This window comes from Chryseobacterium sp. OSA05B, assembly GCF_019970065.1.
Classification (GTDB): Bacteria; Bacteroidota; Bacteroidia; order Flavobacteriales; family Weeksellaceae; genus Chryseobacterium.
On the sequence record NZ_JAHXYH010000001.1, the window covers coordinates 1,440,565 to 1,498,235 of the forward strand.

The 57,671-nt window shown below is 38.0% G+C and carries 47 protein-coding genes and 1 tRNA gene (2 of these 48 only partly in view); 15 read left to right on the top strand and 33 right to left on the bottom strand.

Features of this window, described 5'->3' with window-relative positions:
- From LC419_RS06530 to lpxB, 11 genes are all read right to left on the bottom strand, one after another.
- Positions 1–119, bottom strand: partial view of a DUF6048 family protein gene (locus LC419_RS06530; protein ID WP_223606584.1) — the start only. It extends 550 nt beyond the left edge of the window; only the first 119 of its 669 coding nucleotides appear in the window; it begins with the start codon at positions 117–119; the stop codon falls past the left edge of the window.
- Positions 85–561, bottom strand: a complete 477-nt coding sequence (locus LC419_RS06535; protein WP_223606585.1) for a DUF6452 family protein — start codon at positions 559–561, stop codon at positions 85–87. The genes LC419_RS06530 and LC419_RS06535 overlap by 35 nt, the downstream gene beginning before the upstream one ends.
- 5 nt (positions 562–566) lie before the next feature.
- Positions 567–3,041 carry a zinc-dependent metalloprotease gene (locus LC419_RS06540; RefSeq protein WP_223606587.1) on the bottom strand — a complete coding sequence of 825 codons (2,475 nt, stop codon included), beginning with the start codon at positions 3,039–3,041 and terminating at the stop codon, positions 567–569.
- Positions 3,042–3,077: 36 nt separating this feature from the next.
- A complete protein-coding gene (rlmD, locus tag LC419_RS06545) occupies positions 3,078–4,484 on the bottom strand; it encodes a 23S rRNA (uracil(1939)-C(5))-methyltransferase RlmD (RefSeq protein WP_223606589.1) in 1,407 nt (468 codons plus the stop codon).
- 167 nt (positions 4,485–4,651) lie between these two features.
- Positions 4,652–6,181 (bottom strand): TlpA disulfide reductase family protein, encoded by a 1,530-nt coding sequence (locus tag LC419_RS06550; protein WP_223606591.1) that lies wholly within the window; start codon positions 6,179–6,181, stop codon positions 4,652–4,654.
- A 318-nt stretch (positions 6,182–6,499) separates the two neighbouring features.
- Positions 6,500–7,267 carry a succinate dehydrogenase/fumarate reductase iron-sulfur subunit gene (locus tag LC419_RS06555; protein ID WP_034746785.1) on the bottom strand — a complete coding sequence of 256 codons (768 nt, stop codon included), beginning with the start codon at positions 7,265–7,267 and terminating at the stop codon, positions 6,500–6,502.
- 24 nt (positions 7,268–7,291) lie between these two features.
- Positions 7,292–9,304: a fumarate reductase/succinate dehydrogenase flavoprotein subunit gene (locus tag LC419_RS06560; RefSeq protein WP_223606593.1), complete on the bottom strand. Its 2,013-nt coding sequence runs from the start codon at positions 9,302–9,304 to the stop codon at positions 7,292–7,294.
- Between the two features lie 15 nt (positions 9,305–9,319).
- Positions 9,320–9,982 carry a succinate dehydrogenase cytochrome b subunit gene (locus LC419_RS06565; RefSeq protein ID WP_223606594.1) on the bottom strand — a complete coding sequence of 221 codons (663 nt, stop codon included), beginning with the start codon at positions 9,980–9,982 and terminating at the stop codon, positions 9,320–9,322.
- A 143-nt stretch (positions 9,983–10,125) separates the two neighbouring features.
- Positions 10,126–11,895: a ComEC/Rec2 family competence protein gene (locus LC419_RS06570; protein ID WP_223606595.1), complete on the bottom strand. Its 1,770-nt coding sequence runs from the start codon at positions 11,893–11,895 to the stop codon at positions 10,126–10,128.
- A gap of 272 nt (positions 11,896–12,167) precedes the next feature.
- Entirely contained in the window at positions 12,168–13,256 is a 1,089-nt protein-coding gene (locus LC419_RS06575) for a glycoside hydrolase family 99 protein (protein ID WP_223606596.1), read from the bottom strand.
- Between the two features lie 58 nt (positions 13,257–13,314).
- On the bottom strand, positions 13,315–14,418 hold the full coding sequence (gene lpxB / locus LC419_RS06580) for a lipid-A-disaccharide synthase (RefSeq protein ID WP_223606597.1): 1,104 nt from the start codon (positions 14,416–14,418) through the stop codon (positions 13,315–13,317).
- A gap of 166 nt (positions 14,419–14,584) precedes the next feature.
- Here lpxB and LC419_RS06585 point away from each other — a divergent pair, with 166 nt between their 5' ends.
- The 3 genes from LC419_RS06585 (at position 14,585) to LC419_RS06595 (ending at position 17,099) form a co-directional block, all read left to right on the top strand.
- A complete protein-coding gene (locus LC419_RS06585; protein ID WP_223606598.1) occupies positions 14,585–15,094 on the top strand; it encodes a DUF2480 family protein in 510 nt (169 codons plus the stop codon).
- A 1-nt stretch (position 15,095) separates the two neighbouring features.
- Positions 15,096–16,355, top strand: coding sequence for a DUF2723 domain-containing protein (locus LC419_RS06590; protein ID WP_223606599.1), 1,260 nt, complete (start codon positions 15,096–15,098; stop codon positions 16,353–16,355).
- A gap of 84 nt (positions 16,356–16,439) precedes the next feature.
- Positions 16,440–17,099: a DUF937 domain-containing protein gene (locus tag LC419_RS06595; RefSeq protein ID WP_223606600.1), complete on the top strand. Its 660-nt coding sequence runs from the start codon at positions 16,440–16,442 to the stop codon at positions 17,097–17,099.
- A 54-nt stretch (positions 17,100–17,153) separates the two neighbouring features.
- Here LC419_RS06595 and LC419_RS06600 read toward each other — a convergent pair whose 3' ends face one another.
- Both LC419_RS06600 and LC419_RS06605 read right to left on the bottom strand, forming a co-directional pair.
- Positions 17,154–17,273 (bottom strand): 30S ribosomal protein THX, encoded by a 120-nt coding sequence (locus tag LC419_RS06600; RefSeq protein WP_223606601.1) that lies wholly within the window; start codon positions 17,271–17,273, stop codon positions 17,154–17,156.
- 219 nt (positions 17,274–17,492) lie between these two features.
- The gene (locus LC419_RS06605; RefSeq protein ID WP_223606602.1) at positions 17,493–18,887 is read right to left on the bottom strand and encodes an MATE family efflux transporter; all 1,395 of its coding nucleotides are present in this window, start codon (positions 18,885–18,887) and stop codon (positions 17,493–17,495) included.
- 112 nt (positions 18,888–18,999) lie between these two features.
- Between LC419_RS06605 and LC419_RS06610 the strand changes: the two genes are divergently transcribed.
- From LC419_RS06610 to LC419_RS06625, 4 genes are all read left to right on the top strand, one after another.
- Positions 19,000–19,359, top strand: a complete 360-nt coding sequence (locus LC419_RS06610; protein ID WP_223606603.1) for an ankyrin repeat domain-containing protein — start codon at positions 19,000–19,002, stop codon at positions 19,357–19,359.
- Positions 19,360–19,517: 158 nt separating this feature from the next.
- The gene (aspS, locus tag LC419_RS06615) at positions 19,518–21,272 is read left to right on the top strand and encodes an aspartate--tRNA ligase (protein ID WP_223606604.1); all 1,755 of its coding nucleotides are present in this window, start codon (positions 19,518–19,520) and stop codon (positions 21,270–21,272) included.
- A gap of 42 nt (positions 21,273–21,314) precedes the next feature.
- Positions 21,315–22,046 (top strand): carbon-nitrogen hydrolase family protein, encoded by a 732-nt coding sequence (locus LC419_RS06620; protein ID WP_223606605.1) that lies wholly within the window; start codon positions 21,315–21,317, stop codon positions 22,044–22,046.
- Between the two features lie 341 nt (positions 22,047–22,387).
- Positions 22,388–23,719: a M12 family metallopeptidase gene (locus LC419_RS06625; RefSeq protein ID WP_223606606.1), complete on the top strand. Its 1,332-nt coding sequence runs from the start codon at positions 22,388–22,390 to the stop codon at positions 23,717–23,719.
- A 90-nt stretch (positions 23,720–23,809) separates the two neighbouring features.
- Here LC419_RS06625 and LC419_RS06630 read toward each other — a convergent pair whose 3' ends face one another.
- Positions 23,810–25,084, bottom strand: a complete 1,275-nt coding sequence (locus tag LC419_RS06630; RefSeq protein WP_223606607.1) for an adenylosuccinate synthase — start codon at positions 25,082–25,084, stop codon at positions 23,810–23,812.
- A 207-nt stretch (positions 25,085–25,291) separates the two neighbouring features.
- Complete coding sequence (locus LC419_RS06635) at positions 25,292–25,861, bottom strand: Crp/Fnr family transcriptional regulator (protein ID WP_223606608.1); 570 nt, start codon at positions 25,859–25,861, stop codon at positions 25,292–25,294.
- Positions 25,862–26,005: 144 nt separating this feature from the next.
- Here LC419_RS06635 and LC419_RS06640 point away from each other — a divergent pair, with 144 nt between their 5' ends.
- From LC419_RS06640 to LC419_RS06655, 4 genes are all read left to right on the top strand, one after another.
- Positions 26,006–26,788 carry a Ku protein gene (locus tag LC419_RS06640; RefSeq protein ID WP_223606609.1) on the top strand — a complete coding sequence of 261 codons (783 nt, stop codon included), beginning with the start codon at positions 26,006–26,008 and terminating at the stop codon, positions 26,786–26,788.
- Positions 26,788–27,393 carry a DNA polymerase ligase N-terminal domain-containing protein gene (locus LC419_RS06645; RefSeq protein WP_223606610.1) on the top strand — a complete coding sequence of 202 codons (606 nt, stop codon included), beginning with the start codon at positions 26,788–26,790 and terminating at the stop codon, positions 27,391–27,393. Before LC419_RS06640 ends, LC419_RS06645 begins: the two co-directional genes overlap by 1 nt.
- A 71-nt stretch (positions 27,394–27,464) precedes the next feature.
- Positions 27,465–29,333 (top strand): DNA ligase D, encoded by a 1,869-nt coding sequence (gene ligD, locus LC419_RS06650; RefSeq protein ID WP_223606611.1) that lies wholly within the window; start codon positions 27,465–27,467, stop codon positions 29,331–29,333.
- Positions 29,334–29,366: 33 nt separating this feature from the next.
- Positions 29,367–29,912, top strand: coding sequence for a hypothetical protein (locus tag LC419_RS06655; RefSeq protein ID WP_223606612.1), 546 nt, complete (start codon positions 29,367–29,369; stop codon positions 29,910–29,912).
- On the opposite strand, the gene LC419_RS06660 is transcribed toward LC419_RS06655, so the two are convergent.
- The 4 genes from LC419_RS06660 to LC419_RS06675 form a co-directional block, all read right to left on the bottom strand.
- Positions 29,909–30,643 carry an SDR family NAD(P)-dependent oxidoreductase gene (locus tag LC419_RS06660; protein ID WP_223606613.1) on the bottom strand — a complete coding sequence of 245 codons (735 nt, stop codon included), beginning with the start codon at positions 30,641–30,643 and terminating at the stop codon, positions 29,909–29,911. The two genes, LC419_RS06655 and LC419_RS06660, sit on opposite strands and share 4 nt — an antisense overlap.
- Before the next feature lie 428 nt (positions 30,644–31,071).
- The gene (gene yajC / locus LC419_RS06665; RefSeq protein WP_223606614.1) at positions 31,072–31,434 is read right to left on the bottom strand and encodes a preprotein translocase subunit YajC; all 363 of its coding nucleotides are present in this window, start codon (positions 31,432–31,434) and stop codon (positions 31,072–31,074) included.
- Between the two features lie 9 nt (positions 31,435–31,443).
- On the bottom strand, positions 31,444–31,965 hold the full coding sequence (locus LC419_RS06670; RefSeq protein ID WP_223606615.1) for a DUF1573 domain-containing protein: 522 nt from the start codon (positions 31,963–31,965) through the stop codon (positions 31,444–31,446).
- A gap of 1 nt (position 31,966) precedes the next feature.
- A complete protein-coding gene (locus LC419_RS06675) occupies positions 31,967–32,872 on the bottom strand; it encodes a transcription antitermination protein NusB (protein WP_223606616.1) in 906 nt (301 codons plus the stop codon).
- Positions 32,873–32,962: 90 nt separating this feature from the next.
- Between LC419_RS06675 and LC419_RS06680 the strand changes: the two genes are divergently transcribed.
- The 3 genes from LC419_RS06680 (at position 32,963) to LC419_RS06690 (ending at position 37,194) form a co-directional block, all read left to right on the top strand.
- Entirely contained in the window at positions 32,963–34,624 is a 1,662-nt protein-coding gene (locus LC419_RS06680) for an ABC transporter ATP-binding protein (RefSeq protein WP_223606617.1), read from the top strand.
- 99 nt (positions 34,625–34,723) lie between these two features.
- Entirely contained in the window at positions 34,724–35,059 is a 336-nt protein-coding gene (locus tag LC419_RS06685) for a DUF3276 family protein (protein WP_034701927.1), read from the top strand.
- Positions 35,060–35,274: 215 nt separating this feature from the next.
- Entirely contained in the window at positions 35,275–37,194 is a 1,920-nt protein-coding gene (locus LC419_RS06690; RefSeq protein WP_223606618.1) for a M1 family aminopeptidase, read from the top strand.
- Positions 37,195–37,322: 128 nt separating this feature from the next.
- Here the strand turns inward: LC419_RS06690 and LC419_RS06695 are convergent, their stop codons facing one another.
- The 14 genes from LC419_RS06695 to LC419_RS06760 form a co-directional block, all read right to left on the bottom strand.
- The gene (locus LC419_RS06695; protein ID WP_223606619.1) at positions 37,323–42,368 is read right to left on the bottom strand and encodes a DUF4132 domain-containing protein; all 5,046 of its coding nucleotides are present in this window, start codon (positions 42,366–42,368) and stop codon (positions 37,323–37,325) included.
- 25 nt (positions 42,369–42,393) lie between these two features.
- Positions 42,394–42,828, bottom strand: coding sequence for a hypothetical protein (locus tag LC419_RS06700; protein WP_223606620.1), 435 nt, complete (start codon positions 42,826–42,828; stop codon positions 42,394–42,396).
- Positions 42,829–43,103: 275 nt separating this feature from the next.
- Positions 43,104–45,341: a T9SS type A sorting domain-containing protein gene (locus LC419_RS06705; RefSeq protein WP_223606621.1), complete on the bottom strand. Its 2,238-nt coding sequence runs from the start codon at positions 45,339–45,341 to the stop codon at positions 43,104–43,106.
- 600 nt (positions 45,342–45,941) lie between these two features.
- Positions 45,942–46,017 (bottom strand) — tRNA-His (locus LC419_RS06710).
- Positions 46,018–46,052: 35 nt separating this feature from the next.
- Positions 46,053–46,772, bottom strand: coding sequence for a bacillithiol biosynthesis deacetylase BshB1 (gene bshB1, locus LC419_RS06715; RefSeq protein WP_223606622.1), 720 nt, complete (start codon positions 46,770–46,772; stop codon positions 46,053–46,055).
- Positions 46,773–46,939: 167 nt separating this feature from the next.
- Positions 46,940–48,589, bottom strand: coding sequence for a tetratricopeptide repeat protein (locus tag LC419_RS06720; RefSeq protein ID WP_223606623.1), 1,650 nt, complete (start codon positions 48,587–48,589; stop codon positions 46,940–46,942).
- A 91-nt stretch (positions 48,590–48,680) separates the two neighbouring features.
- On the bottom strand, positions 48,681–49,553 hold the full coding sequence (locus tag LC419_RS06725) for a PstS family phosphate ABC transporter substrate-binding protein (protein ID WP_223606624.1): 873 nt from the start codon (positions 49,551–49,553) through the stop codon (positions 48,681–48,683).
- Entirely contained in the window at positions 49,543–49,740 is a 198-nt protein-coding gene (locus tag LC419_RS06730) for a DUF308 domain-containing protein (RefSeq protein WP_081987447.1), read from the bottom strand. Before LC419_RS06730 ends, LC419_RS06725 begins: the two co-directional genes overlap by 11 nt.
- 76 nt (positions 49,741–49,816) lie before the next feature.
- Positions 49,817–50,656, bottom strand: a complete 840-nt coding sequence (locus LC419_RS06735; protein ID WP_223606625.1) for an energy transducer TonB — start codon at positions 50,654–50,656, stop codon at positions 49,817–49,819.
- Between the two features lie 23 nt (positions 50,657–50,679).
- Positions 50,680–51,252 carry a biopolymer transporter ExbD gene (locus LC419_RS06740; RefSeq protein ID WP_223606626.1) on the bottom strand — a complete coding sequence of 191 codons (573 nt, stop codon included), beginning with the start codon at positions 51,250–51,252 and terminating at the stop codon, positions 50,680–50,682.
- A gap of 15 nt (positions 51,253–51,267) precedes the next feature.
- The gene (locus LC419_RS06745) at positions 51,268–51,870 is read right to left on the bottom strand and encodes a biopolymer transporter ExbD (RefSeq protein ID WP_034701908.1); all 603 of its coding nucleotides are present in this window, start codon (positions 51,868–51,870) and stop codon (positions 51,268–51,270) included.
- A 68-nt stretch (positions 51,871–51,938) separates the two neighbouring features.
- A complete protein-coding gene (locus tag LC419_RS06750; RefSeq protein ID WP_034723277.1) occupies positions 51,939–52,802 on the bottom strand; it encodes a MotA/TolQ/ExbB proton channel family protein in 864 nt (287 codons plus the stop codon).
- 240 nt (positions 52,803–53,042) lie between these two features.
- A complete protein-coding gene (leuS, locus tag LC419_RS06755; protein WP_223606627.1) occupies positions 53,043–55,856 on the bottom strand; it encodes a leucine--tRNA ligase in 2,814 nt (937 codons plus the stop codon).
- A 181-nt stretch (positions 55,857–56,037) separates the two neighbouring features.
- Positions 56,038–56,511: a lipocalin family protein gene (locus tag LC419_RS06760; protein WP_223606628.1), complete on the bottom strand. Its 474-nt coding sequence runs from the start codon at positions 56,509–56,511 to the stop codon at positions 56,038–56,040.
- A gap of 199 nt (positions 56,512–56,710) precedes the next feature.
- On the opposite strand from LC419_RS06760, the gene LC419_RS06765 reads away from it, so the two are divergent.
- Positions 56,711–57,671 carry the 5' portion of an acyltransferase gene (locus tag LC419_RS06765; RefSeq protein WP_223606629.1) on the top strand. 17 nt of this gene lie beyond the right edge of the window, so only the first 961 of its 978 coding nucleotides appear in the window; it begins with the start codon at positions 56,711–56,713; its stop codon lies beyond the right edge, outside the window.

Consider the following 57,671-nt stretch of genomic DNA (forward strand, 5'->3'; position numbering starts at 1 on the left):
AAGTTAGGCTTGTATTTCTCCTGAACTTTTTTGGCTTCTTTGGCTTCTTTTTTTTCCTGGGCCATTCCCAGCATTCCTACGATGCTAAAAAAGAAGGTAAAGATTAGTCTTGTCTTCATTCTCTATTTGATTTTGCCCTGCTTCTACTTTCTGTACAGGATTAGGTTGTTTTAATTCTGAATTTAAACTTTCGTACGTTTTTTTGATGCCACATCCAGGAGAAACATAAGTGGTCTTTGTGGTATAATTGATTCGTACATGAGATTCAGTAGCTGTATTGGCTAGCCTGAAATAAACGTCTGTATATGGTGAGTCGTCTACTCTTAACGGGATCAGTCTTGAATTTATTTTCTCAAGCTTACCCAGCTGTACTTTTCCGGAACCGTAATCTACGGCTACATATAATGAGTCCAAAGTAACCTCTTTACCTGACGCCAAAGACTTAAATGCTACTTTCATTCGGGGTGTTCCTTCCCCACTCTCACAGATATCATCGTCTCCGCCACAGGATGAGATCATGAAGATACCGCATATCAATATAAGGTATGTAATATATTTCATATTTTTTATTTTGGATCTAAGGCTTTTTCAATTCGGAACGCAAGATCTTCATAGTGGTATTGGTTAACCGTATTGGTATCTGCTTTTGCCGAAAGTTCTTTTTTAATCATGATCAGGTTTCCTCTTACAATGGATGAAACATCAGATTTATCAGGATTTTTTGCATCAACAAGTTTAATCAGGTTATCCACATAATTTCTCTGAAGGTTTCTTCCGTATACATCAGGGTTCGCTTTTTTTACAATGGAATTATTCAGGTCTGAGAACAGATCAACCAGAGTATACGTATTCTGATCGACAGCTTCCATCTGATACATATTCTGTAAAACAATCGGGCTTAAAATTCTGGCAAGAACGCCATTCTGAATTTCTTCAATAGTTTTCACCGGTGTTTTTCCAGTCTTCTCAAAAACTTCTTTTTTGATCAGCCACTGTGGCGTAGTGAAAACATTTTCCTGAAGAAACTTCATCGCTTCCTGCTGATCTTTTTTAGCTACAGCTTCATACACCGGACCAGACTGCTCAGCGGTTTTAGGAGTTTCCATCTGTCCACCGATATATTTTGAAACATGACCTGCATATCTTCTGAACTGCCCGGTTACCTGATCATACATCATTCCAAGATTTTCGTAATCTTCATTCGGAGTTGCCGTCCACTTTTCAAGATTGTCTACTATTCTCTTAAGGTTTTTGATTCCGTAAGTTCCTGCAACCATAGCATTGTCTCCCACTTGCTCACTCTGAGATCTCGGATCAAGAGGATTGGATTCTGTTCCGAACCAAAGTCTTTCATTTTTTAAATTTTTGATCACCCATTTATTCAGATATTCTTTTTCTGAATCCGGCGTGTTGTACTGATAAAATCTTTTGTAGCCCCACTCAATGGCCCAGTCATCATAATCTCCGATTCTCGGCATAATTCCTGAATCCCCGATGTTATCTTCCGGTTGAGCCACATAATTAAATCTTGCATAATCCATGATTGATGGCGTGTGACCATTCTTCTCAAGCCATTTTTTATCTCTCAGTTTTTCAACAGGTACGGTAGAACTTGAACCGAAGTTATGTCTTAACCCTAAAGTATGTCCTACTTCATGAGAAGAAACAAAACGGATCAGCTCGCCCATCAGTTTATCATCAAACTTAATTTTTCGTGCTCTTTCATCATTGGGTGCAGCCTGCACAAAATACCAGTTTCTGAGAAGCATCATGACATTATGATACCAGTTGATATGGCTTTCCAGAATTTCTCCCGTTCTGGGATCTGAGATCGAAGGTCCGGAAGCATTCGGTACATCTGAAGGTTTATAAACAATGGCAGAGAATCTTGCATCTTCAAGGCTCCATTCGGTATCCACTTTTGAATCCGGGACTTTTGCATAAATGGCATTTTTGAAACCTGCTTTTTCAAAAGCTTTCTTCCAGTCGTCCACTCCCTGAATCAAATAAGGAACCCATTTTTTAGGTGTCGCCGGATCAATATAGAATACAATAGGTTTTGCCGGTTCTACCAACTCTCCTCTTTTGTATTTTTCAAGATCCTGAGGTTTTGGCTCCAGTCTCCATCTTTTAACTAGAGAAATCTTTTTTACGCCCTGAGGATCAAGATCAAAATCTGTATAGCCTACTGTAAAATAGCCCACTCTCGGATCAAAATATCTTGCCTGCATTTTATTTTCCGGAAGGAGAACAAACGAGGCATTGATCTCTACCGTATAATTTCCGCTTATTTTCGGGGTGTTTGCAGGAGTAGCTCCCGGCAATGGTCTTCCCAAAGTACGTGCGAAAGTTTTGGTGGTATTGATTTCGATATTATTCGGGAACGATTTTACAAAGTTTACAAATGACATATCTTTCTGGAAAGCTCCGACTTTGAAGGCATCTTTATAATTTACAGAGAAAGAAACCGTTTCGTTATCAGAGTTCAGAAGATCCGTGACATCAATGACTGAAGACTTTTTACTGTCTCCATACGTTTTTACATCAAAAGATTTGATGATAGGCTGTACGTTATTTCTGATCACAGAATTATACATATCCGAGGTGGAATCTTTTGCATAATCTACAAAAGAAATAGCTCTCAGAAGGATTTTATCTTGGGGACCTTTTTCAAAAGCCACTACCTGCTGGCCGATCTGATCTCCCGCATATCCGGTACTTCCGGAACGCATGCCGGCAGCAGCTTTTGTAAGTCTTGTTACTAAAAGAAATTCCTTTTTCAGCATTCTGTCAGGAATTTCGAAGTAATATTTATCTTCCAATTTATGAACCGTGAAAACACCCTGATCTGAAACCGCCTTATCTGTAATCACCTCTTTGTAAGGTTTAATCACCGGCTTTTTCTTAAGATCGTCTTTTTTTACTTTTGCGGTATCTGTTTTTACCGCTGTAGAATCTTTTTCCTGCCCTTTCAGTTCGTTCTGACTCAACATCAAAACCAATACAATGAATGCAGCACCCAGGTTTTTCACTCTTTTCATTTAAATTTTCAGATTAATATATTCAAATGTAAGTATTTATTTTTTGATTAGTAATGCTATATTCTCCACGTGGTGCGTTTGCGGGAACATATCTACCGGTAGTATTTTCACAAGGGTATAATGTTCTTTCATCAAAGCCAGATCTCTTGCCTGCGTCGCTGAGTTACAGCTTACATACACTACTTTTTCCGGTGCCAGTTTCAGGATCTGCTCCACTACTTTCTGGTGCATTCCGTCTCTTGGCGGGTCGGTAATCAGAACATCAGCTTTCGGATGGTTTTCCAGGAATTCGTCGTTAAAGACATTTTTCATATCTCCACAATAGAATGTGGTGTTGGTAAGACCATTTAATTCAGCATGTTCAATGGCAGCATCTATGGCCTCCTGAACCGATTCTATCCCAATGACATGTTTCGCATTTCTGGCTACGTACTGAGCAATAGTTCCTGTTCCTGTGTAAAGGTCATACACGACTTCATCTCCTTTTAAATCTGCAAACTCAAGGGTTTTTCTGTAAAGCTCCAACGCCTGCTTATAGTTGGTCTGGAAGAATGATTTCGGTCCTATTTTAAATTTAAGTCCATCCATCTCTTCCATCAGGAATCCTTCTCCGAAATAGATTTTAACATCTAAATCATAAATGGAATCATTCTGCTTTGGATTGATGGCATAGACCAATGTTTTGATCTGCGGGAATTTTTCAAGTAAAAACTGGAAAAGTTTTTCTCTGTTTTCCTTTTCTTCTCTGTACAGCTGGAATAGGACCATCCACTCGCCTTTAGAGTTTTGTCTCATCATCAGCGTTCTCAGAAATCCTTCCTGATTTTTAACATCAAAGAAATCCAGGCCGTTGTCTACCCCGAATTTTTTCACAGCCAGACGGATTGCATTGGATGGCTCTTCCTGAAGGAAACATTCTTTAAGATCCAGGATCTTGCTCCACATTCCCGGAATATGGAAACCAAGAGCATCTTTACTTCCAAAATTCTCTTCAGAGCTTATTTCGTATTGAGTCAGCCATCTCGCGTTTGAGAAAGAGAACTCCATTTTATTTCTGTAGAAATACTGTTCTTCAGCACCTAAAATCGGCACGGTTTCAAAGTCCTCAATACCCCCGATTCTTTTAATATTATTGTATACTTCTTCCTGTTTGAAATCAAGCTGTTTTTCATAGCTCATATTCTGCCATTTGCATCCTCCGCATGTACCGAAATGAATACATTTAGCTTCTACTCTGTATGGAGAAGGCTCCACTACTTCCACGGTTTCCGCTTCGTAATATTTGGACTTGGATTTCTTTACTCTGGCATTCACTACGTCTCCGGGAACGGCTCCCGAGATCAGCACTGTTTTTCCTTCTTCTGTTCTTCCTATCGCAATGCCTTTCGCCCCTGCCCCGAACACCTTAATATTTTCAAGAATAATATCTTTCTTCTTTCTCATCCGTAAACTCAATTTCTTTAACGCACGAACGAAACTCTCCAGTTTCACCCGTGACCTTTATTTTCTATTTTTCTAATATTCCCGGAAAATATCCGGTTTCAATCTGCAAAAATACAATAAAAAAAAACCTTATCCGAAGATAAGGTTTCCATCTATATTAAAGTTTATTATTTTGTAGGAGCGGGCTGTGGATTTACAGGCTGACCTGAAGGATCCACCATCATTCCCGGCTGCATCTGCATAGGCTGCTGTTGCTCTACTTTCGGTGCAGAAAGACCCGTAAGTTTATCAAGAATTGTTACTACCTCCTGCTCCCCTAAGTTCACAAAAGATCTGCTGGCGATCTTACCGTCTTTATCCACTACGATGAAGCAAGGTAATTTAAATCCGTAAACACCATATTTTTTAGCGATATCAGATTCCAGACCTTTTTCTCCGTATACATTCGTTCCAGGAATTCCTTTTAATAATGCACTGCTTGTTTTTACAAACTGATCTTTAGTATCATCTACGTTGACAAAAACAAAGTTCATTTTAGATTTGTAGAAATTCACTACTTCTTTTAATACAGGCACGGTAGCTTCGCTGATATAAGGATTCCAAGATGCGTAGAAGAACAACATGTATGGTTTTCCTTTGTTTTCAGAAAGCTGGTAAGATTTACCGTCTGCTTTTACCAGCGAACCTTCAGGAGCAACTTCTCCTACTTTAAGTCCGTTGATAGCAATCTGCATTTTACCTAAGTCAGCTTTGATACCACCATCAGTAATATCTGTATCGATGATTTTTTTGATTTTCTCTGTATTTTTTGCAGGGGCACCCGGATGAATATCCTGAGCTACCACAAATGCTAAAAGATAGTCTTTAGCTGTCTGCGAGATGTCTTTTTTGTCTTTCAGGAACTGTGCGAACACTTCAGAAGTGATGATATCTGTTTTTCCTTTCGTTTTAGCTTCAGCAAATTTCTGGAAGTCCGGACTCATTTTCACAAGAAGATACTGTCTGTATAATGGAATTGTTTTTACCATTAAGTCTTTGTTCTCTTCTAGTTTAGTTTCATAATCCTTGAAAGCTTTTGACACTTTAAATGAAGGATTTCCTGACATCTGACGCTGCGCCATTTCATAATTGGCCAAAAGGTTCAGAATAGTTACTTTCACATCATTCTTTTTCCACTCCAGCATTCCTTTGCCAGGGTTGTTTTTCTTAGCAAGCTCATCCACATTCTTGTTGATATCAGCTTCGATTTTCTGCGCTCCTTTTAAGAACGTTTTTTCGTCACCTGACATTAACTGCTGGATGTTGATTTTACTTCCGTACTCCCCTAAAAACTTTTGGCTCGCCTGAAGGAAATCATTATTTTTCTTAGCGTCTCCTGTAACTACGAATTCATTTGGAAAGGTCATTGAGTTTCCAGAAATGTTTAACTTCTGTCCGCCTTCAAGATAAATCAGATTCTGTCTTCCTGCATAGTTGATCACATACATTCCGTCTTTAGGAGCATCAAAGCTTCCTGCAAAGTTTCCATTTTTATCTAAACCTATATTAACAAGTGGAAGTGTTGCTACACCAGAAGCTTCAACAAATTCAATTCTTTCGAGTGGTGAACTTCCGGCAATTTTTCCTTTTACTTCAACTTTTTTTGAACAAGACATCACAAATGCTGTGATGATAAACAATAAAAGATATTTTTTCATTTCAATTTTAATATTACACAAAAATACGTTTTTTACGGCTTGTTGATTAACACTATTTATTTTTTTTGAAAATTTTATGAAATCCTATGGAGAGGGCCGTTGAGACCATTTTACCCGCTTAGATTTTTACTTGTAGATAAAAATCTATGGGTGAGAATTCTTCCTCTTTTCTTAAATAGTGTTCACCAAATATAGACTTATTAAATAAAGAATGTCTTATCTGCTCAACAACTTAACAAATTTTAACAACTAAAAGCATAGTATAAAAAAAATCGCCTTCATAATGAAGACGATTTTTATATATATTTCGAATAGATTCTATCCGTTATCTACCATAGCAGCCATATATTCTCTGTTCATTCTGGCGATGTTTTCAAGAGAAATTCCTTTCGGACATTCAATCTCACAAGCTCCTGTATTTGAACAGTTTCCGAATCCTTCTTCGTCCATAGCTTTCACCATGTTCAGAACTCTTCGCTTTGCTTCTACTCTACCCTGAGGAAGTAAGGCGAACTGAGAAACTTTAGCTCCAACGAATAGCATAGCGGATCCGTTTTTACACGTTGCCACACAAGCACCACATCCGATACATGCTGCAGCATCCATTGCTTTATCTGCATCTTCTTTAGGAACCGGAATTGCATTAGCATCTAAAGTATTACCGGAAGTGTTCACCGAAATGAAACCACCTGCAGCCATTACTCTGTCGAATGCGCTTCTGTCTACCATTAAGTCTTTAATAACCGGGAAAGCAGCACTTCTCCAAGGCTCAATAACGATGGTTTCACCGTCTTTGAACATTCTCATGTGAAGCTGACAAGTCGTGATACCAGTATCCGGACCGTGAGCTCTACCATTGATGTAAAGAGAACACATCCCGCAGATTCCTTCACGACAATCGTGGTCGAAAGCGATAGGTTCTTTTCCCTCGTTAATAATATTCTCGTTCAAAATATCCAACATTTCCAGGAAAGAAGAATCTGTAGAAACATCCGATATTTTGTAGGTCTCAAACTGACCTTTAGTTTTGCTATTTTTTTGTCTCCAAATTTTTAGGGTAAGATGAAGGCCTTTTTTTGCACTCATAATTATTTATTTATAGGTTGGAGATTATTTGTAACTTCTTGCTTTAACTTCAATGTTTTCGTAGATCAGATCTTCTTTATGCAGAACTTCAGTGGTGATATCATCTGTCTGATATTCCCAAGCGCCTACATATTTGAAGTTAACATCATCTCTTTCAGCTTCACCTTCAGGAGTAGCATGATCTTCTCTGAAGTGTCCTCCACAAGATTCGTTTCTGTGTAATGCATCGATTGCCATTAATTGTCCTAGCTCGATAAAATCTGCAACTCTGAACGCTTTTTCAAGCTCAGTGTTCATTCCATCTGCATCCCCAGGAACTTTCACATCGCTCCAGAATTCTTTTTTCACCTGTGCGATTTCATCGATAGCTTCTTTTAATCCTTCAGGAGTTCTTCCCATTCCTACCTTATTCCACATGATGTGTCCTAATTTTTTGTGGAAATAATCTACTGAATGAGTTCCTTTATTATTTAAGAAGAAATTTACTTTGTCTTTAATATCTTTTTCAGCCTGATCGAATTCACCGGAAGTCGTAGGAATTGTTCCTGTTCTGATGTCTGCAGAAAGATAATCAGCAATCGTGTAAGGAAGTACGAAATATCCGTCTGCCAAACCTTGCATCAAAGCAGAAGCTCCCAATCTGTTAGCTCCGTGATCTGAGAAGTTAGCTTCACCGATGACGAAACATCCAGGGATTGTAGACTGTAAGTTATAATCAACCCAAACACCACCCATTGTGTAGTGTACTGCAGGATAGATCTTCATTGGCGTTTTGTAAGGATCATCGGCTGTAATTTTTTCGTACATTACGAATAAGTTACCGTATTTCTCCTCAATCCAGGCTTTTCCTAAATCATAGATCTGCTGATCTGTAGGATTGTGAATATGTTTTTCGATAGCGGCTTCTTTACCTTTTTTGATGATTTCTGTAGAGAAATCTAAGTAAACACCTTCTTTAGTATCATTATTCTCGATTCCGAAACCAGCATCACATCTTTCTTTACCAGCTCTGGACGCAACGTCTCTAGGCACTAAGTTTCCGAATGCAGGATATCTTCTTTCCAGATAATAATCTCTATCTTCTTCTTTAATATTTTCAGGTCTTAATTTACCTTCTCTGATGGCTACAGAATCTTCAATTTTCTTAGGAACCCAAATTCTCCCTGAGTTTCTAAGAGATTCAGACATCAAAGTCAGTTTAGACTGCTGTGTTCCGTGAACCGGAATACAAGTCGGGTGAATCTGTACATAACAAGGGTTGGCGAAGTACGCTCCTTTTTTGTGGATTTTCCAAGCCGCAGAAACGTTTGATCCCATTGCATTGGTAGAAAGGAAATATACGTTTCCGTAACCTCCGGATGCAATAACAACCGCGTGAGCAGAATGTCTTTCAATCTCTCCCGTTACAAGGTTTCTTGCGATGATTCCTCTTGCTTTTCCGTCTACAATGACCAACTCCATCATTTCATGACGGTTGTACATTTTAATTCTACCTTTACCGATCTGACGGCTCATTGAAGAATATGCCCCTAGCAATAACTGCTGTCCTGTCTGTCCTTTTGCGTAGAATGTTCTTTTTACCTGAACCCCACCAAATGAACGGTTATCTAACTGACCGCCGTAATCTCTTCCGAAAGGGACTCCCTGAGAAACACACTGGTCGATAATATTGGCAGAAACTTCAGCCAGTCTGTAAACGTTAGCCTCTCTTGCTCTGTAGTCACCACCTTTGATGGTGTCATAAAATAATCTGTATGTAGAGTCACCGTCTCCCTGATAATTTTTAGCAGCGTTGATACCTCCTTGTGCAGCAATCGAGTGTGCTCTTCTTGGAGAATCCTGATAGCAGAATGCTTTTACGTTATATCCCTGCTCAGCTAATGTAGCTGCAGCAGAACCTCCTGCCAAACCTGTACCTACAACAATAATATCAATCTTATCTCTGTTGTTTGGTGCAACAAGGTTCATATGGTCTTTATGATGCTTCCATTTATCCTTTAAAGGACCAGCCGGAATTTTTGAATCTAATTTACTCATATTGGTATATTGATATTATTGAGTTACGAAGTGAAAAATTGCAATAAAAATAAAACCTGCAGGAATAAGGATGGAATACCATTTTCCAAAAGCTTTAATTACCGGAGTATATTTCGGATGTCTTGCACCAATAGACTGGAACGAAGATTGGAAACCGTGAGCCAAATGCAGTCCAAGCAAAACAAAAGAGATCACATATAGTGCTACTCTCCAAAGGTCTGCAAACTTCTCATGTAACTCCGGCCAGAAACGTTCCGCATCGGGAGCAACTCCTTCCACATACTTGTAGTTGATCTCATGAAGCCAGAAATCATATAAGTGAAGCGCCAGGAAAGCCAAAACAACAGCCCCTGAAATAATCATATTTCTGGACATCCATGAAGAGTTCACAGAAGGGTTGTTTGAAGCGTACTTTATCGGACGCGCTTTATTGTTCTTAATTTCCAGTACAAATCCCATGATGAAATGGAAAAGAACCGCAAAACCAAGAACAGGCTGCATTAAGAACTGCACAAAAGGATTATAGCCCATAAAATCTGATGCTGTATTGAATGCATCACGATTCAGGACTGATAACAAATTGGTCGTCAAATGCAGTATAAGAAAGATCAGCAAAAACATAGCTGATAATGCCATCGCATATTTTCTACCTATCGTAGAACTCGTTAAACCTGCCATATAAGTTTAAATTTGAATTTCCCACAAAATTAAGAAATGTTAACAATATCGGGAAGTGAGAAATCTCACAATTAGCCAGTTTGTAATCTTTCTAAATAAGAATCTAAGGCATTGTGTGAGGATAAAATGCAAAATACCATTTATTATTTTAAATCGTATATTTTGCCATTAAAAACCACTTTTTGAGCTGCTTTTGGAAAAGTCTTAATTTCCATGTTGCGGATGCGTCTTGAAGCGCAATAAGGAACTGCTATAAAACCCGTTAACTTCTTTTCATCTGAATTTTCAACCGTCCAGAAACAGACTTTGTTTCCGGTCTTTACAGACAATACTTTAGTTTTATTAAAATCATGAATCAGGAGCTCATTCTTCCTGTTTTCAAAAATAGTAAAGGTGGTTCTGATGATAAAAAAGAGGAGAACAATTTTTACAAGTTTCATCGAATTTTTAAAATTAATTTGTAAAAGCAGTGGCCTCATCCAATAAATCAGGGTGAATAAAGTCAAAACCTCAACAATATTCATCGGTATATTGGAAAAAAACAGCAGATCCGATTCCGCAAACCAGTGAATCAGCTTTAGTAAAATCTGAATTGAACCATCATAAATGGTATTGATTAAGCTAAAATCTATTCGCAGTCCAATAAGAATGGTTATCAGAAATGAAAATACAATAATCAACTCCGAAAACGGGACAATCAAAATATTGGCGGGAACAGAAACCAAAGAAAACTGATGAAAATAATAGAGAACCAGCGGAAGCGTCGCGAGTTGAGCAGAAAGCGATATGGTCACCGCATTGAAGAAAAGCTTTTTTAAATATCCGTCCTGCTTAGGGAAATATTTCAAAAGCGGCTGATTCAACCAATAGATTCCCAAAACAGCCAGAAAGCTAAGCTGAAAACCAACATCAAAAATTTGCTGTGTATCTGCAACCAAAATAATCATTGCCGACAATGACAGTGAGTGAAGCAAGTCCGGTTTTCTCTGCAAAAGCACATAAATGAAATAAACCGTCAGCATAATACAGGAACGCATCACTGAGTTCCCAAACCCAATAAATGCGGCAAAAAGCCAGATGAATGAAATACTAGAAATGATCGCATATTTTCTGAACCTTAACGGACTGAACCGGGTTAAAAGAAAGTAGAATATTCCAAAAATGACTACGATATGCGTTCCTGAAATCGCAAGCAAATGAACCATTCCGGATCTGTTAAAATCCTGCACGGTTTCGGGATCTGTTTCCGTTCTGTCGGCCAGGATAATTCCTTTTAAAAACTCTCTGGTCCTGGATGACATCTCCGTGTGATCGATCTTTTGTACTATTGTAAACCGGTGCTGCTGAACCCTTTCATTCAAAGTCAGATCATCTCTTTTGGCGGATGAAATTCCTTTTGAAAGATAGCATTGATATTCAATTTTTTTTCTCTTTAAATATCGGGCATAATCAAACTGAAAATCATACTTCGGCGTCTTTGGCTTTGAAAGATAAGCGTCTGCTTTGTAATAATGCTCAAAATTAAGCTCCTCCTTTTTTTTCGGGAGATACAGGACCGCATTAAAATTTTGTTTTTCCGTAAAAACTAAAGCTTCATATTTTTTATTTTTCTCTGTCGAATTTAATTTCTTTGATATCTTAAAGGTGATCATCCCATTTTTAGAAACTGAAGAATGATCAGATGAGAAAGCACTGAAAAAATGAAGAATAATTCCCGCGCCGAAAAACATCAATCCCAGAAGAAAAGCTCTTGTTTTGTGCAGAAAGTAAGAATGAAAAAGAAATAAAAGGAAGATCAGCAGACATACTGCACACACGGCATAAATCGACTTATTATCCAATACCAATTGATCCTGAAAAATAATTCCCAGAATAAAACACAGGGTCAGAATGAGAAGCGGCTGTTTATTCAAATCATGTTATGCTTGATGATCAAAAAATATTAATTTATTTGATTCGCTGATAACACGGATTTTGCAGAATTTCAGGCCTGCCATTCTTCTGAATGAACAACACAGGGCTTGATTATTTACTATGAAATCCTATTTAGGCAAAAAAAGAAAGCCGCCTTTATGAGACAGCTTTTGTATTTGAAAATGATCTTTAGGAACAGACCCGTTTTAATTAAAATTTTAAATGGAATATCTTCTCAGAAGCAATAAATTCCACTTTGAAAGAATTGAGCTTATTTCGCTTTTAAAAACCTGTCCGTCAATCTTTTGGTTTCTTTAATATAAAACCACGGATCTCTTCCATAGTCTTCATATTTGAAATTGCCCATCTTTTTAGGAATTGCAGGTTCTATCTGAGTTCCTTCATGCCATTCATTAAAGGAAGTAATGCCTATAAAATCCGGATGGATTTTTGCAGCTGCCTCAAACATTTTCTCATAATATTTCCCGTTTTCCCTGCTCTTGAAATTGGCTTCATTCCACGGTCTTATCCTTGTATCAGAATATCCCGGTCCCACACACGGAATAAAAATAAGTTTGTGATCTTTTGCATATTGGGAAAGATAGGTCCAGTTGGAGGTTGTGCTCCCGAAAACAAAGCCTTCGCTGGCAAAATAAGTGTAGAATCCGTCAAATCCGGAGGTTTCAAAAAACTTCGAATGTTCTTTTTCAACCCATAATCCGATATAAAGCCCATCCAGTTCAGTATTCCGGACTGTTTTCTCACCTTTTTCAGACAATAGTTTTGTCCATTCTTCAGGAGAGATTTTATAACTGTCATATACGTAATACAAAGGCTTTCCGTCTTTCTTATAAAAAGCATGATGATGAGAATAAGTCTTCACAAGATAGGCAAGCTGATCTCTAAGTTCTGAAATATTTTTATAGAAGGGCTCTATGTGAAAAGCAACCTTGAGATCCAACTGATCAGCGATATCCAGATATTTTGAGATGCTTTTATCCACAAAAGAATCTTTTCCGAGCCAGCTTAGTACCACAACACCCACACCGGAATCCTTGATCATTTTCATGTGTTTTTTAATGATTTCCGGATCATTGGAACTGTAATTCCCCAACTCCGGATAGAAGTTGGCTCCAATATCATCTCCTCCTTTATAATGGCCTAAGTTGTTCCACTTCGGATTGCTCCAGTGCGGCAGAATATCATGATTCCAGTGGTCATACTTTCCGTCTACGGCAGGGTTTGCATACCAGCCATAGTAGAAAATCTGGATCTGTTCGCGGGATTGAGTCTTTTGGGCAAAACTTTTCAGGGAAATCCCTGTAAGCAGGATCAATATAAGTAAGCTTTTAAAATTCATTTGAATAAAAATTTAAATCGGCAAAACCCTTCAGCATTAAATCAATTGGAACTCTGTCCTAAACACTTAAAATCACATCAGCAGCTTTCTCGCTGGCTCCTTTTCCACCGAGTTTTTCTCTTAAAAGGCTGTAATCTGCCAGCACCTGGTTTCTTTTTTCTCCTTCTATCATTTTACCCAGTTCTTCCACCAGATTTTTAGTATTCAGATCAGTCTGGATCAGCTCTTTTACGACTTCCCGATCCATAATAAGATTAACAAGAGAAATATATTTGATGTTTTTCACCAACCTCTTGGCAATGGCGTAAGAAATTTTGCTTCCGCGATAGCATACTACTTCCGGAACATTCAGTAAAGCAGTTTCCAAAGTTGCCGTTCCCGAAGTAACAAGCGCAGCTTTTGAGCATCTCAGCAAATCATAGGTCATGTTCGACACAAAATGAACATTGTCATCCACATATTTCTGATAAAATTCTTTCGGAAGACTTGGTGCACCGGCAATGACAAACTGGTAATTTTTAAAATGAGGTCTTACGGAAAGCATAATTTCAAGCATCTTTTCCACTTCCTGTTTTCTGGAACCGGGAAGAAGCGCTATGATTTCCTTTTCATTCAGTCCATTTTCCTTTTTGAATTCTTCGGTGCTGATTTCTTTTAAACTGGAAATCGCATCCAGCAAAGGATGGCCAACAAAATGGGAATGAACCCCATGTTTTTTATAAAAATCTTCTTCGAAAGGAAGGATGACCATCATTTCATCTACATATTTTTTAATGATTTCTACCCTGCCTTCTTTCCAGGCCCAAAGCTGTGGAGAAATATAATAGACTACTTTGATTCCCAATTCTTTTGCAAAACGGGCGATTCTTAAATTAAATCCGGGATAATCTATCAAAATTAAAACGTCCGGTTTATTATTCCTGATGTCTTCTTTACAGAACTTAATATTATTCAGAATCGTTCTCAAATTCATGGCCACTTCGAGAAATCCCATAAACGCAAGATCACGGTAATGTTTTACCAGAGTACCGCCCTGTGCTGTCATAAGATCTCCACCCCAGAATCTGATTTCCGCCTGCGGATCTTTCTGTAAAAGGGCTTTCATTAAATTGCTTCCATGCAGATCACCGGAGGCTTCTCCTGCAATAATGTAATATTTCATTTCTTCCGAAATCTTTTAATTTGTTTTTAAAACCATCACAAACCAGCCCTTATTTCACTTTACAGAATGATTTCGAATTATGGGAGGTTTCTATGGTAAGGATAGAGAACAAATTAAGGTTTACATGATCTTAATTTGTAAATTTGTCCAAAGATAATGATAAAAAATGTCAGAAGAATTTGAAATCCGAAATAAAGTTGCTGAAAGCGGCCTTGTAAATTTTGACTTATCCACTCTGATTCCTAAGGGGATAAGAAAAGGTATTGACCTTAAGGATTTTCTTTTCCAGGAAATGATCCTGAAGGAAAAAGACTTCAGGGAAAAAGTAGATGCTATAGATACTGAAGAATACAATGATGCTTACATCTATATATATAATTCAGTGGATACTATTGTTCCGCTGTGGGCTTATTTTGTGCTGACGGCCAAGCTTACTGATGTGGCGAAAAAAATTGTTTTCGGGAACCGTGAGGATCTGGAAGTGATCATCATGCATAATGTCATTCAGACGCATGATTTTGAAGATATGAGAGGCAAAAGAGTTCTGGTCAAAGGCTGCTCAGATAAAGAAATTCCTGAAAATGCTTACATAGAACTGGTAGAACAATTAAAACCCCTGGTAAAATCCTTAATGTTTGGCGAAGCCTGCTCCAATGTTCCTATTGTAAAGAATTAATATGAAGAAATATTTATCCGCCCTATTTCTATTCTTCATTTTTTTTGTGATTTACTATTCCGGGAGCTTTTCAAAAATCCCGTTTGGAGACTGTGTCGGGTTTGTCCTGGATGCTGAGAAAGGTAAACTGGCAACGATTGCTACGGCAACAACTCATTTTTTATACATTAATACCGTTATTTTACTTAAAAACATCACTGGTTTTAATGGCATCGAGGCCAGCCGTTTATTAATAGTTTCTTCAGGAGCCGCAACCGTTTCTATTGTTTATCTAACGGTTAAAAGCATTACAAAAACAGAATGGGCTTCCTTAACGGCAGCTTTTGTTTTTGGCTTCAGCTTCTCGTTCTGGCGAAATGCAGAAATTGTGGAAGTCTATACTTACAACACTTTATGGGTAAGCCTTTTTTTCTTTGCCATTATCAGGAGTTTTACAGAAAATAAAAAACAATATATCCTATGGGCAGGTATATTTTTAGGCATCAGCCTTTGGGTACATATCCAGAATATCTTACTGATTCCTGCGTTTTTGGTTTTCCTTTTCTATTTCAAGAGTGAAAAAAAATATTTCTACCCTTCACTGCTGGCATTCGGACTTCTGTTTGCCTCATTGTTTATCCTGAATGTAACTCAGGGACTGCCATTCAAATCACCTTACAGTTCGGATCAGGGAACATGGGTAGATGATTCTTTTAAAAAGACTTTTATTCAATATCTAAAAGATTTTATTCAGTCCTTGGCTTACCTTATCTATAATTTTAATGTATTTACTTTTTTCGGAGTGATGGGTGCGGTATTCCTGTACAAATCCAATCGGAAAATGTTCTTTGTTTTCCTTGCGGCATCTTTGTGTGTGTATGGCTTTTCTACGTTTTATGCAGTTTCGGATAATTATGTCTTCTTCCTTCCTTTCAACGTTATCTTTGCTTTGTCTGTCGGATACGGATTGGCTCATCCCAAATATGCTGCACTTAAAAAAGTTTCATGGATATGCCTGCTTATTCCATTAGGATATTTCATCGCTTATCAAAGTGTTTTGCAGACAGAAAAAGGAAAAACATTTCACAGCTTCAAAAAGTATAAGGGAGGACTGAATTACTATATGCTTCCCTGGATGAACGGCAACGAAGGTATTCTGGAGTTCACCATTTATCAAAAGACGGCCCCTGAACCCGTTAACTGGATGACAGTGAGTGCTGTAGAATACATTAAACTACTGAAAAGCAAAGGATATACAGAGGAGGAGATCAAAAAACTTTAACAATAATTGTGAGGTGAAAAGATTTTGTGAATCACATTTTTTGATAACTTTGATTTACTTAATACTTTAAAATAAACACAAACTATGAGTTTAATTGACCTACTTACAGGTAACACCAGCAACCAGGTTGCTGAGCAGGCAGAAAACAAATTCGGGATCAGCAGAAACCAGATCATCGCCTTATTGGCTGTAGCTGCCCCGTTGGTTATTTCTTACCTTAGAAATAAATCTCAGGATGCTAAAGAAGCAGAAGCTTTAAATAATGCTTTAGATAAAGACCACGACGGAAGTATTCTTGACGATGCATCACAGGCTGAAGCCAGACAAGATGAAGGAGGGTCAATCCTTGACCACGTTTTCGGAGGTCAGAAAAGTACTGTAGAAAACCAACTTTCTCAGAATACAGGAATCTCCATCGATAAGATCGGGCCTATTTTAGCGATGCTGGCTCCAGTGATCATGGGATATATCGGTAAAGAGAAACAGCAAAATAATGTAGGAGCAGGAGGTTTAGGAGATCTTTTGGGAGGAATTCTTGGAAATGCATCCAGCCAGGCTCAGACGCAGCAATCAAGTCCATTGAATGATATCTTAGGAAGTGTTTTAGGAAGCGGTCAGTCGCAATCCGGAGGAAACCCCCTTAATGATATTTTAGGAAGTGTACTTGGCGGTGGCGGAGGACAACAACAGCAACAAGGAGGTGGATTAGGAAGCATCCTTGGTAATATTTTAGGAGGAAAATAATTTAATTTTGTATATCAAAAAAGGCTGAAGATTGATCTTCAGCCTTTTTTATTTTTAGCTTTTTGCTTTAGTTTCAGAAGAACCAACGGATTTAGAAACCCTTCTAGGTCTTCTTTTACCATAACTTCCTGAGTTGATCTTTCCTCTTCTTGATTTTTTGTCTCCTTTTCCCATAATGATACATGTTTTGTTGATTGAATACTAAATTATGAAATATGGTTTACAACCAAAAATTCAGGCTGTTAAAATTTTTATAAAATCGAGACAAAAGGAAGGAAGCCTGAGGTTGGAAGATGGAAGTTATTGAAGTCAGAAACGGGAATTAAAAAAACAATTTTATTAATTTTTGCACCTGGAAATCCACGTAACTTCCAGGCCCCTCTTCTTTTTTGGTCACACTTTCACCGTTTTCCATTTTCCTTTTTTAAACAGAATAAAGGCAACAATCGTAATCAGAGTTTCTGCAGCCGGAATAGAGATAAATACTCCTTTAGGTCCCATTCCGAAATGTTTTGAAAGAAAATAAGCCAGCGGAATCTGAAACAGCCAGAACCCAAAGAAATTCACCCAAGTAGGTGTCCAGGTATCACCCGCTCCGTTAAATGCATTGATCAGCACCATCCCTATTCCATAGAAAATAAATCCTACACTCATAATATGCAGTGCATTTTTAGCAAACTGCTTGATATGGACTTCCTGTGTAAAAAATCCTACCAGAAAATCTCCAAGCAGGAAAAATATTAAGCTAACTGCCAGCATGAAGATCACATTATATTTTACAGTTTTCATGACCGACTGTTCTGCTCTCAGCATTTCATTGGCACCCATATTCTGGCCAACCAGCGTAGAAGCAGCATTACTCAATCCCCAGGCGGGAAGCATAAAGAACATCATCAACCTCAAAGCGGTCTGATATCCTGCAGAAGCATTTTCCCCTCCCGTAGTAGCCACCAGCTGCGCTAGAAAGATCCAGCTGCATGATGCAATCACAAACTGGAAAATTCCGGGTGTCGCTATTTTTACAATGGATTTTATCTGCTTGAAATCAGGAGTGAAATAAGGAAGTGCGATACGGATTTGAGTATCCGCAACCAAAAGATGGTATAGCTGATAGACCACTCCGACACTTCGACCAATTGTCGTTGCTAAAGCTGCTCCCGTAAGTCCCATAGCCGGAACAGGTCCGAAACCTTTGATCAGAACAGGACAGAGAATAATATTCACAATATTAGCAATCCAGAGAGATTTCATCGCAATGGCTGCATTTCCCGCTCCCCTGAAAATCCCGTTGATCAAAAATAAAAGCATAATAATGACACTGCTTCCCATCATAATCCTCGTGAAATCCTTCCCGTACGCTGCCGCTTCAGGCTTGGAACCCATCAAAATCAGAATTTCTTCTGCATAGATGACTCCCAATACACTCAGCAAAAAAGTAATGACAAATGAAACGAGTAAAACCTGCGCAGCACTTCTGGAAGCCTGCTCCGGATTTTTCTCCCCAATTCTCCGTGCCACCAAAGCTGTGGCCGCCATACTCATTCCTATCGCAATAGAATACATCACAGAAAGCACTGATTCCGTCAAGCCTACCGTCTGGATCGCATATCCGCTTTCTTTCAAATGTCCCACAAAGTACAGGTCTACCAATGCAAAAACGGATTCCATGGCCATTTCCAGCATCATAGGAACCGCCAGAAGAAGCACAGCGCTTCTGATCGTTATTTTGGTATAATCTACTTCTTCACCGCTGAAAGCTTTTTTCAAAAAATCTATATATCTTCTCATTTCCTCATCAATAATTATCTGATTATCAAAAATACAAATTCAATTCTTATAAAAATTTAGTTACTCATATCAAAAAAATAATTTAGATTTGTATATTCTTAAAATGAATCTTATGAAAAAAATAATCTCTACTGTTTTTATACTTACCATCTCGGCATCTGCCGGCATGCTTTCTGCTCAGTCACTTAGCTCAGCTCAGATGCAGGCTATTCAATCTGACAATGTTACTTCATTTAAAAAGAATTTTTCAAAAGCAGATTACAACAAATGCTTTGCTCTTAAAGATGAAATGTTCAGTGCATTGGGTTTCAGCTCTCTTTATGGTAGAAATAATATTGTAAAATATCTTCTTGAAAATAAGGCAGACGTAAACAAAGAGTGTAATAGTAAAACTCCGCTTTCATGGGCTAAATTGGGAAATAAAGAACAAACTGCCCAGCTACTGATACAAAAAGGCGCTACCAACAATTAAAAAGCCCTCAAATAATATATAAGACTTCCGAAAGGAAGTTTTTTTTGTTTACAGAACCTGCAAAAATCTTATCTTTGCATCCGGAAATTAGGGTTGAAAACTTCACGATCAGAAAGCTCAACCCTATATCTTAAACATTGAACCTTAAACAAATAATTATGTTTCGATCACACACGAACGGAGAATTATCTCTGAAAAATCTTAATGAAGAAGTTACACTTTCCGGATGGGTACAGACTATCCGTGATAAAGGATTTATGATTTGGATAGATCTTCGAGATCGTTACGGAATTACCCAACTGGTTTTTGACCAGGACCGTTCTTCTGCACAATTGATGGAAGAAGCTAAAAAGCTGGGTCGTGAATTCGTAATTCAGGTGACAGGAAAAGTAATCGAAAGAGTAAGCAAGAATCCTAATATTCCAACGGGGGAAATTGAAATCCTAGTTGAAAAACTGGCAGTTCTTAATGAATCCCAGCTTCCTCCTTTTACCATCGAAGATGAAACGGATGGCGGTGAAGAATTAAGAATGAAATACCGTTATCTGGATATCAGAAGAGCGCCTGTAAGAGATAAACTGATCTTCCGTCATAAAATGGCACAGAAGGTAAGAAACTATCTTTCAGACGAAGGATTTATCGAAGTGGAAACTCCTGTTTTAATTAAATCTACTCCGGAAGGCGCAAGAGACTTTGTGGTTCCGAGCAGAATGAATCCGGGACAGTTTTATGCCCTTCCACAATCGCCACAGACGTTCAAGCAGCTTCTGATGGTAGGTGGCATGGATAAATATTTCCAGATCGTAAAATGTTTCCGTGATGAAGATTTAAGAGCGGACAGACAGCCGGAATTTACACAAATTGACTGTGAGATGGCTTTCGTAGAGCAGGAAGACATTATGAATGTCTTTGAAGGCATGACGAAAACGCTGATCAAAGATATTACAGGACAGGAATTCGGAGCTTTCCCGAGAATGACTTTCGCTGATGCGATGAGAAAATACGGAAACGACAAACCGGATATCCGTTTCGGAATGGAGTTCGTGGAACTTAACGAGCTTGTAAAAGGAAAAGATTTCAAAATATTTGACGACGCTGAATTGGTAGTCGGGATTAATGTAAAAGGATGTGCTGATTATACCAGAAAGCAGATCGACGAATTGGTGGAATGGGTAAAACGTCCTCAGATCGGAGCATCAGGAATGGTTTGGGCTAAATTCCAGAATGACGGCGTGAAAACCTCATCTGTCAACAAATTCTACAACGAAGAAGATCTGGCCAAGATCATTGAAAAATTCGGAGCTAAAGAAGGCGACTTAATGCTGATCTTATCCGGAAACGAAAATAAGGTAAGAGCTCAGCTTTCTGCCTTAAGAATGGAACTTGGAAACCGTTTGGGACTGAGAAAAGGAGATGTATTTGCACCGCTTTGGGTGGTAGATTTCCCACTATTGGAATTTGATGAAGAAAGCGGACGTTACCACGCCATGCACCACCCTTTCACCTCTCCTAAACCTGAAGATATCCACTTACTGGAAACAGATCCGGGTAAAGCAAGAGCAAACGCTTATGATATGGTTCTTAACGGAAACGAGATCGGTGGAGGTTCTATCAGAATATTTGACAAAGATCTTCAGTCTAAAATGTTTGACCTTCTAGGATTTACCAAAGAGGAAGCAGAAGCTCAGTTTGGATTCCTGATGAATGCCTTTAAATACGGAGCACCGCCTCACGGTGGATTAGCTTTCGGATTTGACCGTTTGGTGGCTATTCTTGACGGAAACGAAGTGATCAGAGATTATATCGCATTCCCTAAGAATAATTCAGGGCGCGATGTAATGATCGATGCGCCGGCATCTATCGCTGATGCACAGCTGGACGAACTGGAAATACAATTGAACTTAAAAGCATAAACTGAAAGCGGAGATTTTTCTCCGCTTTTTTATTAACATCATATGAAAATCGCAGCAGCTCAAATCAAACCTATAAAAGGAGATATTCTTAAAAATATTGAAAATCACAAACTATTAATCAAAGCAGCAGCTACTCAAAACGTTGACCTGATTATTTTTCCTGAGCTTTCGATTACCGGCTATGAAACTGAATTAGCAGAACAGCTCTCCATTGATTTTCAAGATCAGATTCTGGATGTCTTTCAAAAAATGGCAGAAGACAATACCATCAGCATCACTGTTGGAATGCCTACAAAATCCGATGATCACTTATTTATAAGCAGTATTATTTTCGAACCGGAAAGCAAGAGAAAAATGTATTCAAAACGGAATCTTTTCCCAACGGAAATTCCCTTTTTTTCAAAAGGAGAAAGCTTCTGTCAGATTGAAATTTCGCAGAATAAAATAGCACTAGCCATATGTTATGATTTATCTGATCCGAACCATTCACAGGAAGCTTATCAGGCGGGTTCTACTGTTTATACTGCAAGCGTTCTTAATTCCGTCAATGGCATTGATGAAGACCTTATTAAACTCTCCACCATCGCAGAAAAATATCATATGCATGTTGTAATGGCTAATTTCATTGGAGAATCCGGAGGTTACGAATGCGCCGGAAAATCGTCTGGCTGGAGTAATACAGGAAGTTTACTCGGGCAGCTCAATGGTGAAGATGAAGGAATTTTGATTTTAGATACAGATAATGATCAGATCGAAAAAATTTATATCAACTAATATCTATTAAAGCGGAGAAAAACTTCCGCTTATTTTATTCAAAATTCTAGAAACATTCCGATTAATATCGTTTTCATACCTAATATACGGTAATTTTGACTCCTATATCAAATATTTGTGAAATAATTAAAATCCAAATTTAATAGGAAAAAATTACTTAGAATAAATTTATTAACGAAATAAATACATTATTCAACAAAATAAGCAGTAAAACAACTATTATATTATGTTATGTTTAAATATATGTTTTATTAGTATATTTATAATTCTTATGTGAATATGATAACAAAATCACTGTTCATATTTGAAAAAACTTACCAACACACCAATATTTAAATGATATGAAAAGCAAACTATTACTCTTAGCAGGATGCCTCGTTTTGGCATTGAATTCTTGTAGGTCGGATATCGAAAACGCACAAGCCGATCAAATGGACCATACAACGGCGAAGCTGGATAACACCACGGTTCATAAATTATTAATTAATGGCACTTATACTTATGTCAATGAAGTGAATGGTGAATATTTTTACGCAGAGGATATTACGATTACGCCTGAACAGTTTAACAAACTAAAGATGCAGGCCAATTCTGAATTGTCAACGGCGGAGAAAAGCACCATTGTGAGTTCCTTTATTAAGACATGGCCCAATGCAACGGTCTATTATACACTGCCTAGTCAGGGAACCCTGAGTACTCAGAACTACAATACGTTCCTTACCAACATTAACAAAGCGTTTGATATGATTTCTTCTCAAACCAGTGTTCAGTTTGTCCAACGTACCAATCAGACAGAATACATCACCTTTACTTATTCTACAGGTAACAGCTCTCCGCTTGGATGGCAGCAAAACAGGGTTAACGGTATTAAAATTTATAATATTACCTATCCGGCAATTATTGCCCACGAAGTTATGCACTCTATGGGAATCATGCATGAACAGTGCCGCCCGGACAGAGATCAGTATATTATTGTAGATGTTAACAGAGCGGTAGAAGGAAGCCGTCACAACTTCAACCTTTACAATGATTACGCAGGACATGGGGCATTTGATTTCGGTTCGGTGATGATGTATCAGTCTACAGACTTTGCGATCAACTCAAGTCAACCTGTAATGACTAAACTGGACGGTTCTACTTTTACTAAGCAAAGAACAGTTCTGTCTGCGGGCGACTATGCTGGAATTAACCACTTGTACGGGCCTGTTAATGCTACTTCTGCAATCAACGGAACCTATACCATGACCACAGCTTTAGCGAATGATAAAAATATAGATATTTCCGGAAGCTCCACTACAGATGGTACCAGTGTGATTCTGTATTCGGCTTCTACAGGGAATAACCAGAGATTTACTTTTACTAAATCAGATCATGGCTATTATACCATCAAATCTACATTGGATGCCACAAAGGTGTTAACAGTAAAAAGCAATGGAACTGCGAATGGAACAGCTGTAGAGCTTAGAACTAATTCTAATACAGATTCTCAGAAATGGTTATTAATTAACCTGGGAAATAATGGTTTTGGATTCGCTCCTAAAAATGCGCCATCCCTGAGATTAGAAGTGAAGGGTGGTCTAACCACTAACCTTACTCCTATTGTAATCGGTAGTACTGATCAATCGGTTCAGCCGCCTACAAAACAACGTTTTAAACTTACAAAAGTTAATTAAATTAAACTTTTTCATCAAATAAAGAGGTTAGTGAATTTATTTCCTAACCTCTTTTGCTTGTCAGATCAGTATATCTTTCCTGTTTTATAATTATTTACTGCTTAATTTCAATATCTCATCTCTTCCCGGCCCCGTAGAAAGATAAGTAATGGGAACACCCAGCTCATCATTCAGAAAAGAAAGAAAAGCTTTCAATTCTTCGGGTAGGTTCGAGGAATCTTGAATAGCGGTAATATCTCCTTCCCAGCCTTTCATCTGTTTTAAAACCGGACGGGCATTTTCAGGGAGTGTTCCTGAAATCCTTGTAATACTTCCATCTTCCAATTCATAATGAGTGCAGACTGCTACCGATTCCATTCCGCTTAAAACATCTGCTTTGGTCAGGATAACCTGCGTAACTCCCGTGATCATAATGGCATATCTTAAAGCCGGAAGATCCAGCCAGCCGATTCTTCTCGGGCGACCTGTATTGGACCCGAATTCATTTCCTTTTTGTCTGATCTCCTCCCCTAAACTGTCAAAAATCTCCGTAGGAAACATTCCATTCCCCACTCTTGTACAATACGCTTTTGCAATCCCGAATATTTCACCGACTTTCTTAGGTGAAACACCCAGTCCAACACATGCTCCTGCTGCTGTGGTGGAAGAAGAGGTCACATAAGGATACGTACCGTGATCTATATCCAGCATCGCAGCCTGTGATCCTTCTGCCAGAATCTTTTTTCCTTCAGATAAAGCCGTATTCAAAACGATCTCTGTTTCTGTACGGGTGAATTTTTTCAGAAAATCTATCGCTTCAAAGAACTCACTGCTAATTTCCTCTAATGAAGGAAGCACCATATCTCCCCCGGCAAGAAGCCTATAGTCTCTTTCTAAAATCTGTTCTACTCTGGTTTTAAAATCCGGAGCATCTATGTCACCGACCCTTAAATTCTGTCTTAAAATTTTATTGGAATAGGCCTGTGCAATGCCATTTCTCGTTGTTCCGATGGTGGTGTAATCCGGATTGTCTTCCATAAAGCAATCCAAAAGTCTATGGGTAGGAAGAACGAGGTGTGCCTTTTTGGAAATCATCAGACTGTTTTCAGGATCAATCGTTTCATCAAATTGCTTAAGATTTAAAATTTCCTTTCTAAGACTTACAGGATCCAGTACTGTCCCTGTTCCTATAATATTCTGAACGCCTTTCATGAAAATCCCGGAAGGAAGCGATTTTAAAGTGATTCTTTTGCCATTTCTTTCGATGCTATGTCCGGCATTCGCGCCTCCATTAAAACGTGCTGTCACGTGATAGTCTTCGCTGATGAGATCAATAAATTTCCCTTTCCCTTCATCTCCCCACTGCAGACCTAATACAATGTCCATATATTTAAATTTTATGATGCAAAGCTATAACGGTTTGAAAAGGAGGCCATTGTCATTTGGCAAAAAGAGATGTGTTTTTTTGTAAAATGTATTAATATAAAAGTATGAAACGATGAAAATCTGGTGTTTAACCAGATATACTTTCGGCTGAAGGTGATGTGCATTATGTTTATTCTAAAACTGGATAAAGCTCGTATCTGTTGATTTTTATACAATATTCCTTCTGATACGGCTCAAGGACGAAGGCGTAATTCCAAGATAAGAAGCCAACATAGATTGCGGAACCCTGTTTGCGAGCCCCGGATAATGATCTAAAAAATGAATGTAACGAGCCTTTGCATCCAGATTGAGCATTGTACTTGCGACCTTAAGCTTATTCTCTGCCACAAAAGCATGCACTTTAGCGAACAGAAAAGGCCAGATGGCAATTTCTTTCTCCAGCTTTTTAAAATGATCAAGATCTATAGCAAGTAAAACTCCGTCTGTGATAGCTTCAATATATTCAAGTGAGGGCATCTGATCCGCAAAACCGTGAAAATCCCCGATAAACCTTCCCTCATAGATAAAGTAGCGGGTAAAATCATCTCCCTGCTTATTGTAGTACAGAGACCGGAAAACGCCTTCTTTTACAAAAGCAATCTTTCGGCTCACCTTTCCTGCTTCTATGAAAGCATCCCCTTTTTCTATGGTGATTTCCTGCAGACCTTCAGCGATCAGTTGTTCTTCCTCAGCATTGATAATTCCGAATTTGCGGATGTAATTAAAAAGTTCGTCCATATGTATTTGCCTGAATATTCGGGAAATATAAAAGTATAAAAATACGGCGGACAAGCCATTGCCATTTGGCAACAAAGCAAATAAAATATACCACATCATCTTTCCACGGCATATTAATTGATTGATTTTTAAAAACGTAAGACAATGAAAGCAATCTGGAACGGCGCCATTGGCTTCGGTTTAGTCAATATCCCGGTTAAAATCTATTCCGCCACGGAAACCACGAAACTAGACCTCGATATGCTCGATAAATCTGATTTTTCCAATATCAAATTTAAAAGGGTCAACGAGAGTACAGGAAAAGAAGTGAAATGGGAAAACATTGTAAAAGGCTATCTCATGGATGATAAATACGTCGTTCTTGATGAGGAAGATTATGAGGCAGCCAGCCCTGAAAAAACAAAAATTCTCTCTATCGACCAATTTGTAAAGGAAGCGGAAGTAGACAGTTTGTACTTCGAAAACCCTTATTATCTGGAACCTCAGAAAAACGGTGAAAGCGCATACCGACTTCTGCTAAAAGCTTTACAGGAAACAGAGATGGCAGGAATCGGTACCTTTGTTCTTCGTGACAGTGAAGCGATTGGTATGATCAGACCTTACAAAGATATATTGGTTCTGAACCGACTCAGATTTCATCAGGAAATAAGAGACTATAAAGATCTGAAAATTCCTGCTGCAAAAGCTCCTAAACCAGCAGAGCTGAAAATGGCTGTAAGTCTTATCAAACAGCTTTCTCAGAACTTCGATCCTGCTATATACAAAGACACCTATTCCGATGAGCTAATGAAGATTATCAGGAAAAAAGCAAAAGGCAAAAGTATTAAAACGAAAAAAGCTGAACCTGCGAAAGAAGGTAAAGTGATAGACCTGATGGCTCAGTTGAAGGCCAGTTTACAAAGTCCCAAATCCAAATCTGCATCATAATGGCTCTAAAAGATTACCAGAATAAAAGAAAGTTCGATAAAACTACCGAACCTGAGGGTAAAACGAAAAAAAGCAAAGACCAGCTTATTTTTGTGATCCAAAGACATGCTGCGTCCCGTCTTCATTATGATTTTCGTCTGGAAATGGATGGAGTCCTTAAAAGCTGGGCTGTTCCGAAAGGCCCTTCTCTGGATCCCAAGGACAAACGACTTGCCATGATGGTGGAAGATCACCCCTATGATTACAAAGATTTTGAAGGAAATATTCCGGAAGGAAATTACGGAGCCGGACAGGTGGAAGTCTGGGATAGCGGAACTTATGAACCTTTGGATAAAGACAGCAAACTATCGGATGAAAAGAAACTTCTGAAAGAACTTCATGCCGGATCATTAAAATTTATTCTGCACGGAAAAAAACTGAAGGGAGAATTTGCTCTTGTTAAAATGAAAAACAGTGAGGATAATGCCTGGCTGCTCATTAAACACAAAGACCAATTTGAAGAAAGCCCTTATGATGCTGAGGAAAATACTTCACCCAAATCTCTTGTGACGAAATTCTTAGAGGAAAAAAAAAGCCTAAAAATAAAGGAAAAAAAGAAGTCATAACTTCTGAAAAAAGATTCAAAAACTTCAATACCTTATCCGGCGAAAAAAAAATAAGTTCTTTCATTAAGCCCATGCTGGCTAAATCTTTTGAAAAAGCATTTGACGGTGAAGACTGGGTTTTTGAAATTAAATGGGACGGTTACCGCGCCGTGGCCGATCTCAGCCATACTGATCCCCTGTTCTACTCCAGAAACGGTATTTCATTTCTATCAAAATTTGAAAAAGTTGCAAAGGACTTTAATCACCAGAAATATAAAATGATCCTGGATGGTGAAATTGTGGCTTATGACGAGCATGGAAAACCTAATTTCCAGCTTCTGCAGCAGATCGGTGACTATCCTGATATGGCATTAACCTACCAGGTCTTTGATCTTCTATGGCTGAATGGTCATTCTACAGAAGAGCTTCCTCTCGTACAGCGTAAAGAACTTTTAAAAGAAGCCTTAACAGAAACGGAGGTAATCAAGTACTGTGATCATATTCCAGAAAATGGAATTGCTTTTTTTAATCAGATGAAAAAAATGAAACTGGAAGGAATGATTGCAAAAAAAGCCAACAGCTTATATGTTGAAAACCACAGAACAAATGACTGGCTTAAAATAAAATTCACGAATACGGATGAAGCCATTATCTGCGGATTTACGGAACCCCGGGGTTCAAGGGAAAGTTTCGGAGCTTTAATTTTAGGAAAATATATTGCCGGAAAACTGATTTACTGTGGCCATACAGGAACAGGTTTCAACAATGAATCTTTAAAACAACTTTATGAAAGGCTTCAAAAAATCATGGTAAAAACTTCTCCATTTGAAAAGGTTCCGAAGACGAATATGCCCGTAACATGGACAAAACCTGAGCTGGTGTGTGAAATTAAATATTCCGAAATTACAAAAGACGGGATTTACAGGCATCCTGTTTTTGTGGCCATCCGTGAAGATAAAGAACCTGAAGATACCGATACTCCAACCCATCAAAATCCTAAAGAAATGAAAGCGAAAACTCCATCCAAGAAATCAGAAAGCTCCGAAAAAGAAAGGGAAATTACCCTGGATAAACATACAGTAAAACTGACCAATCAGGATAAGATCTATTTTCCCAAAGATGGTATTACAAAAGGAGATGTGATAGCCTATTATCAGTCCGTTGCCTCTTATATTCTTCCTTATTTGAAAAACCGTCCGCTGTCCCTGAACCGCTTTCCCAATGGCATTGAAGAGCAGGGATTTTACCAGAAGGATGCGGGTGACAGTATGCCAGACTGGATAAAAACCACAAAAGTCTATTCGGAGTCCAATGACAAATACATCGACTATGTTTACTGTAATGATAAAGCTACTTTAGCATATCTCAATAATTTAGGCTGCATCGATCTAAATCCATGGAACAGTTCGCTTCCGGATCTAGAACACCCGGATTATCTGGTATTGGATTTAGATCCATCAAAGAAGAACACATTTGATGATGTGATTGAAACTGCGCTTCAGGTGAATGAAGTTTTAGATGCAATTACAATTAAAGGTTATTGCAAAACATCGGGAAGTACGGGAATCCATATTTATATTCCGATGGGTGGAAAGTATGATTTTGACCAGGTAAAAGATTTTGCACACATTCTGATGAAACAAGTAAATGAAAAGCTGCCGAAACTGACCACTCTTGAAAGAAGCCTACAAAAAAGGGATGACAAAAAAATATACCTCGATTATCTTCAAAACCGCACGGGACAGACTTTAGCAAGTGTCTACAGTTTGAGACCCAAAGAAGGCGCTTCCGTTTCTATGCCTTTGGAGTGGGAGGAAGTAAAACCGGGTCTGAAGCCTACTGATTTTACCATTCATAATGCCTTGGAGAGAATCAAGGAAAAAGGGGATTTGTTTAAGCCTGTTTTGGGAAAGGGGATTGATATGATGAAGGCGTTGGAGCTATTGCAGAATGGCGAGTAATTTCTATATTTTTACGGCAGCAAATTTCCTAAAATGATTGAGCCTATCAAATTACAACTTCTTTTCAATGAAAATACCGAAAAGGATCAGCAAAAATTTTTCTTTAATCATGTATGGAGAAAATCTTTTAATGACATTAAAAAAGCTCTTATTTACGCTATCCTTTTTTTGTCATTAGGCTTTTTTCCAATAAAAGGTTTCATTGGAAGCCCATTTCCTTATATTTTTAAATATGCCGGTTTTCTTTATATTGGGTACGCATTTATTCTGGTTTATCAATATTTTACAGCCAAAAGGAAAGCATTTAGATTAATAGATGAAAATATAAATGATTTGAAGAAAAGAGATTTGAACATGCACTATATTATTTTGAACCAAAATAGTATAGTTATTCAAAATCCTCTTAACACGCTTAGTTCTGTATGGGAAAAAACAAATTATAAATTTGTTGATCAATATCTTATACTGAGTACTCTAAACAACACTCTTCATTTTATTTTCAACTCATCTCAATTTAAAAATGATGATTATCAAACTTTGATTGATTGTTTGCAAAAAAATTCCAAACAACAAAATTAAGGCAGTTTTGCTACCAAACTTTCCGGAAGAATTTTCAAAATCATATAAATCATTTTCCATTTAAAATTCGGAACGATAGTGAAAGAATTTCCGGCATTGACAATATGCTTTGCTACATAATCCGGTTCCATAATAAGTGATTCATTTAGTTGTAGTCCTTCATTGATCTTTGTTCTGATATAACCGATCACTAAAGCATTGACCTTTATTTTCCTTGAAGCCAATTCCTGTCTTAAACCGGCTAAATATTGGGTAAAGGCTGCTTTTGTGCTTCCATACACAAAATTACTTTTTCTTCCTCTCACCCCTGATAATGAAGATAGCCCAATCATTCTTTCCAGGTTGGTGTTTTTTTCATCCATGGCAATGATGTTCAGGATGGAAACGGCGCCCATATAATTAACCTGCATCATCTGTTGAGTGCCTTTAAAGTCTCTCAAAGCTTTTTCATTATCCACCAGAAAACCAGCTGCGTAAACTGCAATATGAGGTTTTACGGAAAGTTCATCATAAAATTTCTGATGAGAATCAAAATCTACCGCGTCAAAATAGAGAATGGTCACCTTTGAAGCATCCAGTCTGTTGTCTGATACAAATTTTTCAAGCGATGCAGTATCCCTTGAAGCAGCAATGACAAAAAAACCTTTTTGAATGTATTGTATGATACACTGTTTGGCCACGTCTGAATTGGCGCCCAGAATGAGAACGGTTTTGTCTGTCTTTTGATTCATGATGCAAATATATTTTATTTGATTTTAATTTTTAAACACAAATTTCACGAATAGGTTCACGGACAACACTAATTTGAGTAATCGGGGTTAAAAGTTATGAGTTATTTGAGGTGGGTTTCTGAGCTGGAGTGTTTCATTATTCACTTGCGAAGCAAAATTCACTATTGACATTCTTAATTTGAGTTTGAGAGTTTGAGGGTCGGAGGGTCTTAGAGTTTCGGGATCCTGGATTCGGGTTGTGGGATAAAAGGGTTTCACATTTCACTTGCGAAGCAAAATTCACCATTGACATTTCTCAATCTTAGCCTTAACCTAAGAAAAGTCTTCTGTCTGAAATCTTGGCTCTTGATTCTTGATTCCTTAGCTATAAAAAACTCGGCGCGGTGAACGAAGTTCACCGCGCCGAGCGATATTTTCAAACTGAAAAATTATTTCTTCTCAGTATCAATTTCTTTTTTCTCTGCTGTTTTTTCAGCAGCTGCTTTTGCTTTTTCTCCAAAACGCGTTTCAGTAAATTCTCTTGAAACGGCCGCTTTTTCGAATTTCAGTTTTCCTGACAGGGTTTCGATCACGAAACCGTCATCCTGAACCTGAGCAATTCTACCGTGAAGACCTGAAGTAAGGACTACTCTGGTACCTACTTTTAAAGTTTCCTGGAAGGTTTTCTCTTGTTTCTGTTTTCTCATCTGTGGTCTTATCATCAGAAAATAAAACCCCACAAACATTACCCCCATCATGATCAGCATCATAGATGAAGACCCCTGCTGTGCCTGTAAAAAGATTGTCAACATATATTTATATTATGGTTGGATGTTCGCTGTGAACGTTAATTTGATAGGAGCCTTATCTACGTTCGCAAATACATCTGCATACTTCTGAACGTTTCCGTCGAAGCTTGAAGAATCAAAATGCAAAGTGATTTTTCCTTTTTTCCCCGGAAGAATAGGTTCTTTTGTAAAATCAGGAGCCGTACATCCACATCCGGGCTTTACTTCAGAAATAACCAAAGGATTTTTTCCTGTGTTTGTAATCTCGTAAATATGCTCTACTTTATCTCCTTTTTTGATTTTTCCAAAATCGAAGTTGTTTTCAGATAGAGCAACGGATGTTAGTGGCTGGTTAGAAACCGGAGCTGCTGTAGCAGTTTCAGCCGAAACCGGGGCAGCGGTTGGGTTAGTAGGAGCTAAATTGGTAGCACCCGCTGTAGAATCTGTAATATTAGCAACTTCTGCACCGGCAGCAGCTTGCTGATTTTCTTTTTTACAAGAAACCAAACCAAGGCCTATGATAGACAAAGCGATAATTGATAACGTCTTTTTCATGTTAAATTCTATTTTTATCTTTACAATATTTATCCAAAATTCCGTTTATGAAGATATTGGAACGGTCTGTTGCATATACTTTTGCAATTTCAATATATTCATTGATAATAACTCTTGAAGGCGTAAAAGGAAAATTATCCAGCTCAGAAAGTGCTGTCGACAAAATGACTTTATCCATTAAAGAAACTCTTTCAAGATCCCAGTTTTCCAACCTTTCACTCAGCTTTTTCTCATTAGCTTCCCAGTTGTTCAGGGTATCTCTCAGAAGTTTTCCTGCGAAATCCTTATCCTCTTCATCCTTAATCATTTTGATTAATGTTCTGCTTTCTTCATCCTCTTTCAGGAAACCTATCGTTTTCTGTACCATTGAGTTGGCGATGTGGATATCATCATACCATGAAAGTTCTTTATCACTAAGATATTCCTGGAAATCATCATTCTCAGCAATGTATCTTAAAAACAGTTTTCCAATAAACTTCTGATCTTCTTCAAAAGAATATCCATCTTCTTTCATGAAATCCTGATACCTTTTCCCACCTGTCATTCTTTGGAAAGTTTTCACCAAAATATCATCATGCATATCCCATCTCAACTGCTTGTGCTGGCCTGTGAAAAATAATCTCTCAGGATTTTCTTCCAGCTTGATCAGTACCTGGTTATTGATAAATTTTTGGTTAGGATTAATTTCAGCATCAGTTTTAAGATATTTGTTCTTTCCAATCTCAATCTGAGTCTCTGCCAATTCTTTCAGAGCCACCAAAAAATTGAGTTGATAGATATAGAGATTATAGATTTTCTCTATTCCAGTGAACATGTTTTTTTCTAAAACATCAAATTTTACAGGATTCTGATAGTATGAATACACTGTTTGTACTACTTTTTCACGGATTTGTCGTCTTCCTAACATTCAAAGAGCTTTTTATGGGTGCAAAGATACAAAAATTAAAATTGATGAAATTCGTAGTCTGCCTACATTTTTGTAAATTTGTAAAACTTTATGAAAGCGCTAAAAACCTTAAACCCTTACTTTTGGAAGCACAAAATATTATTGTTTTGGGGGTTCTTATTTATCATTGCCAGTAATTTCTTCAATATATATAAAGTTCAGTTTGTAGGAAAGTCTGTGGACGAACTTACCAAAAGTGGCAACCTGGGCTTCAACAAGCAGGTTCTTGTATATGTCGCCATTATTGTGGGCTGTTCACTTCTGACCGGATTTTTCACTTTTATGATGCGCCAGACGATCATCGTTGCATCCAGAAGGATTGAATATGAACTGAAAAATAAAATCTACAGACATTATCAGGAACTTTCACTGACGGATTATAAGCAAACTACAATCGGTGACCTTATGAACAGGTTGAGTGAAGATGTAGTGGCGGTAAGAATGTATCTGGGACCAGGGGTGATGTATGTGGTAAACTTAGTCATCCTGCTTGTGATTACCAGTATTTATATGCTGAAAACGGATACATCTATGACCGTATGGACGTTGTTGCCACTTCCTATTCTATCTTATATTATATTTAAGGTAAGTTCAATCATCAACAAGAAGTCGAAGATTATGCAGAAAAGCCAGTCTGCGATCTCCACTTTCGTGCAGGATAGTTTTTCAGGTATCAGAGTGGTGAAGTTTTTTGCTAAAGAGAATTACATCAAGAAAAATTACGGTATAAAAGTTACTGATTATCAGAACAAAGCTTTGGATTTAGCGAAAACAGAAGCGTATTTCTTTACCATTATTTTATTTGTAATCGGATTACTGAACGTTGCGGTTATTCTTGTGGGCGGACAGAAATATATTGCCGGAGAACTGAGCGTGGGTAAAATTGCCGATTTCTTCATGTATATCAATATCCTGATCTGGCCATTTTCCATGGTAGGCTGGGTAACTTCTGTGAATCAGAGAGCTGAGGCTTCGATGCAGAGAATCAATGAATTTCTGGATAAAAAATCGGAAGTCATTAATACGAACTTTGAGGACTATCCTATTAAAGGTGATATTGAATTCAGAAATGTTTCCTATGTCTATCCGAACACCGGAATCAAAGCATTAGATAACTTAAGCTTCAAGATTAAAGCCGGTGAATCTCTGGCAATCATGGGTAAGACAGGAAGCGGTAAATCTACCATTGCCCTTTTGCTGTGCAGGCTTATTGATCCTACGGAAGGGGAAATCTTAATCGACGGGAAGAATCTGAAAGACCATAACCTAGCCAATTACAGAAATTTCATAGGATATATTCCTCAGGAAAGCTACTTATTCTCAGATTCTATAGAAAATAATATAGGTTTTGCCATCGACCATCCTTCGCATGAAAAAGTGGTGGAATATGCTAAAATTGCAGACGTAGATAAAAATATTGTTGAATTTAAAGAGCAGTATAAAACACTTGTTGGTGAACGCGGCGTGATGCTTTCGGGAGGCCAGAAGCAAAGGATATGCATCGCAAGAGCTTTAATAAAGGACCCGAATATCATCATTTTTGATGATTCCCTGTCTGCTCTGGACACGGAAACGGAACAGAATATCCTTGAAAATATCGACAGAAAAATCCACAATGCCACGTCCATAATTATCACACACAGAGAGTCTAGCGCTCAAAAAGCCGATAAAATCATCAACCTTACCGAAATTGCCAATTCTGTAACTGCTTAGCCGTTTCATTCTCAATTGTTAAATAAATCATAAAAAAAATTTTGTGATTAAAAGAATTCTTTTATATTTGTTCTTAACAAGATTAAAAAATATCTAACAATGAGTGAATACAAGGAACGCCATGAAAATGAAATTTTCACTAAGGTGTTAAAAGCAGGGAGAAGAACTTATTTCTTTGATGTGCGCGAGACGAAAGCAGGAGATTATTATCTTACGATTACCGAAAGTAAAAAGAACTTCGGGGAGAATGGGGAAGCTACATTCGAGAAGCACAAAATTTATCTTTACAAAGAAGATTTTAAAAGTTTTCAGGAGATGTTTAATGAATCCACAGATTTCATCATTAACGAGAAGGGTGAGGATGTAATATCAGAAAAACACGACAAAGACTTCAAAAGCAAATCATTCACTATTGATTCTGACGACGAAGTTTAAAAAAGAATATCTAAAAACACAAGCATCTGAAAAAGATGCTTTTTTTATGCCCTTCCCTGTAATTTCAGAATATAAACAGAATTCCTGCTTTAAAAAGGTGTATTTGAAAACATAAAACTTTACAAGAAATAAAATGAACAGCTATACATTGAAATAATAAAAAAATAAATTATATTCGCATTTAATTATTTCGATAAAAAACAAATTTATTAACAATGAAAACACGCGTTATTTATATTATATTAAATGTTTTGTTATTTTCATTTGCATTTTCACAAGAAGGAAAACACCACACTGACATGATTTCAAAAAAGGAAAAGAAGTCAGCGTTGAGTAAAAAGAACGTTCAGTTCAATCCAAATACGGTCAACTACGATGTTACTTATCATAAACTGGAATTAAAAGTTAATCCAAGCGTAAGAAACATATCCGGAAAGGTAACCACCACTTATACAGCTCTATCGAATATGAATACCATAACCTTTGACCTGGTGAGTCAGATGGTCGTAAGTTCTGTAAAGCAAAATAATGTAAACCTTTCATTCATACAAAATACAAACAAAGAATTAGTAATTACCCTTCCCAATACACAACTGGCAGGTACAAGTGCATCTGTAGAAATCACATACGCCGGAATACCGCCCAATACGGGACATGTCTTTTTTACAACCCACAACAACTCCCCTATCTTCTTTACATTATCAGAATCATTCGGAGACAGAGAATGGTGGCCATGTAAGCAAGACATGAGAGATAAAATAGACAGTATTGATTTGTACATTACAGCACCATCACAATATGTAGCAGTCGGAAATGGTGTGGAACCCGCCGCTCCTGTTATTTCCGGCTCTGATAAAACCACCCATTTTCATCACAGCTATCCCATTCCGGCTTATCTGGTTTCTGTTTCTGTGACCAATTACAGCACCTTCAATCAGACCGGGGGCACCGCTCCCAACACCTACCCGATTATTAATTATGTTTTTCCCGAGCACCTGAGCCTGGCACAAAATAATTTAAGTCCGGTTCCTTCCTTTTTAAATTTCTTCGAATCTCTGTTAGGTGTCTATCCTTATAGTAATGAAAAATATGGAAATGCCCAAGTTACCGAGAGTGGAATGGAGCATCCTACTGTCTCTTTTATCAGCAATTATAACAGGTATATGATGGAACACGAAATGGCCCATCAATGGTTTGGAGACAAAATTACCTGTGCTACATGGAATGACATTTGGCTAAACGAGGGCTTTGCCACTTTTATGGATGAACTGCTTATAGAACATTATGATGGTAATGCAGCAGGGATATCGAACAGAACCGGTCTCATCAACAATATCACGTCACAACCTAACGGTGCGGTATATCTTACGGATTCAGAAGCCCTGGATGAAGACCGTATTTTTGACGGACGTCTTTCTTACAATAAGGGTGCAATGGTCCTTAATATGTTAAGGCTTAAGTTGGGTGAAACTACATTCCTGCTTGGGCTTAGAAATTATATAAATGACCCCAATTTAATATATAAAACCGCAGGAACGCCAGATTTTAAAGCTCATATGGAAGCGGTTTACGGGAGTAGCCTGACCGATTTTTTCAATGACTGGATCTACAATCAGGGCTATCCTGTTTATACTATTAAAGCTCAAAATATGGGTGCTGGCCAGGTAAAAGTTCTTGTGAGTCAAACTCAGTCACACGCTTCCGTTAATTATTTTGAGATGCGTTTACCATTGCAGTTCACAGGCACGGGAGGCCAGGTGTATAATACGTATGTAAATAATACCGTAAACAATGAATCATTCACAGTGAATGTTCCTTTTGCCATAACCGGAGTAAGATTTGACCCGGAAAAACATATTATCTCGAGAAACAATACGGCTACATTAGGACTTGGGAACGTAGATTTTGAAAAAGATCAAATCGAAGTTTATCCCAATCCGGTAAGTAATATTTTAACCGTAGATTATGTCACTCCAATTGATAAAGTGACCATGACCAATATGGTAGGTCAGGAAGTACCCGTACATTTTATCAATAAAAACCAGATTGATTTTTCTAAGTTCAGTCCAGGGGTCTATTTATTACAGATACAAACTACGGACAGCACAAAAACTTTAAAAATAATAAAGAAGTAAGGGCTGTCATTTCCTGCCGGATTTATCATGAAAATCTCCAATCGCTTTTTTAAAATTGACAATTTCCCTTCTAGTTACATTTAATCATCCACCAACCGGTAAATGATTAAATGTAACTTAGGGAATGATTAGCTATATTCTCGTTTTATCTGCGAAAGAATCGTTGGGTCCTGTATTTCATCGTTTTTAGCTAACAGCAATACTTTAGACATTACTTCTGCAGACTTTGGATCATCATCCGCAAAAGGCAGAAACAGCCTTCCTCTATGCTGAGAATGAACAGGAAGGATAGACAGGTATTTGCCCGGAACCTGATGGACCACTGCACTGCCTAAATGTACACTGTATTCTCCCATTTTGCCCTTTACCAATACATGAGAGCCTTCAATACTTACGTTATCCAGTTTGAATAACCGGGCGGTTTCTTTCATCAGCACGGCACGCATTTCAATAGAAGAATGGCTGGCTTCAGGATCTACTCCACCTACGTGAGCTACCGATACCACCAGATCTATATCCCGCATCACCTCTGAAAACAGTCTTGGATTTATATCTTCAAAAGGAATATTTTTATAATCTTTTAATGAATGGAATTCTATGGTTTCCAGGGTCGGACTTTCCACTTCGGCTGGAGAAAACCAATTGGCAGCGGCATACATTTTTACCTGAAACCCTTCTTTATGATACACTTTCTGAAGGCCTTCTTCGTAATCTACTTTCCAGCCCCGTGTTTTAAGCAGTGCCAATGCCTGTTTCGGCTGAACCTGATGCCCTGCATAACGGCGTGACACTGATTTCTCTTTCAGTTCATCCGGCGTAGGCACATACAACTCTCTGAATATCTGCTTGAACGGCTGGATCAGTTTTTCCGTAAAACAATAGTGCTGATAATCACTCCAGGCGCCATGCTGATGAAGATCTACACAATGGACAATTCTCAGGCTATTCGTTTCATTTAATTCCTGAATTTCTCCGTGAGCATTAATCAGATTCCCGTCATGATAGAATCCTATTTTATGATCATTGGAAATGAATACGAGCTTTTCAAGATGTTTTACAATAACCGGATGCTCAAAAAGGTTTTTAATTTCTGCAAAAAAGAACTCGTCGCCCCTTATCATGGCTTCCTCAAGTCCTTTTCGGGAACGGGTCCACTGTTCACGCATGATCTTGCGGTAGTTTCCTAATTCTACAATCGCTTTATCTTTTTTGATTTTCGGCGGAATAGATTTCAGCTGTTTGTCATCCCGGAATACAACCATTTCGGCTTTTCCATCGTCTTCTATAATCAATCCTACTGTCACTCCATCAATTGTCACCTGCGTTTCTTTTGATAAAATGGTTTGAATCTGTTTCGTTTCCATCGCCCAGGTCAGCCGGATGGGGTCCGGATAGCCTGCATTTCGGGCTAAGTTTTCCAATGCCACACGAATAGCCAGGGCTTCACTCGCCTGTTTCATCGAGCCAAATTCCTTACTTTCCTTTTTAAACTGCTGAATGTATTCATAGCGGCTCAGGACATCTTTCTCCGGATTGGCTTTGCTTAATGGTACAAGTCCATACACCCGGAGATAATCCTGATCACGTTTATCCTTTACTTTGGCCGTTACTTCCTTTATTTTTAAATCGCCGGTAAGTGTGTCTGAATAAAGTCTTGCCCGGCGGTGTCCGTTTCCATCGGATATATATTTAGCAGATTCATACAGCATTTCCCAACGGGCTTTTCCTAATTCTTTGTAAGCTTTTGTAAACCAGTCTTTGTCCACTGCCCCATCCTGAAACTCCTGAACATCTACGGATGAATATTTGGCCACTTCACTTTCCAGTTCTGAATTCTGAGCCTGATACGCACTGGTTTTAGTATGAGCATGCATCCACCAGATAGCAGAATCCAACCCTTTCCAGCCTAAATAGGTGCTGATGAGTTTCTGCCACTGCGGCGCATAAACGGCTGCCTGTATCAAACGGAGCTCTGAAATCTTCTCTTTCTTCATCAGCTCGTTAAATGATTCCTGGGTATCACTTTCCAAAGGATGAGAATTTTTGATCAGATAAGAAAACAGCTTCTGCTTGGTCATACTTTCGTTGCCATAGCTGTAAATATAGTTGGCATACAAGGTCGATTTCCCAAGCCCTTTTAGCAGCTGCACAAGACGGTTGGTTCCGTAGATGGTCTGAAACTCCTGTACAAATTGGGAAACGGCAGTATTCGCGTCACCCCGAATAAGCTCTACATCCAGGAATTTATTTTGAATGTCTTCGATAATCGGTTTCAGGAATGGAAATGTATCTGTATATCTTTCCTGATGATGGTAAATCGTATGGGTCTTTGCTCTGGTAAGATCCCTTATGACAGAGTCTGCCGTGAAAATTCCTTCATAAAGTTCGTCTTTTGTAATGACATTTAACTCATAAGCTTTGCAGAATAATTGGAAATTCGGAACTGAATGTTTTTTATTTTCTTCCAGACCATTATACTGCATCCAGCGGTAAAGATTCCACTGTTTGATATACTGTTCATCGGTAAGATCTTTAAAAGGAACGGCCTGTAAAAACACACTGAAAAAGCCCAGCTGCTGCCAGCCGGTGCCTCCACCATAATAATAGGTATTTTCTTTTGCTTTATAGTTAATCACATCATCAGGCAAATGAGCAAACAGTGTACTGCACGCATCGATCAGGAAATCTGTTTTTTCCTCGAATACAAACTTATACTGTAAAACTTCCAGGATCCTTTTAACAGGATTGTCCCAGTAATAATCACTTTTCAAAGGATTAGGTATAATATCCTTGTGATAAAACACATAGTTTTCCAGGAAATCTCTGAACTTTTTACGGTCACAGTTTTCGGCGAATGTCAGCAGGAATAAATCCCGCGGATAAAGTCCCGAATCTTTATACCACTGTGCCCATTTTTCATGCAGCGGATAGTTTTCAGCAATCTGTTCAGAGGTAAAATTTTCCGTATTGTTTCTGATGTGTCGGAAGGTATTGCCCATCAATACGGTTATTTTTGAGCCATTCCAATCGTCTACTTCGTATTCATAATCTTTATTTTTAAGAAATAAATCATTGAGCTTTTGTAACTCCCCTTTGATATGATTCATGGATTGTGTAAAGCCATACTTATCCTTTTTCGTGGCCTGTGCATATACAGAATTGGCTTTCACCTCAGGCAGTTCAAATTTTGAGATCACAGAAGGATCATAGAACCCAAATCCATTTTCTGCGGAAAGTACTTTTTTATCATCAGAAGGATTAAGCTGATCCAAAAGGCTCTGTTCTCTTTCGGATACTTTCGGTTTTTCTGAAAACTGTTGGGTCCAGCTTCCGATCTGCGCAGATACTCTTTTGTCTTTTTGAAGCTGAAGCATGATATCCAGAGAAGCTGTTCGCTGTTCTATATCTCCCTTTACCATTAATTCTTTAACTAATGGACTTACTACTCCATCTTCCTGCTGTACCACCAATTCTATCAGTTTCTTGCGAAGTGTACCGCCTTTTCTTTTAAACATATCGAAGAAAATCATCAATTCTTCTTTGCTTAGAGGGTTTTGCTGAAGCACGTTGATCCCGGAAGCCACTAAAGATTCTCCTCTGTCTTTTAAGATTTTAAATGCAAATTCTTTCTGGAACGGCGTTACCGTCTGCTTTTTCTTTCCAAAATTATAAGAGTAGGAATAACAGTAGAAATCCCCTAAAATACCTCTTGACAGCTGTTCACGCAATGAAAGGTCAAACTGATCAAAATAAGAAAGCACCAGATCCCGTTTTTCTTTATCCTCACCTACCAAATAAAACATCGAAGCATATAAATTGCTTTTGCTGAATGTCGCATTGAGCCAGGAGAATATCTTTCCTTCAAATTTCTTTTCCTTTACATCAATCTTTTGAGTAAGCTCATGCAGTTTTTCAAAGAAATCAGGATAATCTGTATTATTGATATAGAATTTTGAAGCTGCATTGGCATTTAATAATGTTGACAAAGGTTCGCCTGCAAAAGCCAAAACCTGCAGATCACCATCCAATACTGCTTTATAATACAACGGCATCTGGATATAAGGATCATGGGTTTCTCCGGCAAACTTTATGGCCAGACATTTCTTTTCCACACTGCCATGGTCATACAGCTGATGCAGATAAGGAACCGCTTTTTCCACATCCCATACAGACTGCACCCAAAGCGCCATATAGACTTCATTATTGTTTTTGCTTTTTATGGCATCCGGAATCAGTTCAGGATTGTTGAAATAGGTATGTGCCAGCGAAACAATATTTTTTACCACCGATTCCTTTTCGGCATCCCAGCCCAGACCTGTCCATGTATCTATGGAACGGACAACGGAAGAAAAACGTGTGAGCTTATGTTCTACAATCACATTCGTCATATATTCCAACGCTCCGATGCTGGTTTCATCCAGAGCTTCCAGCACAGTTTGTCTTAACCCTTCCTGTCGCTGAGCCGCCAGCAGGAGTTTTTCCACCAGTTCCCAGCAATGTTTCTGCTCACTGTTGAGTAATGCTTTAATAATATTCCGGGATACTTTTCCTTCGGGATGTTTATTGAAAATAATGTCTTCAATAAGCTGGTAAATAGCTGTATTTCCTGTATCAATAGCTGCTGACCAAATATAGAACTGATTTAAGCTGTTTGATATGGCGCTGTCATAGATGATCTGCTCTTCCAGCGTAAGGTCATAAAACTGTTCTCCTCCATTGGTGTAAGAATAGATACTTGGCAGCTGCAACAGGCCTCCAATTAAATTAATCTGGTTGAGAAAGATGTAGTTTTCATTGTGGGGTGCACGGAAAGAACGTCTGTAGTACCCTGTCTGATACATTTTATGGGGCATTGTAGTCAGGGCGTGCTTTACCAGGTCTGCATGATGTCCAAAGAAATAAACCAAAAGTTCACCATATTCTTTATCCTCCCAAATATCGGGTTTGATGTATTTTTTGATGTTTTCCATGCGTTCGGAACCCAGGCTTACATCTTCAAAATAGTTGGTCTTACCCACTATTAATAATCCCAGTTCCGCTACCTCTTTCTTAAGTTGAGGTTTTGAAAAGACTTGGGATAAAAAACCTTTTTCTGTCTGCTCTTTTAAATCTTTCCTAAAATTCCGATAATGGTTGGATGTCTTTTTCGATTCTAATTTTTCTATAATTTCCATGTATTTTGAGATTCAGTGTTTTTAATTACCAATAACTTCCTGCAAGAAAGGTCAGCCTGATGAAAGTAAACGTATGCTCTAAGCTCAGATTTATCGTTTCGGAAAGATTTTCCAGCTGTTCATCATTATAAAATATGGCAAACATTCCATCTTCGAAAGCCTGTACAGCATTTTCCTGCGCCTTCTGAAGATTGGCTTTCTTTTCGTTATAAATACTTCCAAAACCTGCCTTACCGGTGTCTGTAAGAATATTCAGATAGTTTTCCGAAGGCATTTTCGCATAATCTGTATCTTCCAGTTCAAATGATTGCGTATTGAATGCCTCCACCTGCTGCTGAACAATTAGTTTTAATAAATTCTCCAATGATATTTTGGAATCACTATGCATAATTTCAAGCTTCTGCTCCGAAAGAACAGGATGCTTCCTGCCTAATTGCTTTACCGTAACCTTTATTTCCATATGTGAAGTTGATATCAATAAATATAGGAAAATTTTTAAGGGAGACTGTTTTAAAACCTTGAAGAAGGCATATGAATTAAATCACCAATCTGGAAAAATTACATTTTTTTTGACCTAAATGTGGGTGTTGTAGAACATAAGATAATTGAAAATGGAATTTCAGGAATGGTATACAATAAAAAAGTACACTTTAAAAAGTGTACTTTTTTTATGAATCATAGTCAAAAACCAGATCGCATGAGTTGGCAATTCACTGATTTAATTTTTGATATTTTTTATTTTTTAATGACTTTCAATGTCTTAGTCTCATCATTTGAATTGACTTTAACCAAATAAACTCCCGATGTCAAGCCGGAGAAATCTAATGTACCTTCATTAGCATTTATTGTTTTGCTCAGCACTTCCTGCCCTAATAGGTTATAAACCGATACCAAAGAAATTTTCTGATCAAACGAAATAATAAGCTTGTCATTCACCGGATTCGGATATGCCTTTAGAGAATTCTTTGACATGGTAAAGTCATCAACACCTAAAGTTGGGCAAGCAATAACTGTTGGAACATTTTTATCAACAGTAGAACCATCACCTAATTGACCATAAAGGTTTAACCCCCATGTGCTGACAGTTCCATCACTCTTCAAGGCAAAAGTATGTGATATTCCACCAGCAATAGCTTTCCAGTTCGTAAGACTTCCCAGTTGCGCAGGAACGCTGGTGTTCGTCGTCGATCCGTTTCCTAACTGACCATATTGATTTCTTCCCCAGGTCCAAAGTGTTCCGTTGGATTTTATGGCAAGGGTATGATTTCCTCCCGAAGCAACGGTCTGCCAGTTAGTAGCCGTTCCGATTTGTGTTGGAATATTTTTATTTGCCGTTGTTCCATCTCCCAGTTGTCCATTCGCATTATATCCCCAGGCCCAAAGTGTTCCGTCTGTTTTCAGTGCAGCGACATGAAGTGCTCCTACACCAAGACTTTGCCAGTTGCTGGCGGTTCCAACTTGAGTCGGGATCAGCCTGTTGGTATTGGTAGCATCTCCGATCGTTCCATACGTATTGCTACCCCAGGCCCAAAGTGTTCCGTCTGTTTTTAGTGCAATGGTAAAATCCTGTCCGCATTGAACAGCTAACCAATTGGCAGCAGTTCCTATCTGAACCGGCACTAAACTGGTAGTCGTGTTGCCGGTACCTAACTGCCCATAAGGATTAAGTCCCCATGCCCATAGTGTTCCGTTATTTTTTATAGCTACCGTATGATACATTCCGGTATCAAAAGTTTTCCAGTCAGTGGCAGTTCCTACTTGTACCGGTGTGTGCTGATCCGTATTTGTCCCATTACCCAATTGACCTGAATTGGCTCCCCAGGCCCAAAGCGTTCCATCTGTTTTCTGAGCAATGGTATGGTTGCTTCCACCAGCAATTTCTTTCCAGTTATTAGCCGTTCCTACTTGTTTTGGAGTTGATCTGTTGGTGGTTGTTCCATTTCCTAATTGTCCTGAAGAATTAATCCCCCAGGCCCATAATGTTCCGTCTGTTTTTATAGCGACACTATGCAGACTCCCTGCATTCACTTTTTGAAAACAACCTGGCAGACCAGCGCTTGGCGACATTTTCACTAAACCTAGCTGTAATGTTCCCAGCCAGATAGTCCCTGAAGATTGCGTACGAACTGCACTGAAATAGTCATCAGGCAAACCAAAATTTGTATTTGTTCTGGTGTAAGTTGTACAATCCGTAAAGTTTTGCAAACCTGATCCATTAAATCCAATCCATACTTTACTGTTACTGTCAACATCCACTGCGTTAGGATTGTATCCTGCAAGACAAGAAGTACTTTGATAGATAAATGTAAGGTTAGTTCCGCTCGTCGTTACTGTAATTAAACTGTCAGAACCTTGTAAATAAATTGTATTGTTGGCAATTCTCAATATTTTTTGAGTTCCCTGCGCTATAAAATTATAATCAGTTCCATTAAATTTATACAATACACCGCCATTGGTAACCCAAACTCCATTATTACTGTCAGTTGCCACAGAATTCAGATTCGTTACAGAAGAATAATTAGACCACGTTGTACCATTGAATTTTGTAAGCCCTGAGTCTGTTGCAACCCAAAGATTATTTTGTCCGTCAACAGCGATATCATTGATTTCATTAGTTGGTAAACCTGAATTGGAAGTTGTATAATTAGTCCATGTCGTTCCGTTATACATAATAATTCCATTAAGTTGAGAGGCAATCCATTTTCTTCCCAACCCATCAATCTGAATTTTTATAATTGAATTAGATGCAATACCGGAATTGGCAGTATTGTAATTGGTAAAAGTCGTTCCGTTAAAAGTTGAAACTCCATTATAAGTGGCAAGCCATAACAATCCATTGGCATCAGTTTTAATATCAGCAATATAATTGCTCCCTATTTCTGAATTCGAAGTATTATACGTTGTGTAACTATACGTCTGTGCAAATGCATAAATTGAACTGAGGATTAAGAATAAAAAGTAGAGTTTTTTCATGGTTTTTAATAAAATAATTCTCTTCATGTTTAGTTTCATAATGTTTCCCTACTCGTTTAGCTTTTCGGTTCCGCTTCGTTTGAATGGTTTCTGAACTCCATATGAAATGACAACTTTTCAAAATCAAATTCATTCATGAAAAAGCGAGCTATGATTTTAAAAAGCACTTGGTCCGTTAAATAATACAGTATCATTACCCGTAGAAGATTCGAAGTTTCCCCAATATTAGTAGATTATATCCCGTTACGGAAAATAATCTGATAAAATGTGTCGATTACACAACATGAACTTATAAAGAAATTTTGAGGATTTACTTTGGTTCCAAGTTTCCGGAAACAATCAGTACTGATGAATTAACAGAATAAATTCAGGGTAATTTTTCTCATTCTCATAGTTTAATGTTTTTAAGTTAAGGTTCTAGTTTTTGTTCACAAAATGTATCATCATGATGACTTTTTTATGTTGTGAACTGCAAAAATATACTTTTCTTATGGAGTATCAAACAGTCAATGAGAATTTACACACCAAATGGTGTTTTTTAATTTGGTATTGGAAATAGATATAAATAAAAAAAGTACACTGTAAAAGTGTACTTTTCTTGGGTGAATGAGGGGTCTCGAACCCCCGACCTTCGGAACCACAATCCGACGCTCTAACCAACTGAGCTACAATCACCGTTTTGTGAGTGCAAATATAGGGAAGTTTTTTTTATTACCAAACAATTCCGTCAAAATTTTTCATCGCAATGAGCTTCTCAGACGTAAATCCCTCAGCATAAGTCACTCCCGATAAACGTCCCAAATCTTGAGCACGGTAGGTCAGGCTTTCAAAAAAGTCTTTTGTCGCAATCGGAGTAACAGGTTCATTGGATTTTGGATCATAAAACTGTGTTTTGAAGGCCATGCAGGCAGCGATCTTCCTATCCAAATGCTCAGAGATGTCTATCACAAACTCAGGTTTGATATCTTTCCACTGAATATAATGAAAAATCTGCTTTGGTCTCCACACCTCCTGATTTTCGCCATCCAAATGGGTTTCAATTTTTCTAAGTCCGGAAAGGAAGCACGCATCTGACACTAATTTCGCTCCTTTTGCATGGTCCGGATGTCTGTCATCAATTGCATTAGCCAAGACGATTTCAGGGCGGTATTTACGGATCATTTTTACGATCTCCATCTGATATTCTTCAGAGTTTACTAAGAAGCCATCTTTCATGCCAAGGTTTTCTCTTGCAGAAACTCCCAGGATCTTTGCAGATTCAGCGGCCTCCACTCTTCTGGTTTCATCGGTTCCTCTGGTTCCGAGCTCACCTCTGGTAAGATCTACAATAGCACATATTTTCCCTTCAGAAATCATTTTAGCGATTGTTCCGCCGCATCCCAGTTCTACATCGTCAGGATGAGCTCCAAAAGCAAGTATATCTGTTTTCATCTGTTCCTTTTATTTTTTTATTTTGTCAGATGGAACGCCCAATAATCTTTCTCACATTTTCGAATTTTTAACCCCGGCGTTTCATATGTTCAAATATAAGACTTAAAATAAAAACTTCCCAAACATTGAGAAGGGGAAGTTTTAATATCTATAATTTAAAATTTAAATTACTTATTGATTTCTGCATTTAATTTTACAGCATCCTGGTAAGTAGGATCAAGCTGTAAAGATTTAGCTACATAATCTTTAGCTTTTGCAGCATCAGAATCTTTGTTCATATAAGCTACCGCGAAGTAAGCATAGGCTAAAGTTTGCTTGTTAGCTTCAGCATCTGCAGGTTTTACCGTACTGATGAATTTTTCGTATGCTAATTTCGCAGCATCGTTATTTCCTGCCTGTTGGTAAGAATATCCCTGGCTGTAGTATGCTGGTGCCCAATCCGGAAGAAGCGCACTCATTTTCTGCCACGTAAGGATAGCTCCGTTCCAGTTTTTAACATCCTGGTAAGCGGTAGCTAACTTGAATAGAGAATCAGAATCCTCTTTATTAGCAGCCACTTTTTTCTTCAATGCTTCAATCTCAGGAGTAGTAGGTCCTTTTTCTGCTTCAGCCTGAGAAGCTCCACCTCCAGCGATATTAGCAAGCTCGATATCCCACTTCATGGTTTCATCTTTAGCAGCTTTTGCAATGGCAACTTTCTGCTGAGCTTCTGTTGTTAAAGCTGTTTTTTTAGCGGCGTCAGTTTCAGTTTTAGCCAATCCTGCTGCGATAAGTCCCTGAAGACCCTGATCAGCCGGCTGAATTCTTGTTTTCTCAGCCTGAGAAACGAAAGTATCCATATTTTGCTTTGCTTCTGCATAGTTTCCGTCAGCAAAAGACTGATACGCTCTTAATTTAAATTTGATAGGATCATCAATTTTATCAAAGATCTTGTCTAAAACAGTTTTAGAGTTTGCATAATCTTCGTTGGTGAAGTATAATTTAGCAATTTCTAACTGAGTATATGGATCCTCATCAGCATATTTTGTATAGTTAATAAGGTCTTGGGTCGCTTTTGCGTTTTGTTGGTATCTGATATCATAAGATGCCAGAGCTTTATAAGCAGGTGCATAGGTTGCATCTACTCCAATAGCTTTGTCAATGCTTTGTTTAGCTTGTTGCCATTGCTGAGCAGCCATCCATAATGTGGCCATTCTTGTATAAACAGATGCTTTATTTTTAGCTACAGGTAAAGCTTTGTCATAAGCAGACATCGCTTCACCCGGTGCTCTTTTAATTCTGTATGCATCTCCAAGAGTATAATAGTAATGAGCAGGAACTCCTTTCTTCTCTGCTTTTTCAACAGCCTTTGTCAGGAATTGAATCGCTGCATCAGGAGCATTGTTCTTTTCAAATAAAGTTAAAGCTTCAGCAGCTCTGAATAATACTTCAGCATCCTTCTCTCTGGAATCTGCTACAATTTTCTGAATTTCAGCAATTGCGCTTTTATCTCCTTTACCTAACTTCACGGTAGCCAAACCGATCTTGTTCAGGTAGCTTTTGTTATCAGCAGCTAAACCTTTGTTAAAACTTTCGATAGCTTTAGCATAATCAGGCTCGCCCTGCTTAAGGTAAGTATTTCCTAAATAGAAGTAATTTTCTGCTGTAGGTGCTTTGGTAACCATTTCCGTAAAATTGATTTTAGCCTGTGCGTATTTGTCACTGTCTATACTGTTAATACCATCCTGCAACGTCTGTGCAGAGGCTAAACCGGCAAAAAATACCACGGCTGCTCCAAAAGCAATTTTCTTTACATTCATAATCATTATATCTTTCATTTTATATTTTTCTATATTTGACTTATATGCTCCACAATTTTTAGACCAAATTAATATTTTTATAAGGGGTACCATGCTATTTTAATATTTTTTAACGCATCTGAACCTCTCTTTTGTATATATTATAGGGCTGCAGACCTTCTTTTTCTACGATCATCTGTCCAAGTTGTGTACATGAATATCTGATAAATCCGTTAGCAATATTAAAGTTCCCTTCATTGGTTAAAAAATAGAGAACTCTGGTAAACGGATAGGTCATTTGACGAAGGCTTTCATGATCTACACTGTATAATTTTCCATTATTTTCTACCGGCAGAACTTTCACCATTTCTCTGAGTTTCTCAGACGTTTTATCATAAGGACGACTGAAAGTATTCAGGCCTATAACACCGATTTTATCAGTATGCTTACCTAATTCTTCAATAATATTCTGGTTTCCCGGAATAATGGAGAATTTAAGGTCTTTTGGTTGTTTCTTCAGTTTTTGGGCAACAAAATTCAGGTTACTGGAATTGGTTCCGTCGAAGATAAAGTTCTTGGCATCTGATTCCAGTCCGCTTTTGATCTCATCCATAGAAATGCTTTGCTTTGGAGAATCTTTTGGAACAACAAAAACAACTGCATCTGCAGCGAATTTAGCAGGAAGAAACTTCAGGTCAACCTGTTCTTCATATGCTTTTTTCTCTTCAGGAGTAAGATCTCTGGACATGACCGCTATTCTTGCTTTATCATTCAGCAGATCAAGAAAACCTAAATCTTCTTTCTTTGTTTCGATTTTGATATGGGTTTCAGGATAATTGATCATATATCCGTCTGCCAATGCCTCGGTAACGCTTTTGAAGGATTCGTCGGTAAGTATGGTAAGGTCTCCTTTATGATAGGATGGAGATTTATCTTCTTTTTTGCAGCTTACAGCAGCGATGCTTATTACAGAAAGCAACGCGATTTTCAAACTATTTCTCATTTCCTGAATCTTTAATTCTTGAAACTGCTCTATAGATTCTAAATATTCCATAAAGAATAAGCACTGCGCCCATCGCATAAGCAATGGCAGGCTCTAAAATCGTGAAGAAAAATTTGTAGATAATAACTACAATTCCCAATACGATATAAAATAATCCGGTAACTAAGGATAACCAATTGAACATCATGTAACAAAAATACCAAAAAAAATAAAAAAGAGAAGCATATGCTTCTCTTTTTATTTATAATTCGAATAAATAAGTCTTATTCAAAGTTCATAGTAAATGGTACGCTATAGTAAGATCTAACACTCTCCCCGTTTCTTTTCGCAGGAGTCCATTTTTTAAGTTTCTTAACTACACGAATTGCTTCACTGTTGAAGTCGCCGTTTGGAGATTTCTCTTCAATAGTAACTCCGGAAACAGTTCCGTCTCTTTCTACAACGAACTTAAGTTTCGCCTTAAGGGTACCTTCACCTCCTTCCATAAGAGAAGTATCAAAATTTTCCCCAAGATATTTTCTTAATGCGGCCATACCTCCAGGATATTCTGCAGACTGGTCTACATCTTTGTAGATCTCGTTAGGGTTATTTGTTTTTACTTCCGCTGTACTGGCTTTGTTACCAGTAGATGGCGGTGGTGGCGGTGGTGTATAAGCCGGAGCTTTTACCCCTTCCTGATTATTTAAACCAGTCGTCGTTTCTAACTGCTTAGAAATTGGTGGCGGTGGTGTTTCAATCTTTGGAGCTTTTACAGGCTCCGGAACCACGTTTTGAATCACTTCAATTTTTTCCTCTTCTTTTGGAGGAGGTGGTGGAGGTGGTTCTTCTTCTTTCGGCTGGTCAATGATCGGGTCCTCTTCAATAATGTTTACCAAATCAGCCTTCACTTCTTGTTTAGGCGGTTCAGTAAGTCTCTTAATGGTAAGATAAATAAAAGGAGACAAAGCCGCAACCAGGAATAATGCCGTTCCAACAATAAAAGATTTTGTCAGAAGTCTTGGATACTGATGTCTAAGATCATAGGCACCATATTCCTTATTTCTATTTTCAAATACAATCTCATCTAAAGTAAGATTCTGACTGTATACATTTTCATCTGCCATAGATTTACAGTTTTATGGTTAAATTACTTAGTAGCTGGTGCAGCCGCAGCTCCATTATTCCCAACTTTCTTATCATAAATAGCTTTTTCCCAAGGCTTCACATCGGTTACCCCGTACTGCTCACTTTTGGTAATGGCCATTTCGTCAAGAATATCTACAAAGTTCTTATATACAGCGTCGTCAGTAGGCTTGATAATAACAGTAAATTTTGTTTGATCTGCTGCCCCTGCTTTTGCTTTCTCAATTATTTTTCTAATCCCTTCTCTATCGTAAGTAGTCTCATTAAGAGTCTGATCATTTAAAGATGTATTATCCTGCTGATGCCAGAAAATCTTATTGTCTTTACCTAATAATAAAGATATTGAGTTAGAAAGTTTAATTTCTGTTGGAGGTGGTTTCGGCTGATCCTCTTTTGGTTTTGCCGGAAGACCCAAATCCATTACATTCGGTTTACTAAATGTGGTTGTGAACATAAAGAAGGTAATCAATAGAAAACCCAGGTCCACCATTGGAGTCATATCTACTCTGGTATTCTGCTTCTTGGAACGTACCTTGCCGCCTTTGCCGCCTTTTTCCTGTACTTGTACTTCTGCCATTTCTAAATGATATTATTATGGTTTACCTTCTTGTGATGTAATCAACCAGAATTTAAGAAAATCAATATCTCTTAAACCTTCAAATAGGCTTTTAACTTTAGGATACTCAGTCGTAACGTCCCCCTTGATTGCTAATTTGTAATCAGGATTTACGCTCAAACTTTGTTTTACCCATTCCACTAACTGCTTATTTGTACTATCCATAGGAATCCCAGTAGGACTCTTAAAGCTTTTCTGCTCCTCATCTGACAAATCGAGATAGCCTTTCAGTTGGTTCATAGGAACCCCAATTGCTTGTACTTTCTGAAATGCAGCTTTTTCCTGGTTGGTAAAAGTCATATTATACTTTTGACCCATTTTTTCTAAAAGCTGTAATCTCTCTGATGCATTTTCTACCGGCTGGAAATAGAATTTTCCGTCCGGAGTAGCGTTGATAGTCATCAAACTTGCATCAGGAAGTAACTTCTCTGATATTGAAGATGGCGGTTTAATCTGCTCCACGTCAGGTTTTTTAAACTGAGTGGTCAATATAAAGAACGTAAGTAGTAGGAAGGCAACGTCACACATTGCCGTCATATCCGTCACTACTCCATGTCTTTTTGGTTTGACTCTCGCCATTGTTTTGAATTATTTTTAATTAAACTTCTTTTAATTGGAATGCAAATTCCTTGCTACAAATTCAATTCTTAGTTGAATTCAGCAAAAGATTGCTGGATGCTCATAGCGATCTCGTCGATCTTATAAGTTAATCCGTCAATTTTAGAGGTAAAGAAGTTATAAAGGATAATCGCGATAGCTGAAGTACCAATACCTAATGCCGTGTTGATCAAGGCTTCAGAGATACCTGTAGAAAGTGCAGCAGCATCCGGAGTACCACCACCTGAACCTAATGCGAAGAATGCTTTGATCATCCCGATTACAGTTCCTAAAAGTGCGATCAATGTAGCTACAGTACCTAAAGTAGAAAGAATCATCATGTTCTTTTCAAGCATTGGCATTTCAAGAGTAGTAGCCTCTTCAATAGCTTTGTTAAGAGCTACCATTTTTTGCTCTTTATTTAATGTAGTATCGTGAGAAAGTGCTTTGTAAGTAGTAAGACCTTCTTTTACTACGTTACCTACAGATCCTTGTTGTCTGTCACACTCTTCTAAAGCTTCATCAATTTTGTTTTGATTCAATAAGCTTCTTACCTGAACTACGAAGTTGTCTAAGTTACCTTTTCCAGCAGCCTTACCTAGTACGAAATATCTTTCAAAAGAGAAAACGATTACAGTAATCATGAAAGTAATCAAGATTGGTACGATAACCCCTCCTTTGTAGATAATACCTAAAAACGATTCCGGGTGAATGTCTTTTCCTTCAACACTAGAGAAAGCTACAGATCCACCACCTAGTTTTTCTGCGTCTTTAAAGTTCCCTGGGTTCCCAAGAACAAATAAATAAATACAAACTCCTATAACGAATAAAATAGGAATAATAACAGCCGGGTTTAAACCTCCTGCTTTTCTAGCAACTACTTGCTCATCATTTTTTGAAACATTCATTTCCATATTTAACTAAATTATATTGTTTTAAAATTTTACAAGGTGTAAATTAAAGGCAAAATTAATTAAAATGCAAGAGTCTTAAATAAACATTTTGCATTTTTCTGATAAAGAAATTTTAATACGATTTCGATATAATAATTATTTTTAATTATTTTATTTATTTTCCTCAATTTTAACATTTGAGTTAGAAATTTAAAAAAATAAGACCCTCATTTTTTTTAATTTGCCAATGTTAACTTTTTTTTAAATTACGATATTCACAATACGGTGATGCACTACGATGATTTTTTTGGGAGTTTTCCCTTCCAAAATAGGTTGCATTTTTTCATCAGCAATCACCAAATCCTCTACCTCCTTCGCTGATAACTGAGCTGAAAGTGAAATTTTGAACTTCATTTTACCATTTACGCTTACTGGATATTCTATTTCGTCTTCTACCAGATAATCTTCATTTAATACGGGAAATTTTTCAAATTCCACAGACTCCTTATTCCCCAGCAAACTCCAAAGCTCTTCACAGATATGCGGTGCATACGGAGAGATGATAACGGCTAAGGGTTCTAAAATATTGCGTTTGTTGCATTTTATTTTCTGAAGCTCGTTCACCGCGATCATAAATGAAGATACAGACGTATTGAAAGAGAAGTTCTCAATGTCATATACGACCTTCTTTATTAAGGTATGCAGAACTTTGTATTCTGCTTTTGACGGTTCTTCATCAGACACTTCAAAGGTATCTCCGTTGAAATACAGGTTCCAGAATTTCTTAAGGAAACCGTACACTCCGCTTAGTCCTTGTGTATTCCAAGGCTTGGACTGCTCCAATGGACCTAAGAACATTTCATATAATCTTAAACCGTCTGCTCCATATTCTTCACAGATATCGTCAGGATTTACAACGTTATATTTAGACTTGGACATTTTTTCTACTTCACGGTCTGTGATGTATTTTCCGTCCTCTAAAATAAATTCAGCCTCAGCATAGTCAGGTCTCCATGCTTTGAAAGCTTCCGTATCCAATTCATCAGAGGTTCCTTTTAATAAGGATACGTCAACGTGGATTTTCTGTGTCTTATAAGTACCAGCCAGATTTTTTGAAACATATTGATTCGTACCATCGATTCTGTATACAAATGCACTCATTCCCAAAATCATCCCCTGGTTGATCAGTTTTTGGAAAGGTTCATCATTATTAATGTATCCTCTGTCCTTTAAGAACATATTCCAGAAACGGGAATACAATAAGTGACCGGTTGCGTGCTCGCTTCCTCCAATGTATAAATCTACCTGTCCCCAATAATCTGACAATTCTTTATTAGCAAAAACCTCATCATTGGAAGGATCCATATATCTTAGGAAATACCATGAACTTCCCGCCCAACCCGGCATTGTAGATAATTCCAGAGGAAATACTGTTTTATCATCAATAAGGTCTACGGAAACCACTTTTTGATTGGCTTCATCCCACCCAAATACTTTTGCGTTTCCTAATGGCGGATCCCCATCTTCAGTCGGTAAATATTTTTCCACTTCGGGAAGTTCCAGCGGTAAAGCAGAAACCGGAAGGGTATAAGGCATTCCTTCCTTATAATATATAGGAACCGGTTCTCCCCAGTAACGCTGTCTTGAGAAAATCGCATCACGCTGTCTGTAGTTGGTCGTTCCGTGACCAATTCCTCTGTTCTCGATTTCAGAAATTATTTTTGATTTGGCATCATTATAATTCAAGCCATTTAAGAAATCAGAATTGACACAAACTGAATCTTTAGAGTCAAAAGATTTTTCCTGAACATCTTCATCGGTATCTACTACCTTTTTAATATCAAGGTTAAATTTCTTGGCAAATCTGTGATCACGTTCGTCATGTGCAGGAACGGCCATTACAGCACCTGTTCCATACCCCATCAATACATAATCTGAAATATATATCGGCATTTTCTCGCCACTGAAAGGATTGACAGCATAACTTCCCGTAAAAGCACCGCTCACGTTTTTCACGTCAGCCATTCTGTCTCTTTCCGTTTTCTTGGAAGTTTCTTCAATATAAGCATCTACTTCTGCTTTCTGTGCTTCTGTAGTAATGGTATCCACTAAAGGATTTTCAGGAGCCAGCACCATAAATGTTGCCCCGAAAATAGTATCAGGTCTTGTTGTAAATACTTCCACAATTTCGTCATGACCTTCTACCTGGAACTGCACCTGTGCTCCCTGGGATTTCCCGATCCAGTATTCCTGCGCATCTTTAAGAGGCTGCGGCCAGTCTAACGTATTCAATCCCTGTAGTAATCTTTCAGAGTAGGCTGAGATTCTCATGCTCCACTGCATCATTTTCTTTTGGAATACAGGGAATCCTCCTCTTTCGGATTTTCCGTCTTTCACCTCATCATTGGCCAATACGGTTCCCAAAGCCGGACACCAGTTGACGGTAGTCTCCGCTCTGAACGCCAGACGGTAATTTAAAAGAATATCTTCTTTATCAAGGTCTGAAGAATCTTTCCATTCTTCTGCTGTGAAATTTAATTCGTCGTTTTGGTTGGCATTTAATCCTTCTGTTCCTTTTTCTTCAAAATGCTGAATCAAAGTCTGGATAGGTTCTGCCTTATCGGTATTTTTATTATACCATGAGTGATACAGCTCGATAAAGATCCACTGCGTCCATTTATAATAGGATGCATCTGAAGTTCTCACTTCTCTGCTCCAGTCGAATGAAAAACCTATCTTTTTCAGCTGCTCTTCATATCTGTTGATATTTTCTTCAGTGGTGATCGCCGGATGCTGTCCTGTCTGGATCGCATACTGCTCAGCAGGAAGTCCGAAGCTGTCATAACCTACCGGGTGGAGGACATTGAACCCCTGATGTCTTTTATATCTCGCGTAAATATCTGACGCAATATACCCCAGCGGGTGTCCCACGTGAAGTCCTGCTCCGGATGGATACGGAAACATATCGAGAACATAAAATTTAGGTTTGTCCGTGTTATTGGAGGTTTTGTAGGTCTGGTTTTCCTCCCAGTACTTCTGCCACTTTTTTTCTATCTGCTGATGATCGTAAAACACTTTATTATAGATATTAGATGTTAGATATTAGATGTAGATTTTTTTAACTCCCATTCTAATTTTCACAAAAATAATGATTTTAAAAGAAATAAGAATTTTAATTTTAATTAATTCGGGAATACACTTCAACAAAAAAAATCCCATCCTGAGATGAGATTTATAATAAGGTATGAAATGTATATTATTGAGGAATTCTCTTGAACGTGTACGTTCTTGTTTTATATACAGTCGGATCCTGAGTCTCTTCTCTTACCGCAAGGTTTAGGGTCACATCATCGAGGGTCACCACTTTCGCATTGGATGGCTCTACCGTTCCCTGGTATTTGATTACTACAGTTTTTGCACTTTTATCATACGTATAGGTAAAGTTTCTGTCTGATTGAATGGCACACTGTGGAGTAACTCCAATAAAATCCCAGTCCGTTCTTTTCCCGGACACCTCAGTATTGAATCTCCATCTGGATTCTTTCTGACAGTCTGTATACGTAATAAGATCTGAAACAGGCTCTTCACCGGTTTCAACGGTAGTAACCACTTCTTTAAGCGGCTGCCACACCCCTACAAGAGGATATTCCATCTTATTATCGCCATCATCATTACATCCTGTAGCTACAAATAATGATAAACCTGCAAATAGTAATGCTAATTTCTTCATATATAAAATTTTCAAGGGCTAAAATTATAATTTTTTTGATTTATAACACCATTTTTTGTGAAAAATTATTTTGATAATCCATATTTCTGAAAATTTTAAAACATTAAGCCTCATAATAGGCGTTATTTAACAAATATTGAATCTCAGATACTCTGGAATTTTTATTAAAAAAACTATTTTTGCAGAAAGAAAAACAAAAATGCAAAGTATAACGAAAAATAATTTTGACTTTATCCGCGTTCTCCTCGCTTTCATTGTCTTTGTAGGACATTTGGGAGCTTTAAGTGACTCCACCCAACTCACTTTTTTAACACATAGTCCTGTAGAAGTTGCCGTTTTTGCATTTTTCATTGTCAGTGGGTTTCTTATTGCAAGGAGCTACGAAAGATCTTCAAGCCTGAAAAGCTATGTAAAGAAAAGAATCAACAGAATTGTTCCTGCTTATTTACTGGTGGTACTTCTCTGCACTGTCCTTTTGAGTCTTGTAAGTACGCTTTCTTTCTCCGATTATTTTGGAAATGTACAGGTTTATAAATATTTCTTCTGGAATTCTATCTTCATGAACTTCATGGCTCCTTCCCTTCCCGGAGTATTCGGAAATGAGGCGGTCAACGGGGCACTATGGACCCTGAAGATTGAAATGTGCTTCTATTTCGTGGTTCCACTGATCTTTCTCTTATTCGGAAAAAACAATAAATACAGAAATATCAGTCTGATCATTCTGTATTTCCTCTCTCTGGTGTTTCTTAATTATTTTGATTTGACCGGAAAAGCCTCTGTTTCAAGGCAATTGCCGGGTTCACTGTGCTATTTTATCGGGGGAATGCTGATTTATTTTCATTTTGATTTATTTATCAAATATAAAACTCCACTGTTCATCATTGCCATCATTACGGTTTGGATTGATCTGATTCTGCATATCAAATTATTCTCGCCTATCATGATCAGTATTATCGTACTGTACATCGCCTATTCACTGAAGTTCCTGAATAATTTCGGAAAATACGGAGATTTCACATACGGTATTTATATCTTCCACTTCCCTATTATCAGGGTATTTGCTACGCTTGGACTGTTTGCCAACTACAATCCTTTTTTTATGAGTTTTGTGTGTATGCTGGTGGTGATTGGAGTGGGAATTGCATCGTGGCATCTTTATG

Coding starts and splice junctions, on each gene's coding strand:
- LC419_RS06535 (WP_223606585.1), bottom strand. CDS start 561: ATGAAATATATTACATACCTTATATTGATATGCGGTATCTTCATGATC.
- LC419_RS06540 (WP_223606587.1), bottom strand. CDS start 3,041: ATGAAAAGAGTGAAAAACCTGGGTGCTGCATTCATTGTATTGGTTTTG.
- rlmD (WP_223606589.1), bottom strand. CDS start 4,484: ATGAGAAAGAAGAAAGATATTATTCTTGAAAATATTAAGGTGTTCGGG.
- LC419_RS06550 (WP_223606591.1), bottom strand. CDS start 6,181: ATGAAAAAATATCTTTTATTGTTTATCATCACAGCATTTGTGATGTCT.
- LC419_RS06555 (WP_034746785.1), bottom strand. CDS start 7,267: ATGAGTGCAAAAAAAGGCCTTCATCTTACCCTAAAAATTTGGAGACAA.
- LC419_RS06560 (WP_223606593.1), bottom strand. CDS start 9,304: ATGAGTAAATTAGATTCAAAAATTCCGGCTGGTCCTTTAAAGGATAAA.
- LC419_RS06565 (WP_223606594.1), bottom strand. CDS start 9,982: ATGGCAGGTTTAACGAGTTCTACGATAGGTAGAAAATATGCGATGGCA.
- LC419_RS06575 (WP_223606596.1), bottom strand. CDS start 13,256: ATGAATTTTAAAAGCTTACTTATATTGATCCTGCTTACAGGGATTTCC.
- lpxB (WP_223606597.1), bottom strand. CDS start 14,418: ATGAAATATTACATTATTGCAGGAGAAGCCTCCGGTGATCTGCATGGA.
- LC419_RS06585 (WP_223606598.1), top strand. CDS start 14,585: ATGTCAGAAGAATTTGAAATCCGAAATAAAGTTGCTGAAAGCGGCCTT.
- LC419_RS06590 (WP_223606599.1), top strand. CDS start 15,096: ATGAAGAAATATTTATCCGCCCTATTTCTATTCTTCATTTTTTTTGTG.
- LC419_RS06595 (WP_223606600.1), top strand. CDS start 16,440: ATGAGTTTAATTGACCTACTTACAGGTAACACCAGCAACCAGGTTGCT.
- LC419_RS06600 (WP_223606601.1), bottom strand. CDS start 17,273: ATGGGAAAAGGAGACAAAAAATCAAGAAGAGGAAAGATCAACTCAGGA.
- LC419_RS06605 (WP_223606602.1), bottom strand. CDS start 18,887: ATGAGAAGATATATAGATTTTTTGAAAAAAGCTTTCAGCGGTGAAGAA.
- LC419_RS06610 (WP_223606603.1), top strand. CDS start 19,000: ATGAAAAAAATAATCTCTACTGTTTTTATACTTACCATCTCGGCATCT.
- aspS (WP_223606604.1), top strand. CDS start 19,518: ATGTTTCGATCACACACGAACGGAGAATTATCTCTGAAAAATCTTAAT.
- LC419_RS06620 (WP_223606605.1), top strand. CDS start 21,315: ATGAAAATCGCAGCAGCTCAAATCAAACCTATAAAAGGAGATATTCTT.
- LC419_RS06625 (WP_223606606.1), top strand. CDS start 22,388: ATGAAAAGCAAACTATTACTCTTAGCAGGATGCCTCGTTTTGGCATTG.
- LC419_RS06630 (WP_223606607.1), bottom strand. CDS start 25,084: ATGGACATTGTATTAGGTCTGCAGTGGGGAGATGAAGGGAAAGGGAAA.
- LC419_RS06635 (WP_223606608.1), bottom strand. CDS start 25,861: ATGGACGAACTTTTTAATTACATCCGCAAATTCGGAATTATCAATGCT.
- LC419_RS06640 (WP_223606609.1), top strand. CDS start 26,006: ATGAAAGCAATCTGGAACGGCGCCATTGGCTTCGGTTTAGTCAATATC.
- LC419_RS06645 (WP_223606610.1), top strand. CDS start 26,788: ATGGCTCTAAAAGATTACCAGAATAAAAGAAAGTTCGATAAAACTACC.
- ligD (WP_223606611.1), top strand. CDS start 27,465: ATGCTGGCTAAATCTTTTGAAAAAGCATTTGACGGTGAAGACTGGGTT.
- LC419_RS06655 (WP_223606612.1), top strand. CDS start 29,367: ATGATTGAGCCTATCAAATTACAACTTCTTTTCAATGAAAATACCGAA.
- LC419_RS06660 (WP_223606613.1), bottom strand. CDS start 30,643: ATGAATCAAAAGACAGACAAAACCGTTCTCATTCTGGGCGCCAATTCA.
- yajC (WP_223606614.1), bottom strand. CDS start 31,434: ATGTTGACAATCTTTTTACAGGCACAGCAGGGGTCTTCATCTATGATG.
- LC419_RS06670 (WP_223606615.1), bottom strand. CDS start 31,965: ATGAAAAAGACGTTATCAATTATCGCTTTGTCTATCATAGGCCTTGGT.
- LC419_RS06675 (WP_223606616.1), bottom strand. CDS start 32,872: ATGTTAGGAAGACGACAAATCCGTGAAAAAGTAGTACAAACAGTGTAT.
- LC419_RS06680 (WP_223606617.1), top strand. CDS start 32,963: ATGAAAGCGCTAAAAACCTTAAACCCTTACTTTTGGAAGCACAAAATA.
- LC419_RS06685 (WP_034701927.1), top strand. CDS start 34,724: ATGAGTGAATACAAGGAACGCCATGAAAATGAAATTTTCACTAAGGTG.
- LC419_RS06690 (WP_223606618.1), top strand. CDS start 35,275: ATGAAAACACGCGTTATTTATATTATATTAAATGTTTTGTTATTTTCA.
- LC419_RS06695 (WP_223606619.1), bottom strand. CDS start 42,368: ATGGAAATTATAGAAAAATTAGAATCGAAAAAGACATCCAACCATTAT.
- LC419_RS06700 (WP_223606620.1), bottom strand. CDS start 42,828: ATGGAAATAAAGGTTACGGTAAAGCAATTAGGCAGGAAGCATCCTGTT.
- LC419_RS06705 (WP_223606621.1), bottom strand. CDS start 45,341: ATGAAAAAACTCTACTTTTTATTCTTAATCCTCAGTTCAATTTATGCA.
- bshB1 (WP_223606622.1), bottom strand. CDS start 46,772: ATGAAAACAGATATACTTGCTTTTGGAGCTCATCCTGACGATGTAGAA.
- LC419_RS06720 (WP_223606623.1), bottom strand. CDS start 48,589: ATGAAAGATATAATGATTATGAATGTAAAGAAAATTGCTTTTGGAGCA.
- LC419_RS06725 (WP_223606624.1), bottom strand. CDS start 49,553: ATGAGAAATAGTTTGAAAATCGCGTTGCTTTCTGTAATAAGCATCGCT.
- LC419_RS06730 (WP_081987447.1), bottom strand. CDS start 49,740: ATGATGTTCAATTGGTTATCCTTAGTTACCGGATTATTTTATATCGTA.
- LC419_RS06735 (WP_223606625.1), bottom strand. CDS start 50,656: ATGGCAGATGAAAATGTATACAGTCAGAATCTTACTTTAGATGAGATT.
- LC419_RS06740 (WP_223606626.1), bottom strand. CDS start 51,252: ATGGCAGAAGTACAAGTACAGGAAAAAGGCGGCAAAGGCGGCAAGGTA.
- LC419_RS06745 (WP_034701908.1), bottom strand. CDS start 51,870: ATGGCGAGAGTCAAACCAAAAAGACATGGAGTAGTGACGGATATGACG.
- LC419_RS06750 (WP_034723277.1), bottom strand. CDS start 52,802: ATGGAAATGAATGTTTCAAAAAATGATGAGCAAGTAGTTGCTAGAAAA.
- LC419_RS06760 (WP_223606628.1), bottom strand. CDS start 56,511: ATGAAGAAATTAGCATTACTATTTGCAGGTTTATCATTATTTGTAGCT.